The sequence below is a fragment of the Kitasatospora sp. GP82 genome (assembly GCF_029892105.1).
Taxonomy (GTDB): domain Bacteria; phylum Actinomycetota; class Actinomycetes; order Streptomycetales; family Streptomycetaceae; genus Kitasatospora.
This window is the reverse complement of the sequence record NZ_JARZAJ010000039.1, coordinates 1-56814: the sequence shown is the minus strand read 5'-3', so window position 1 is coordinate 56814 and position 56814 is coordinate 1. Positions and strand designations below refer to the sequence as shown.

The 56814-nt window shown below is 71.2% G+C and carries 47 protein-coding genes, 4 tRNA genes and 3 pseudogenes (1 of these 54 only partly in view); 23 read left to right on the top strand and 31 right to left on the bottom strand.

The features are described 5' to 3' along the window. Positions 1 to 939, bottom strand: partial view of an MFS transporter gene (locus tag P3T39_RS29395; protein WP_280702235.1) — the 5' portion only. Its footprint begins 291 nt before the window's first position; the window shows 939 of its 1230 coding nt (coding positions 1-939); its start codon is at positions 937 to 939; its stop codon lies off the left edge, out of view. A gap of 102 nt (positions 940 to 1041) precedes the next feature. Continuing rightward, a complete protein-coding gene (locus tag P3T39_RS29390; protein ID WP_280702234.1) occupies positions 1042 to 1776 on the bottom strand; it encodes a FadR/GntR family transcriptional regulator in 735 nt (244 codons plus the stop codon). Positions 1777 to 2242: 466 nt separating this feature from the next. Between P3T39_RS29390 and P3T39_RS29385 the strand changes: the two genes are divergently transcribed. Next, the gene (locus P3T39_RS29385; RefSeq protein WP_280702233.1) at positions 2243 to 4003 is read left to right on the top strand and encodes an LCP family protein; all 1761 of its coding nucleotides are present in this window, start codon (positions 2243 to 2245) and stop codon (positions 4001 to 4003) included. A gap of 147 nt (positions 4004 to 4150) precedes the next feature. Here P3T39_RS29385 and P3T39_RS29380 read toward each other — a convergent pair whose 3' ends face one another. From P3T39_RS29380 to P3T39_RS29340, 9 genes are all read right to left on the bottom strand, one after another. Next, positions 4151 to 5020, bottom strand: a complete 870-nt coding sequence (locus tag P3T39_RS29380; RefSeq protein WP_280702232.1) for an HAD family hydrolase — start codon at positions 5018 to 5020, stop codon at positions 4151 to 4153. Between the two features lie 56 nt (positions 5021 to 5076). Then, positions 5077 to 6354 (bottom strand): serine--tRNA ligase, encoded by a 1278-nt coding sequence (serS, locus tag P3T39_RS29375; protein WP_280702231.1) that lies wholly within the window; start codon positions 6352 to 6354, stop codon positions 5077 to 5079. Between the two features lie 846 nt (positions 6355 to 7200). Further along, entirely contained in the window at positions 7201 to 8136 is a 936-nt protein-coding gene (gene pheA, locus P3T39_RS29370; protein ID WP_280702230.1) for a prephenate dehydratase, read from the bottom strand. Between the two features lie 157 nt (positions 8137 to 8293). Continuing rightward, entirely contained in the window at positions 8294 to 9562 is a 1269-nt protein-coding gene (efeB, locus tag P3T39_RS29365; protein WP_280702229.1) for an iron uptake transporter deferrochelatase/peroxidase subunit, read from the bottom strand. An 80-nt stretch (positions 9563 to 9642) separates the two neighbouring features. Continuing rightward, a complete protein-coding gene (locus P3T39_RS29360; protein ID WP_280702228.1) occupies positions 9643 to 11784 on the bottom strand; it encodes a FixH family protein in 2142 nt (713 codons plus the stop codon). Positions 11785 to 11791: 7 nt separating this feature from the next. Next, positions 11792 to 12280: a copper chaperone PCu(A)C gene (locus P3T39_RS29355; protein ID WP_280702227.1), complete on the bottom strand. Its 489-nt coding sequence runs from the start codon at positions 12278 to 12280 to the stop codon at positions 11792 to 11794. Between the two features lie 58 nt (positions 12281 to 12338). Then, the gene (locus P3T39_RS29350) at positions 12339 to 13046 is read right to left on the bottom strand and encodes an SCO family protein (RefSeq protein ID WP_280702226.1); all 708 of its coding nucleotides are present in this window, start codon (positions 13044 to 13046) and stop codon (positions 12339 to 12341) included. Between the two features lie 78 nt (positions 13047 to 13124). After that, positions 13125 to 13868, bottom strand: coding sequence for a YcnI family protein (locus tag P3T39_RS29345; protein WP_280702225.1), 744 nt, complete (start codon positions 13866 to 13868; stop codon positions 13125 to 13127). A gap of 246 nt (positions 13869 to 14114) precedes the next feature. Continuing rightward, on the bottom strand, positions 14115 to 14918 hold the full coding sequence (locus tag P3T39_RS29340) for a hypothetical protein (protein WP_280702224.1): 804 nt from the start codon (positions 14916 to 14918) through the stop codon (positions 14115 to 14117). Positions 14919 to 15148: 230 nt separating this feature from the next. On the opposite strand from P3T39_RS29340, the pseudogene P3T39_RS37645 reads away from it, so the two are divergent. The 5 genes and pseudogenes from P3T39_RS37645 to P3T39_RS29320 all read left to right on the top strand — a co-directional run. Beyond that, positions 15149 to 15424, top strand: a pseudogene (locus tag P3T39_RS37645) (ATP-binding protein); the annotation flags it as partial. Positions 15425 to 15901: 477 nt separating this feature from the next. After that, positions 15902 to 16048 (top strand): annotated as a pseudogene (locus tag P3T39_RS37640) (ATP-binding protein); the annotation flags it as partial. Positions 16049 to 16244: 196 nt separating this feature from the next. Further along, positions 16245 to 17339, top strand: a complete 1095-nt coding sequence (locus P3T39_RS29330) for an AMP-binding protein (RefSeq protein WP_280702222.1) — start codon at positions 16245 to 16247, stop codon at positions 17337 to 17339. 109 nt (positions 17340 to 17448) lie between these two features. After that, entirely contained in the window at positions 17449 to 17685 is a 237-nt protein-coding gene (locus tag P3T39_RS29325) for a hypothetical protein (RefSeq protein ID WP_280702221.1), read from the top strand. Between the two features lie 158 nt (positions 17686 to 17843). Then, positions 17844 to 19169: an amidase gene (locus tag P3T39_RS29320; RefSeq protein WP_280702220.1), complete on the top strand. Its 1326-nt coding sequence runs from the start codon at positions 17844 to 17846 to the stop codon at positions 19167 to 19169. 113 nt (positions 19170 to 19282) lie between these two features. On the opposite strand, the gene P3T39_RS29315 is transcribed toward P3T39_RS29320, so the two are convergent. Continuing rightward, positions 19283 to 19507, bottom strand: a complete 225-nt coding sequence (locus P3T39_RS29315) for a DUF5302 domain-containing protein (protein ID WP_280702219.1) — start codon at positions 19505 to 19507, stop codon at positions 19283 to 19285. Positions 19508 to 19653: 146 nt separating this feature from the next. Further along, positions 19654 to 19779, bottom strand: coding sequence for a hypothetical protein (locus P3T39_RS29310; protein WP_280702218.1), 126 nt, complete (start codon positions 19777 to 19779; stop codon positions 19654 to 19656). Positions 19780 to 19887: 108 nt separating this feature from the next. On the opposite strand from P3T39_RS29310, the gene P3T39_RS29305 reads away from it, so the two are divergent. Next, complete coding sequence (locus P3T39_RS29305) at positions 19888 to 20709, top strand: protein phosphatase 2C domain-containing protein (RefSeq protein ID WP_280702217.1); 822 nt, start codon at positions 19888 to 19890, stop codon at positions 20707 to 20709. A gap of 376 nt (positions 20710 to 21085) precedes the next feature. On the opposite strand, the gene P3T39_RS29300 is transcribed toward P3T39_RS29305, so the two are convergent. Beyond that, positions 21086 to 22036, bottom strand: coding sequence for a pirin family protein (locus P3T39_RS29300; RefSeq protein ID WP_280702216.1), 951 nt, complete (start codon positions 22034 to 22036; stop codon positions 21086 to 21088). Between the two features lie 179 nt (positions 22037 to 22215). Next, positions 22216 to 22647, bottom strand: coding sequence for an SseB family protein (locus P3T39_RS29295; RefSeq protein WP_280702244.1), 432 nt, complete (start codon positions 22645 to 22647; stop codon positions 22216 to 22218). A gap of 332 nt (positions 22648 to 22979) precedes the next feature. Between P3T39_RS29295 and P3T39_RS29290 the strand changes: the two genes are divergently transcribed. Next, a complete protein-coding gene (locus P3T39_RS29290; RefSeq protein WP_280702215.1) occupies positions 22980 to 24809 on the top strand; it encodes an acyl-CoA dehydrogenase in 1830 nt (609 codons plus the stop codon). Between the two features lie 209 nt (positions 24810 to 25018). After that, positions 25019 to 26314 (top strand): M18 family aminopeptidase, encoded by a 1296-nt coding sequence (locus tag P3T39_RS29285; protein ID WP_280702214.1) that lies wholly within the window; start codon positions 25019 to 25021, stop codon positions 26312 to 26314. A 128-nt stretch (positions 26315 to 26442) separates the two neighbouring features. Here the strand turns inward: P3T39_RS29285 and P3T39_RS29280 are convergent, their stop codons facing one another. Both P3T39_RS29280 and P3T39_RS29275 read right to left on the bottom strand, forming a co-directional pair. Further along, positions 26443 to 28278 carry an NHL domain-containing thioredoxin family protein gene (locus tag P3T39_RS29280; protein WP_280702213.1) on the bottom strand — a complete coding sequence of 612 codons (1836 nt, stop codon included), beginning with the start codon at positions 28276 to 28278 and terminating at the stop codon, positions 26443 to 26445. Between the two features lie 67 nt (positions 28279 to 28345). Beyond that, complete coding sequence (locus tag P3T39_RS29275) at positions 28346 to 28972, bottom strand: TetR/AcrR family transcriptional regulator (RefSeq protein ID WP_280702212.1); 627 nt, start codon at positions 28970 to 28972, stop codon at positions 28346 to 28348. Positions 28973 to 29199: 227 nt separating this feature from the next. Between P3T39_RS29275 and P3T39_RS29270 the strand changes: the two genes are divergently transcribed. Beyond that, positions 29200 to 29685 carry an LURP-one-related family protein gene (locus P3T39_RS29270; protein WP_280702211.1) on the top strand — a complete coding sequence of 162 codons (486 nt, stop codon included), beginning with the start codon at positions 29200 to 29202 and terminating at the stop codon, positions 29683 to 29685. Positions 29686 to 29692: 7 nt separating this feature from the next. On the opposite strand, the pseudogene P3T39_RS29265 reads toward P3T39_RS29270, so the two are convergent. The 3 genes and pseudogenes from P3T39_RS29265 to P3T39_RS29255 form a co-directional block, all read right to left on the bottom strand. Beyond that, positions 29693 to 30108 (bottom strand): annotated as a pseudogene (locus P3T39_RS29265) (glutathionylspermidine synthase family protein); the annotation flags it as partial. A 2-nt stretch (positions 30109 to 30110) separates the two neighbouring features. Then, positions 30111 to 30701 carry a GNAT family protein gene (locus tag P3T39_RS29260; protein ID WP_280702210.1) on the bottom strand — a complete coding sequence of 197 codons (591 nt, stop codon included), beginning with the start codon at positions 30699 to 30701 and terminating at the stop codon, positions 30111 to 30113. Positions 30702 to 30828: 127 nt separating this feature from the next. Further along, positions 30829 to 32112, bottom strand: coding sequence for an adenylosuccinate synthase (locus P3T39_RS29255; RefSeq protein WP_280702209.1), 1284 nt, complete (start codon positions 32110 to 32112; stop codon positions 30829 to 30831). Between the two features lie 126 nt (positions 32113 to 32238). Here P3T39_RS29255 and P3T39_RS29250 point away from each other — a divergent pair, with 126 nt between their 5' ends. The 3 genes from P3T39_RS29250 to purM all read left to right on the top strand — a co-directional run bounded on the left by P3T39_RS29250 (position 32239) and on the right by purM (position 36233). Beyond that, positions 32239 to 33060 carry a diacylglycerol kinase gene (locus P3T39_RS29250; RefSeq protein ID WP_348534399.1) on the top strand — a complete coding sequence of 274 codons (822 nt, stop codon included), beginning with the start codon at positions 32239 to 32241 and terminating at the stop codon, positions 33058 to 33060. A 218-nt stretch (positions 33061 to 33278) separates the two neighbouring features. Beyond that, positions 33279 to 34856 carry an amidophosphoribosyltransferase gene (gene purF / locus P3T39_RS29245; RefSeq protein ID WP_280702208.1) on the top strand — a complete coding sequence of 526 codons (1578 nt, stop codon included), beginning with the start codon at positions 33279 to 33281 and terminating at the stop codon, positions 34854 to 34856. A gap of 291 nt (positions 34857 to 35147) precedes the next feature. Further along, positions 35148 to 36233 (top strand): phosphoribosylformylglycinamidine cyclo-ligase, encoded by a 1086-nt coding sequence (gene purM, locus P3T39_RS29240; RefSeq protein WP_280702207.1) that lies wholly within the window; start codon positions 35148 to 35150, stop codon positions 36231 to 36233. A 187-nt stretch (positions 36234 to 36420) separates the two neighbouring features. Here purM and P3T39_RS29235 read toward each other — a convergent pair whose 3' ends face one another. Continuing rightward, positions 36421 to 36669: a DUF3073 domain-containing protein gene (locus P3T39_RS29235; RefSeq protein WP_045303541.1), complete on the bottom strand. Its 249-nt coding sequence runs from the start codon at positions 36667 to 36669 to the stop codon at positions 36421 to 36423. 385 nt (positions 36670 to 37054) lie between these two features. Beyond that, on the bottom strand, positions 37055 to 38170 hold the full coding sequence (locus P3T39_RS29230) for a Glu/Leu/Phe/Val dehydrogenase dimerization domain-containing protein (RefSeq protein ID WP_280702242.1): 1116 nt from the start codon (positions 38168 to 38170) through the stop codon (positions 37055 to 37057). A gap of 252 nt (positions 38171 to 38422) precedes the next feature. On the opposite strand from P3T39_RS29230, the gene P3T39_RS29225 reads away from it, so the two are divergent. Both P3T39_RS29225 and bldC read left to right on the top strand, forming a co-directional pair. Next, a complete protein-coding gene (locus tag P3T39_RS29225; protein ID WP_280702206.1) occupies positions 38423 to 39364 on the top strand; it encodes a hypothetical protein in 942 nt (313 codons plus the stop codon). Positions 39365 to 39879: 515 nt separating this feature from the next. Beyond that, entirely contained in the window at positions 39880 to 40086 is a 207-nt protein-coding gene (bldC, locus tag P3T39_RS29220) for a developmental transcriptional regulator BldC (protein WP_014137253.1), read from the top strand. 364 nt (positions 40087 to 40450) lie between these two features. Here the strand turns inward: bldC and P3T39_RS29215 are convergent. Together P3T39_RS29215 and hrpA are read right to left on the bottom strand one after the other, a co-directional pair. Further along, a tRNA-Asp gene (locus P3T39_RS29215) sits at positions 40451 to 40524 on the bottom strand. Positions 40525 to 40610: 86 nt separating this feature from the next. Then, the gene (gene hrpA, locus P3T39_RS29210; RefSeq protein WP_280702205.1) at positions 40611 to 44594 is read right to left on the bottom strand and encodes an ATP-dependent RNA helicase HrpA; all 3984 of its coding nucleotides are present in this window, start codon (positions 44592 to 44594) and stop codon (positions 40611 to 40613) included. A gap of 377 nt (positions 44595 to 44971) precedes the next feature. Here hrpA and P3T39_RS29205 point away from each other — a divergent pair, with 377 nt between their 5' ends. Then, positions 44972 to 45322 (top strand): hypothetical protein, encoded by a 351-nt coding sequence (locus tag P3T39_RS29205; RefSeq protein WP_280702204.1) that lies wholly within the window; start codon positions 44972 to 44974, stop codon positions 45320 to 45322. Between the two features lie 36 nt (positions 45323 to 45358). Next, on the top strand, positions 45359 to 46471 hold the full coding sequence (locus P3T39_RS29200) for a hypothetical protein (protein WP_280702203.1): 1113 nt from the start codon (positions 45359 to 45361) through the stop codon (positions 46469 to 46471). Positions 46472 to 46606: 135 nt separating this feature from the next. Here P3T39_RS29200 and P3T39_RS29195 read toward each other — a convergent pair whose 3' ends face one another. Continuing rightward, on the bottom strand, positions 46607 to 49357 hold the full coding sequence (locus P3T39_RS29195) for a tetratricopeptide repeat protein (protein WP_280702202.1): 2751 nt from the start codon (positions 49355 to 49357) through the stop codon (positions 46607 to 46609). Positions 49358 to 49435: 78 nt separating this feature from the next. Further along, positions 49436 to 50041 carry a DsbA family protein gene (locus tag P3T39_RS29190; RefSeq protein WP_280702201.1) on the bottom strand — a complete coding sequence of 202 codons (606 nt, stop codon included), beginning with the start codon at positions 50039 to 50041 and terminating at the stop codon, positions 49436 to 49438. 74 nt (positions 50042 to 50115) lie between these two features. On the opposite strand from P3T39_RS29190, the gene P3T39_RS29185 reads away from it, so the two are divergent. Together P3T39_RS29185 and P3T39_RS29180 are read left to right on the top strand one after the other, a co-directional pair. Continuing rightward, positions 50116 to 50259, top strand: a complete 144-nt coding sequence (locus P3T39_RS29185) for a hypothetical protein (RefSeq protein WP_280702200.1) — start codon at positions 50116 to 50118, stop codon at positions 50257 to 50259. 38 nt (positions 50260 to 50297) lie between these two features. Further along, on the top strand, positions 50298 to 51164 hold the full coding sequence (locus P3T39_RS29180) for a HAMP domain-containing sensor histidine kinase (RefSeq protein ID WP_280702199.1): 867 nt from the start codon (positions 50298 to 50300) through the stop codon (positions 51162 to 51164). A 187-nt stretch (positions 51165 to 51351) separates the two neighbouring features. Here P3T39_RS29180 and P3T39_RS29175 read toward each other — a convergent pair. The 4 genes from P3T39_RS29175 to P3T39_RS29160 form a co-directional block, all read right to left on the bottom strand. After that, positions 51352 to 51425 (bottom strand) — tRNA-Phe (locus P3T39_RS29175). A gap of 27 nt (positions 51426 to 51452) precedes the next feature. Beyond that, positions 51453 to 51526 (bottom strand) — tRNA-Asp (locus P3T39_RS29170). Positions 51527 to 51584: 58 nt separating this feature from the next. Further along, positions 51585 to 51657 (bottom strand) — tRNA-Glu (locus tag P3T39_RS29165). 146 nt (positions 51658 to 51803) lie between these two features. Next, a complete protein-coding gene (locus P3T39_RS29160; protein ID WP_280702241.1) occupies positions 51804 to 52154 on the bottom strand; it encodes a metallopeptidase family protein in 351 nt (116 codons plus the stop codon). A gap of 211 nt (positions 52155 to 52365) precedes the next feature. Between P3T39_RS29160 and crcB (P3T39_RS29155) the strand changes: the two genes are divergently transcribed. The 3 genes from crcB (P3T39_RS29155) to crcB (P3T39_RS29145) are packed head-to-tail and all read left to right on the top strand — an operon-like array spanning position 52366 to position 53722. Then, the gene (crcB, locus tag P3T39_RS29155; RefSeq protein WP_280702198.1) at positions 52366 to 52890 is read left to right on the top strand and encodes a fluoride efflux transporter CrcB; all 525 of its coding nucleotides are present in this window, start codon (positions 52366 to 52368) and stop codon (positions 52888 to 52890) included. Beyond that, positions 52887 to 53333, top strand: a complete 447-nt coding sequence (locus tag P3T39_RS29150; protein WP_280702197.1) for a DUF190 domain-containing protein — start codon at positions 52887 to 52889, stop codon at positions 53331 to 53333. Before crcB (P3T39_RS29155) ends, P3T39_RS29150 begins: the two co-directional genes overlap by 4 nt. A gap of 14 nt (positions 53334 to 53347) precedes the next feature. After that, complete coding sequence (gene crcB, locus P3T39_RS29145) at positions 53348 to 53722, top strand: fluoride efflux transporter CrcB (RefSeq protein WP_280702240.1); 375 nt, start codon at positions 53348 to 53350, stop codon at positions 53720 to 53722. 707 nt (positions 53723 to 54429) lie between these two features. Here the strand turns inward: crcB (P3T39_RS29145) and P3T39_RS29140 are convergent. Next, positions 54430 to 54561: a hypothetical protein gene (locus P3T39_RS29140; RefSeq protein WP_280702196.1), complete on the bottom strand. Its 132-nt coding sequence runs from the start codon at positions 54559 to 54561 to the stop codon at positions 54430 to 54432. 296 nt (positions 54562 to 54857) lie between these two features. On the opposite strand from P3T39_RS29140, the gene P3T39_RS29135 reads away from it, so the two are divergent. Beyond that, a partial coding sequence (locus P3T39_RS29135; RefSeq protein WP_280702195.1) for a DEAD/DEAH box helicase occupies positions 54858 to 56814 on the top strand: 1957 nt, incomplete at its 3' end.

The following is a 56814-nucleotide window of genomic DNA, read 5'->3' as shown; positions in this document are numbered from 1 at the left end:
GGCGACGAGCAGGCCGGTGATACCGATCGCGTTGAGCGTCGCCATCGAGACGGCCAGGCCGCGCTGGCGGCTCATCCGACCGGCCGCCAGCGGCACCAGGAAGGCGCCCGCGACCTGCACCAGGTTGCTGAAGGCGAAGACCAGACCGGCCTCGCCCCGGTCCATGCCGTGGTCGGCCAGGATCGTCGGCATCCAGGCGACCAGGGTGTAGACCAGCAGCGAGGAGATGCCCATGAAGAGGCTGATCTGCCAGGCCAGCGGCGAACGCCAGATCCCCTCGATCTGCCTGCCGGTCGGTGCGGCGGCCACCGCCGCCTTCTCCTGGCGGGAACGCAGCACCTGCGGCAGCCAGGCGACCGCCGCGATCAGCGCGAGCAGCGACCAGGCACCGAGCGAGGCCTCCCAGCCACCGCCGAGCACCTTCTCCAACGGCACCGAGGAACCGGCCGCCAGGGTGGCGCCGATCAGCATGGTGGTGGAGTAGACGCCGGTCATGGTCGCGGCCTTGTCCGGGAACTCCCGCTTGACCAGGCCGGGCATCGAGACGTTCAGGACGGCGATCGCGACACCGATCACCACGCACCCCGCGTACAGCGCGGCCACCGAGGGCAGCACCCGCAGCAGCACACCGGCACCCAGTACCAGCACCGCGCCGAGCACCACCCGCTCCGCACCGAAGCGCCGGGTCAGCCGGGGTGTGAGCGGTGCGCCGACGCCCTGGAACAGCACCGGGACGGTGGTGATCAGACCGCTCGCGGTCGCCGAGAGCCCGAAGGTGTGCTGGATCTCGCCGACCATCGGCGAGATGGCGGCCAGGCAGGCGCGCATGTTGAGCGCGACCAGCACGATGCCGGTCAGCAGCAGCGCCGGGTGGGCGAGCCTGGTGCGAGTACGGACTACTGGGGTGGCGACCGGCTGCTGGGCGCGGGTGACCGACATGGCGGGTTTCTCTCCGGGCAGGGCTTGGCAGGGCGTCCGGGCAGGACGCGGAAAAGTGGTGGCGGGGCGCGGAAGGCGGGGCTCGGCGGCTCGGAGTGACCGTTACTTCCGGGCGGCGATGCTGGCGAGAAGCTGCTCCACGGCGGCCGTCGGCTCCGCGAGCAGCTCACGACACGCGGCCTCGGCGCGCTCGGGGTCACCGCTCTCGATCGCGTCCACCAGAGCCGCGTGGGTCGCGACGACCACCTCCGGCATCTCGTGGTCGCCGAAGGCCGTCCGCATGGACTCGCGCACGGAGGCGCCGAAGTAGCGGTAGATCTCGGCGAGCGCCGGGTTGTGCGCGGCCTCCACCACGGCGGTGTGGAACTCCAGGTCGTGCTCGACCGTGGCCTCGCGGCCGGCCCGCTCCGGGTGCGAGGCGATCACCTCGGCCTCGCGGGCCAGTGCGGCCCGCATCCGGGCGATGTCCTCGGGTGTGTGCCGCAGCGCGGCGAGCCTCGCCGCCTCGGTCTCCAGCGCGGCACGGACCTCCAGTACGTCCCGTACGCCGGAGCGCTGCACACCGCGCAGTACCGCGGCCGGGTCACTGGTCGACCGGACGAACGTCCCCTCGCCCTGGCGCGACACCAGCATCCCTGCGTGCACCAGCACCCGGATCGCCTCGCGCACGGTGTTCCGTCCGACCTGGAGCCGCTCGGCCAGCTCGTGCTCGGTCGGGATCTTCCCGCCGACCGGCCAGCTGCCCGCGCTCAGCTGCTCCCGCAGCTGCTCGATCGTGGCGTCCACCAGCGAGCGCCGCCCGGCAGCCTGCAGACCGTCGTTGCTCACGTTGGTCATCGAGGGCTCCTTCCGGGTCGGTACGCGAGTCATCCTACAACTGCTTGCCCGGTCATCCTACAAGTACTTGCCCGGTTGTCCTACAACTGACGGGCGAGGAAGTTTTCGAAAATATATTCGAAGATTGAATGAGGAGTTGATCAAAGCCCACGGAACTCCGGCCGTCCAACCATGTCGTGGAGTTTTCGCGGCAGTGTTGTGCAGGGCGCCAAGGCCGTGCTCCGCCGGGGCCTTCGGGCCGCCCAGTAGGCTTGCCACCTGGGCGATCGTGCAATCCGGAGCCCAGGCAGTGACTTCGTCATCTTGCCTTTATATGCTCCGCTGAAGCTCTTTGCGTATATATGTGCGAGAGCTGAGCATCACCGGGGCGGTGGTGCGGCACGTTCGGCAGACGCCGGGCGTTGCTCCTGCGCACGGTGAGTCCGCTGTGGGCAGCTGTTCCTGCCGTCTGGTGGAGGGTGTACGTATGTCAGGCCAGAGGGCGGGAGCGTCCGATCACGACGCCGACTGGTGGCGCGACGACGCACCCCAGGGCGGCGGTCCGGGCCACGGCCGGGACTCCTCCCGCGGCGTGCCTTCACCGCGACGCGGGTCCGGCCCGGACGCGCCGCTGCCCGGCGGCCGGGCGGCGGCCCGCCGGGGCGGCGGCAACGGCGGTAGCGGCGACGGGGGCGACGGCGGTGGTCGCGGGGCCGGCCGCGGCGCGCCGCGCGGCAAGCAGAAGCGCAGCAAGAAGAAGGTCATCACCTGGGTGGCGGCCTCCTCGATGGCCCTGGTGGTCCTCGCCGGTGGCGCGGTCTATATGAAGCTGAACGGCAACATCAGCACCTTCGGCCAGGACGGGGTCAGCAAGGACCGGCCCGACGCCGGTGCGGCCGACGCCAACGGCAACCGTCCGGTCAACGTCCTGCTCATCGGCTCCGACTCGCGCGCGGGCGCGAACAAGGACCTCGGGGGCGGCGGTGACTCCGGCGCGCGCTCGGACACCACGATCCTGTTGCACATATACGCCGACCACAAGCACTCCGTGGGCATATCGTTCCCGCGCGACGCCCTGGTGACCCGTCCGGCCTGCAAGATGCCCAACGGCAAGTGGACCAAGGAGGAGAACAACGTCATGTTCAACTCCGCCTTCGCGGTCGGCGACACCGAGCAGGGCAACCCGGCCTGCACTCAGAACACCGTCGAGAAGCTCACCAATCTGCGGGTCGACCACACCATGGTGGTCAACTTCGAAGGCTTCGCCGCGATGACCAGCGCCATCGGCGGCGTCAACGTCTGCCTGCCGAACGCCGTCTACGAGGGCGATCTCGACCCCAACCTCGGCCACAAGGGCAAGGAGATCTTCAAGAAGGGCGAGCAGATGGTCGAGGGCCAGCAGGCGCTCGACTACGTCCGGCTGCGGCACGGCGTCGGCGACGGCTCGGACATCGGCCGGATGAAGCGCCAGCAGGCGTTCCTCTCCGCGCTGATCAAGGACGTCAAGGGCAAGGGCATGAACCCGACCAACCTGCTTCCGCTGGCGGACGCCGCGACCAAGTCGCTGACCGTGGACGAGGGGCTGGGCTCGGCACAGAAGCTGCTCTCCTTCGCGCTCTCGCTGAAGAACATCGACCTGCGCAACATCAAGTTCATCACCACCCCCTGGCGCTTCGAGGGCGCCCGGGTCGGCCTGGTCCACCCCGATGTCGACCAGCTCTTCGCGGCGCTCAAGGCCGACCGCACGCTGGACGGCCAGGACGCCAGTGGCGGACAGGCCAGTGCGGCCCCGTCGGCCGCAGCCTCCGCCACCCCCGCCGCCGACAGCCAGGGCGCGCCCGCTCCCGCCTCGGTGGACGGGAGCGGCATCCGGGTCGGCGTCTACAACGGCACCCAGACGGCGGGGCTCGCCAGCACGGCCGAGACCAGGCTGAAGGACGCCAAGTTCACCGTCACCACGACGACCAACGCGTCCTCGCGCAACCACACCACCACCTCGGTCCAGTACGGGCCCGGTGAGAAGGCCAAGGCGCAGACCGTCGCCTCGCTCTTCCCCGGTGCGACCCTGGAGCCGGTCTCGAAGGCGGGCATCAGCGTGGTCCTGGGCAAGGACTTCGCGGCAGCAGGCGGCGGCACCGGCAGCACCTCCGGCGGGGCGAGCGTGGCCCCGGGCCCGCTGCCGAGCAGCGTCAGCGCCGACGCCCGCTCGGCCGACGACGACCCGTGCAGCAACGTCTCCTACGGCTGACCCACCGAACCGAAGGACGCCCTGAGCCCGATCACCACCGGCCCAGGGCGTCCTTCGGTGCAAGCCGCACTTCTCAGGGCGCGGGGCACTCCGAACGCAAAGGGGCAACCCAACAGGGCCCCGCGCCCTTGTGGGTACCTCGGGGGCCTAGTTTGCCGGGAAGAGCCGTTCCAGGACGACGGCGACGCCGTTCTCGTCGTTGCTGACGGTGATCTCGTCCGCGACTGCCAGCAGTTGCTCATGGGCGTTGGCCATGGCCACGCCGTGGGCGGCCCAGGCGAACATCGGGACGTCGTTGGGCATGTCGCCGAAGGCGATGGTCTGCCTGGCCTTGACGCCGAGCCGGTTGGCGGCGACCGCGAGCCCGGTGGCCTTGGTCAGGCCGAGCGGCAGCAACTCCACCACGCCGGCCCCGGCCATGGTGACGCCGACCAGGTCGCCCGCCACCTGCTGGGCGATCTGCGCCAGCGAATCGTCGTCGAAACCCGGGTGCTGGATGTAGAGCTTGCTGATCGGCGAGTCGAACAGCTCGGCGCCGTCCACCCGGACGATCGGCAGCTCGGAGCCGATCTGCAGCTCGTACCCGGGTCCTGCCAGCACGGCGCCCTCCAGGCCGTCCTGGTTGGCGGCCACCGCGAGCGGGCCGACCTCGGCCTCGATCTTGGCCAGCGCCAGCGCGGCGAGCCGCCGGTCCAGGGTGAGCGAGGTGAGCAGCCGGTGCTCGCCGGCGTGGTAGACCTGCGCGCCCTGGCCGCAGACCGCTATCCCGGCGTAGCCGATCTCGTCGAAGACCGGGCGGGCCCAGGTGGCCGAGCGGCCGGTGACGATGATGTGCAGGGCCCCGGCGGCGACGGTGGCGGCCAGCGCGGCGCGAGTCCGCCCGGACACGGTCTCGGCCGAGTTCAGCAGGGTGCCGTCCAGGTCGGTGGCGACCAGCCGGTAGGGCAGGTCGCCACCGAGGGAAGTACCAGGAGGAGCACCGGGGGAGACGTCGGGTCGGTGGCTTGCGATGCTCATCTGCCGTACGTCTCCAGGGAGTTGCTTGTGCATGTCCGACTGCCGGACGGTGGTGCCTACTTGACGGGCTCCAGGACGGCGCGCCCGCCGAGGAACGGACGGAGCGCCTCGGGGACGACCACCGAGCCGTCGGCCTGCTGGTGGTTCTCCAGGATCGCCACGATCACGCGCGGGACGGCGACCAGGGTGCCGTTCAGCGTCGCCAGCGGGCGGACCTTGTTGCCCTCCTCGCGCATCCGGATGGAGAGGCGGCGGGACTGGTACTCGGTGGTGTTCGAGGTCGAGGTGACCTCGCGGTACTTGCCCTGGGTCGGGATCCAGGCCTCGATGTCGAACTTCCGCACGGCCGAGGCGCCGAGGTCGCCGGAGGCGACGTCGATCACCCGGTAGGGGAGTTCGAGCGCGGTGAGGAAGTCCTTCTCCCACTGGAGCAGGCGGCGGTGCTCGGCCTCCGCGTCCTCCGGCGTGGTGTAGACGAACATCTCCACCTTCTCGAACTGGTGCACCCGGATGATGCCTCGGGTGTCCTTGCCGTAGGTGCCCGCCTCGCGGCGGAAGCAGGAGGAGAAACCGGCGTAGCGCAGCGGCAGCTTCTCGGCGTCGAGGATCTCGTCCATGTGGTAAGCCGCCAGCGGGACCTCGCTGGTGCCGACCAGGTACCGGTCCTCCTCGGGGAGGTGGTAGACGTTCTCCGCCGCCTGGCCGAGGAAGCCGGTGCCGTCCATGGCGGCCGGCCGGACCAGGGCCGGGGTGATCATCGGGATGAAACCGGCCTCGGTGGCCTGCGCCATCGCCATGTTGACCAGGGCGAGCTCCAGCAGCGCGCCGACGCCGGTCAGGTAGTAGGAGCGGGCACCGGCGACCTTGGCGCCGCGCTCGGTGTCGATCGCGCCGAGGATCTGGCCCAGCTCGACGTGGTCCTTCGGCGCGAAGCCCTCGGCCGCGAAGTCGCGCGGGGTGCCGATCTCCTCGAGGGTGACGAAGTCCTCCTCGCCACCGACCGGCGCGGCCGGGTCGATCAGGTTGGCGAGCGAGCGGAGCAGGCGGTCGGCCTCCTCCTTGGCCTCGGTCTGCTCGGCGTCGGCGGCCTTGACCGCGGCGGCCAGCTCGGAGGCGCGCCTGAGCAGCTCGGCCTTCTCCTCGCCCTGGGCCTTGGGGATCTGCTTGCCGAGCGTCTTCTGCTCGTTGCGCAGCTCGTCGAAGCGACTGCCCGAGGACCGGCGCCGCTCGTCGGCGGAGAGGAGGGCGTCGACCAGGTCGACGTCCTCGCCACGGGCACGCTGCGAGGCGCGCACTCGGTCTGGGTCCTCACGGAGCAGGCGAAGGTCAATCACGGGCCCAGCCTACCGGGGAGGGGGGCCCGTACAGGAACCGGTTTGGCGCGTCGTACTCGACGGCCGAGGGACCGCCGGGCTCCGCCGGCCGTGCCGCCGCCCGCCGTGGTCCGTCAGGCGCTCTGGGATCCTGCCCCAGGACCGATGCCGGGGCACCCGTCGGCGGGCGTGCGAACGGGCGCGAGGTGGTGGATCGGGGCTGGGGATAACTCACGCCAGCCTGTGGATAAGTGCTGTGGAGGAGCGGTCGGGGAGGGGGTCCGGGCCCGCTGTCCACAGGGGCGCCGCAGGCCCTGTGGACGGCTGGATGGTGAAGGTTCTACGCGTAATCGACCGAGGAATTGAGGTTTCAAACCTCGATTGGCCTTCTCGGGCGAGGTAATTTGCTCACTCGGACAGGTGATTTGATGGAACAAGGGTGACTCTGGCCCGATTGATCACCTCTGAACGCCTAGCTGATGATCTGACCGGCTCCGCAGGTGGATATGCCGGTTTGTCGATTCATCCCCAGCCCTGTGGATAACTGTGGATAACCTGCGCGCACTCGTGCCTGTGGATGAACGGCCGGACCTGTGGACGACCCCCGCTCGAGCGGCCCCGGTCGCACTCCGGCTGCACTCCGGCTGCACCCCGGCCGAGCACGATCCGCCGCTGCCGTGCGGCAGTTGTCGATCGGCTGTCCGGGTGAAGTGTCCGGGGTGTCGGAAATTGGCCTACTTCGACCGAAATCGTTTGCAGAATTGATCACCAATGATCCGATCGCCGAGGATCGCAGATCAGCGTCCTCGGGTGGTCAGTGGTGTCCTGGCGGTCGGCGGCGCCGGGCGGTCGGCTGCCGCCGGACGGTCAGAGTTCGCCGCGTCCGTCGAGGCAGCGTGAGAGCCAGTCGGCCGCCGCACTGAATTCCTCGTCCAGGGTGCCGGGGCGCAGCGGTGTCGAGGTGCCGTGATCGGCGCGGGGATAGGAGCCGAGGAACCGTACCTGCGGGCAGATCCGCTTCAGTCCCATCAGTGCCTCGCTCACCCGCCGCTCGCTCAGGTGGCCCTCGCAGTCGATCAGGAAGCAGTAGTTGCCCAGCCCCTCACCGGTGGGCCGGGACTCGATCCGCATCAGGTTGACCCCGCGCACCGCGAACTCCTGCAGCAGCTCCAGCAGCGCACCCGGGTGGTCGTCGGGCAGCCAGACCACCATGGACGTCTTGTCCGTGCCGGTCGGCGAGGAGACCCGCCCCGGACGGCCGACCAGGACGAACCGGGTCACCGCGTTCTCGGCGTCGTGGATGTCGTTGACCAGGACGTCCAGCTCGTAGATCGGAGCGGCGAACTCGCCCGCGAAGGCGCCGTCGTGGCGGCCCTCCTGCACCAGCCTGGCCCCGTCCGCGTTGGACGCCGCCGCCTCCCAGCGGGCATCCGGCAGGTTGGCGGCGATCCAGCGGCGGACCTGCGGCTGGGCCACCGGGTGGCTGGTGACGGTCTTGACGTCCTCCAGCGTGGTGCCGGGGCGGACCAGCAGCGCGAAGGCGATCGGCAGCAGCACCTCACGGTAGATCATCAGCGGCTTGCCGCCGGCCAGTTCGTCACTGGTCGCGGTCACCGCGCCCTCGACCGAGTTCTCCACCGGGACGAAGGCCCCGGCCGCCTCCCCCGCCCGGACGGCGTCCAGCGCGGCCTGAACCGAGGCGAGCGGAACCAGCTCGCGGGTGGCCGCCTCGGGCAGGGTGCGCAGGGCGGCTTCCGTGAAGGTGCCCGCGGGCCCGAGGTAGGTGTAGCGGGTGGCCGACATGCCGCCTCCGTGCGAATGGGGTGGTGCGTGATCGTGCTCGACGTGCCACCTTAGCCAGTCGGGACGGACGCCCGCGAAGGATTCCGACCCGTGAGCAGCCGCCCGCCCACCGGGGGGCAAGGGCCCGTCCCCGCGCCCCCGGGACGGGTGGACGGGTTCAGCTCTCCAGGAGGGGCTGGCCGACATAGCCGCCCTCAGGTGCACCCGGCGGTACGGCATACAGCCCGCTCGCCTCGTGCCGCAGGAAGCGCGAGAGGCTGTCGCCCCGCGACAGGCGACGCTGCACCGGGATGAAGCCCCGCGCGGGGTCGGCCTGGAAGGCCAGGAACAGCAGCCCGGCGTCCAGCGAACCGTCCGGCAGCACCCCGTCCTGGTAGGAGAAGCCCCGGCGGAGCATCGCCGCCCCGCTGTTGGAGGCGGGCGCGGCGACCCGGATGTGGGCGTCGACGGGTATCGCGAGCATCCCGTCGTCGTTCTGCTTCGCCAGGTCGACCGGGGTGAACTCGGTGCCGCCCGAGAGCGGTGCCCCGTCCGCCTTGCGGCGCCCTATCACCCGTTCCTGACGGTCCGTCGGCACGTTCTCCCAGTTGTCCAGCAGCATCCGGATCCGGCGGAACACCACATAGGAACCGCCGGTCAGCCAGCCGGGGCCGCCGGCGAAGACCTTGGCGGTGAAGTCGGGGTCGGCGGGCTTCGGGTTGTTGGTGCCGTCCACCTGGCCCATCAGGTTGCGAGCCGTCATGGGGCGCTCGGTGGCGCCCGGCGTCCGGCTGAAGCCGGACATCTGCCACCGAAGGGTGGCCAGGCCGACGGCCTGCTGCTGAAGGACCCGCAGGGCGTGGAAGGCCACCAGGGCGTCGTCCGCACCGATCTGCACCCACAGGTCGCCGTCGCTGCGGGAGCGGTCGATGGCGTCCTCGGGGAAGTCCGGGAGCGGGGCGAGCGCGGGCGGGCGCTGGGCCGTCAGCCCGGTCCTGTCGAAGAGCGAGGCGCCGAAACCGAAGGTGACGGTGAGCGCGCAGGGGCCGGCGCCCAGCGCGATCTGGTTCTCGCGCGCCCCGGCCTGCTCTCCGCGGGCCAGCAGCGCGGTCGTCTCCGACCAGCCCTTCAGCAGCCGGCGCAGTCCGTCCCGGCCCGCGCCCTGCGCCAGGTCGAAGGAGGCCAGGTGGACGCGGGCCTGCTGGGGCTCGACGATCCCGGCCTGGCGCTCCCCGTGGAACGGAACGGCTGCCCGGCCGAGCGCCTGGCCGCCCGGGGCGGACCGCGCCGCGCTTCCGTGCGGGTCGGCGAGGGCCTTGCCGGCGAGTACGCCCGAGCCCGCGCCGACCGCCAGCCCCGCGCCCGCGGTGCCCAGCAGGGCCCGTCGGGAGAAGCCGGCGGCGGCGTTCACGTCCTGGCGCTCGTCGGGCGCAGCGTGAATGTTCACGCCCCCGGGTATGTTCACGTCTTCGTCGAGGGCCGGTGCGTCCGTCCCTGAGGTCTGCGGGGTCTGTCCGGTCATTCCGTTCACCCGATCTTGAGCTGCTTGACCTCGGTCGCCTGATCAATGTCCGAGGAACGTACGGTCACCGCCACCACCCAGTTGCCCGTCAGCGGCAGCTGGGCCGTCCCGGACCAGCGTCCGGGGCCCTGCGCCTTGAGGGCGGCGGGCAGCGGGCCGAGGTCGCGGTCGGGCAGGGTGAAGGCCAGTTGCAGTTCAGGCACCTCGGCGGGCTTGCCCGAGGAGTCGTCCAGGCTGAGCTGCACGGTGTTGGTACCGGTCGAAGCGGGGCTGAGCGTCACCGTGGCGGTGCCCTTGGCGTTCGGGGTCCTGCCACCGGTGTCGTACGGGATCTTGAGCTCGACGGTCTTTCCGGGGGCGGCGGACGTCCCGGGTGTGCCGCCCGTCGCGGGGGCCGTCGCGATGCCGTTGGCGGCGGCGGCCTGGGCGACCCGTCCGGGCGGGGAGTTGGTCAGCATGGTGGTGACCACCAGCACCAGGACCGCGACGGCGGTCTCGACCAGCACCGAGCGGCGCAACCCGGCGCGGGCCGGCGGCCCGTCCTGGGCACGCTGGACGCTGGCAGTTCTGCGGGCCGCCCGCTGCCGGGCCAGCTGCGCCTGCCGTACGGGGTCGTCCGCCTTGTGCTCGCCCCCGGTGGAGCCTGCGGAGCCGGTGGCTTCCCTGGCGCGAACCCCGGCGCCGACGGCCCCCTCGGCGACGTCCTCGGCCCCCTCGGCGACGTCCTCGGCCCCTGCGCGCAGGCGGGCCACCCAGGAGCGGGAGATCCATGCGACGCCGACCATGGCGACCACACAGCCGATCTTGACCAGCAGCAGCCGCCCGTACTCGGTGTCGACCAGCGCACCCCACGAGCCGACGCCGCGCCACGCCTGGTAGAGGCCGGTGGCCGCGAGCACCGAGACGGCACCGAGGGCGAGCTTGGAGAAGCGCTCGACGGCGGCGGCCGGGAGCCCGTTGCGCAGGCCGATGGCCATGGTGGTCAGCCCACCGAGCCAGAGCGCCATCGCCAGCAGGTGCAGGATCCCGGCGGGCAGGGCCAGCCAGACCTGGATGCCGACCGAGGCGTGGTCCGCACCGACCCAGGTGGCGGCGAGTGCGACGGCCAGCACCAGCCCGGCGATGCCGAGGCCGAGGCGGGTGTCCCGCTGGGGACGGTCGGCGGCGCGCTGCTCCAGGCGGTGCAGCTCGTCCTCCTCCGTTTCGTCGGCCGCTGCCTCGTCGTCCGGTTCGGCCTTCGCGGCGCCCTTCGCGGCGCCCTTCGCGGCGCCCTTCGCGGCGCCCTTCGCGGCGCCCTTCGCGGCGCCGTCCGCATCCGAAGACCGCGCGGGCCCGGCGGCTCCCGCAGCCGCAGCGGCCGCCTCGGACTGTCCCAACTGGCCGACCAGCAGCGACAGGAACACCCCGCCCGCCGCGAGCAGCAGCAGCCGCGAGGAGAGCGCGGTGCCGATCCGCTCCTCCAGGGTGCTGCGCACCAGCGAGAGGTCGAAGGCCACGCTGATGCCGCTGCCGCGCTCGTACGGCCCGCGCAGCAGCAGGACCGCCACGGTGGCGGCGAGGAGTCCGATCCAACCGGTCATCAGCAGCCGTTGCACCGACCGCACCGCCGCGCCCCTGGGCCAGCAGATCAGGACGAACGCGGAGACGCCGGCCAGCAGCGCGAAGGCGGTGTACGCGACGATCCGGGCGAGCCCGTAGACGGCGGCGACCAGGCTGTCGGCCTTGGCGTTCTCGTACGCACTGGTGGAGACCGAGGTGGCCGAGGGGGCGCCGATCGAGAAGGTGAAGGCCCCGCCGACCGGGTGCGAGTCCTCCGAGACCGCTCGCCAGGCGACGGTGTAAGTCCCGTTGGGGATACCGCTGTTGAGTGAGACCCGGGCGGTGTCGTTCTTCCCGTCGACATGGCTCGGGCTGCCGCCGTCGACCGGCTGGCCGTTCGGGCCGAGGACCCGGACCGAGTCGGAGGAGAGCGAGACGCCCTCGCTGAAGGTCAGCGTCACCGTGGCGGGGGCCTGCGGGACCACCGAGTTCTGGGCGGGGTCGGTGGTGACAAGTGCCGCGTGGGCGGCGGCCGGTCCGGCCGTTCCCAGGAGCAGCACGATCGCGGCGCCGAGGGCCGCCACCAGAGCACCGAGTCTCTTCAACATGTCGCCGCTAGCTCCCCGGTCGGTAGGTGAGGGGTTTGACCGGCACCTGGACGGAGATGGTGTTCCCCTTGGCGAAGGTCAGGTCGAGTTCCAGCTTGTCGCCGACGGCCGGGGCCTTGTCCCAGTCCATGATCATGAGGTGGTTGCCGCCCCGGTCCAGGGCGAGCGTCCCATGGGCGGGCACGTCGAGGGCGTCGACCTCCTCCATGGTGTTCTCGTTGGAGCGGTGCATGGTCACCGACTTGGCGCCCGGGCTGGACACCTTGACCAGTTGGTCGGTGCCTGCGCCGGCGTTCTTGACGGTCAGGTATCCGGCCGCCATTCCGCCGGGGGCCGCCGGGAGGGGGATGTAGGAGTCGGCGATGCTCAGCTCGGACTTCGGGCTGCCTGCACTGCTGCTGCCCCCGCCGCCGCAGGCGACGAGGATGGTGCCGGCCGTCAGTGCGGCGGCCACGCCGGAGCCGATCAGCGCGCTGCGGCGGAACTGCCTGCTCATGCCCCGGCCTCGCTTCTCTCCCGGCCCCCGGCCGCGGGGAACACCTTGTCGCGCCCGCTCATGCGAGCACCCCCTTGGCCAGCAGCGGCAGGTCGTGCGTGTAGGTGTCGGTCGAGCTGTTGCTCAGGTAGAGCAGGTGCGCCTTGTTGTCGGACGGCATGAAGGCGAGCACCTGGGCGCCGTGGCTGGAGGTGACGCTGCCGTCCTTGTTGACGATCGGGTCCTCGACCATGACACCGAGCGTCCTGGCGGCGGCCTTGACCTTGTTCAGGTCGCCGGTGAGGCCGATGAAGCTCTTGCCCATCGAGTCCAGCCAGGTGCGCAGCACCTTCGGGGTGTCGCGCTCGGGGTCGGTGGAGACGAAGACCACGTCGATCTTCTTCTGGTCCTCGGCGGAGAGCTTGGACATCGCGACGCCGATGTCGCCCATGGTGGTCGGGCAGACGTCGGGGCAGCTGGTGTAGCCGAAGAACAGCAGGGTGGTGCGTCCGGCGGTCTGCTTGCGCAGGTCGAAGGGCTGGCCCGAGGTGTCGTCGAGTACCAGGTCGGGCTTCTCGAACTGCTTGGTCAGCACGGTGCCCTTGTACGGGGAGTTGCTGGTCTCCTTGACGACCTTGGCGGCTCCCCCTTCGTTGCTGCTGCCCCCGCTGGAGCCGCAGGCGGTCAGGGCGAGGGCGGCGGCGAGCCCGAGGGCGGCGGCACCGAACACCCGGCGGCTGGTGCGGCCGGTGCCGGTCTGGCTGGTGGTTTCGGTACGACGTGTCATGGCGTGCTTCCGATCGTCAGCGTGATGCTGCCGGGCAGGGGCCGCGCCGTGGTGTGCACGGCCCCTGCCCGGCCGGTTTCAGGAGGCGGAGCCGCTGCTCTTGCGGCGCAGGCCCGCGACGCCGAGGGCGGCGCCGATCACGCCGACGACGATGCCGACCACGCCGAGCGTACGGGCGGTGGAGTCGGAGGACTCGGCGGAGGCCGTGCTCGCCTTGTCGTCCTGGGGGGCGGCGGTGCCCGAGGCGCCCATGGCGTGGTCGCCGGCACCGGCGGCGGGGGCCTTGGTGAGGTTCAGGGTCGGGGCCGGGTGGGCCGGCTCGGGCTGGCCGTCCTTGGCCTCGTCGATCCAGCGGACCACGTCGCCGTTGTCGTACGTCTGCAGGGCCTTGAAGGTCAGCTTGTCGGTGTCGGCCGGCAGGGCGCCGAGCGAGACCTTGAACTCCTGGAACTGGCCGGGTGCGATCTTCGCACTGGCGTCGGCGGTCCAAGTGATCTTGGAGACGGCCTCGGTGATGTCCTGGCCGTGGGTCTTCAGCGGCTTGTCGAGCTTCGACTTCTCCAGCGTGGCGGTCCAGCCCGGCAGCGGCAGGACGCGCACCGAGGCCATCGGCTGGTCCATCGGCAGGTTGACCTCCAGCTTGACGGTGGAGGCGGTGTCGCTCTCGTCCGGCACCCGGAAGGCGACGGCGGTGTAGCCGCCCTGCTGGGCACTGCCCGGCTGCACGGTGACGTGCGCGAAGGCCGGGACGGCGAGGGCGATCACGGCGGTGGTGGCGGCGACGGTGACACCGGCGATCCGGCGGGCAGGAGTGATACGCATCGGGTGGGCTCCAACGGAGAGGGGCACATGGGCCGGCCGCAGCGGCGGCGCACATGCGCGGAGGACTGTGGGTGGCGTGGCCGTGACGCGCGTGGCGCGCGTACGGCGGTGCCGCTCGTACGGTCCGTGAGGCGCGGTCCTCGGAGACCTCGCGCCCGGGGATACGGCGGCGCGGCTGCGCGTACCGAGCTCCCGACTCCGGTAGAGGCAGGGCCTGCGGAGCAGGACCCGCGGGGAAGGGCTCGGTCAGCGCGCGAAGGCCGCCACCGGCGGGCCCCGCCGGATCACGCTGTGCCGCAGCGCGGCCGCCGCCGCCGGCAGCCGCCAGTCCTCGGCCCGGGTCCGAACGCGGCGCACCGGCCCCCCCTCGGGGGCGGTACCCAGCAGCAGCGCCGCGAGCAGCGCGAACGCCGTCCGCAGCGGGGCCGCGTACTCCTGCGCCACCGCGGCCGTCATCCTGAGCAGTCGCCACAGCGCGGCCTCGCCGCGCCGCAGCCACCAGCCCGCCACCACGGCGGCGGCGAGGTGGCCCAGCAGCATCGAGGGTGTCATCCCGAACAGCGCGGCGGGCGGCGCGGTGGCGTACGCCTGCGGGTCGAGACCGGCGGCGCTGACCAGTTGCTCGGGGTCCAGCGGTACGACGGTCAGGCCGGCGCGCTGGGAGTCGTCGCAGATCAGCCGTCCGGCCACCTGCGGCAGGGTGTCAGGACCGCCCTGGCCCATGCCGGCCATCGCGGTGTGCGAACCGGAGCAGTGGAAGAGGAGGTGCAGACCGAGCTGCCCGATTCCGAGGGCTCCGGCGATCGCGGACAGCGAGCGCTCCCGTCCGCCCAGCAGGATCGCCGGCAGGCAGACCGCGGCGAAGCCGACCGCCAGCGCGGGCAGGGCGACGTCCCCGCCGCCCGCCATGGCGTGCCCGGCGGCCGCGATCAGTGTGCAGACCAGGGCGAACGGAACCGCCCGTGCCACCCGCAGATCCCAGGCCGCGGCCGGTACCCGGGCATCCGGGGCGGCGGCGCCTGTACGCGGGGCGGCGTGGTGGTCGGTCATGGCTGGGACATCATCTCACCGCCTACACGGACGGCCCAGGGAGGGGGCGGCAGTGCATCTGATTGGTCCGTTCGGCCGCGGCGTGCGTGCGGTGCCGTGCGCCGCCCGGCACAGGCTGCTGCCCCCGTCCATCCGCCGAACGGGCGGTCCCGGCCGCGCGGCGCGGTTCGCCGTGGGATCGTCCGGAGATACCTAGTTCTATGTGGAGCCGCAGCCAGGAGGGACCTCCCGTGGACATCTGGTGGACTCTGCACCTCAAGCGCGACCCGGCCAGCGTTCCGCTCGCTCGGCGCATCCTGCTCAGCGCGATGGAGACCGCAGGGGTCGATCCGCAGGTCGCGCACGACCTCGGGGTCGCCCTTACCGAGGCGTGCGCCAACGCCGTCGAGCACGCGGTGAGCGGTCGGCCCGACGAGGGCTTCCAGGTGACCGCGTCGATCGCCGGGGACCGGCTCCGGATCGAGGTGGTCGACTCGGGCCCCGGGCTACCGAGCTCGGCCCTGCCGCAGCACGTTCCCGCCGGGCCGGCTTCCGTACCGAGCGCCGTACCCGGGCTGCCGACCGGCGTGCCCGCGCTCGCCGCCAGGCCCGCGTTCCCGGCCCTGCCGGCGGCCGCGACCGCCGCGACCGCCCTGCCCGGCGGCGCCCCCGCCGCGCCCGCGCTCGCCAGGGCAGGCGCCGTGCCCGCGCTGCCGATGGCAGGACCCACGGTGCGCCGTTCGATGGCGCCGCCCGCCCGGCCCGCTGCCGGGCGTCGGCGCAGCCGTCGGGGGCGGGCCGCCCTCTCGGTGCCGGTGCTCACCGCGCACCGCCCGCGCCGCACCGACCGACCGGCCCCGTACGACACCCATGTCCTGCCGGCCCCGCCGCTCTGTTCCCCCGCCGCAGCGTCGGCGGACTCGCTGTTCGTCCTCCAGGGCCTGGCCGAGCTCGCCGACTTTCCCGAGTTCCGTGATCTTCCTCTGCCGGAGCTGCCCGCGCTCGATGCGGAGAGCGGGCGTGGGCTGTTCCTGATCCATGCGCTCGCCGACCATGTCCAGCTGCGGAACCACCCGCTGCGCGGGGCGATCGTCAGCTTCGACAAGATCCTCAAGCGCCGGGACGGCTCGCTGCTGCGCGCGGTCTCCTGATACGGAGCCGTCCGCTGATACGGAGCCGTCCGCCGGGATCCGACCCCTAGGCCGGGTGGGTGTGCGAAGTGCCGACAAGGGATGTGCCGACAAGGGCTCTGGAAACAAACCGCATAGATGGTATTGTTCCCGCGATCGGCCCCACCGTGGTTGCAGGAAGGAGCCACGCCGTGCAGGTGCAGCAGGCGAGCGCCCCATGACCGACACCGCTCTGCCGGTCCTCGACCGGAACCCCGCTTCGCCGCCGGAGATCGGCACCCTCGGCGAAGCCCTTGTCCGGGCCTCGCGGACCGGGAACCCGGAGGGCCTCACCTTCATCGTGCCGGACGGCGCCGAACTGCGGCAGACCTACCTCCAGTTGCTGATGGAGGCGTCCCGGATCCTTGCCGGGCTGCGTGCGGCAGGCGTCCGGCCCGGCGAGCAGGTCGTCCTCCAGGTCGCCCGCGCCCCCGAACTCCTCGCCGCCTACTGGGCCTGCATCCTCGGCGGTTACGTGGCCGTTCCGCTGGGCGCGGGCGGTGCGGCGGCCGAGTGCCTGGTCGAGCCTCGGCGGCTGCACCGGGTCTGGCTGGCGCACGGCGCTCCGCGCGTGATCACCGGCAGCTGCCAGGAGATCGCCCCGGCGACCGCCGCCGACCCGCGCTGGCGCCATGCCTGGCTCGGCGACACCAGGCGGCTGCTCGCCAACGTCCCCGACCTGGACTGGCATCGGCCCGGCCCCGACGACCTCGTCGTCCTGCTGCCCGCCGCCGACCGCAGCGGCACGCCGGAGGCGCTCGCGCTGAGCCACCGCGAGGTGCTCGGCCGCAGCGCCGCCACCGCCGTGGCCGACGGCCTCGACCGGGACAGCCGGACCTTCAACCCGCTGCCGCTGGACCGCCTCGGCGGCCTGATCGAGTTCCACACCCGCGACGTCGTCCTCGGGTGCCATCAGATCCACGCCCCTGCCGAGTGGCTACGGGCCGACCCGTTGCGCTGGCTGGACGTCGTCCATGCGCACCGCGTCCAGCTCGCCCGGGCGCCCGACTGCGCCTTCGGTCTTGCCGGTGAGCAGATCGAGCGGATCAAGGAGCGCGGGTGGGAGCTCAGTTGCCTGCACCGCATCGAGAACGACCGTGGGCGCAAGGGGAGTTCGGCTGCCCTCCGGTTGCTCGAACTGCTGGAGCCGTACGGCCTGCCACAGGAGGCGATACGCCCGGCCCGAGGGCGTCCGGGCGCTCGGCAGGGGCGGCGGGCCGCCGTGGTGCTGCCGTCGGCACGGGCGGCGGATGGTGTGTCGCGGCAGTCGTGACCCGGCCGTTCTCCGGCTGCGCCGGCACGGCAGCCCGGTGCCTCCGAAGGCGTAGCCCGTATTGCCCACACCCGGGTGGCTTCGCACCATGGTGATCATGATGCACCAGATGCGAGCCGAGTACGGTCCCGGCGGCAAGCCGGGCGGAGTGAAGACCTGGCACATCGTGGTGGAGGACGACACCACGGCGATGTGCGGACGCGGGCTGGAACCGGAGGCCGAGACCAGGGACCCGGTCCACTGGACCGACCGGCCCGGCCTCTCCTGCCACGCCTGCGGTGCGCTCTTCCTGCGCGAGGCCCCGTACCTCCCCACCGAGCACGGCTACCGCGAACAGCCGGAGTAGTCCCCGTCCGGCGGATGACGGACAGCGGATACCGGATGCCGGACACGCGATCGGCCGGGCACCGTGCGGGAGCCGCCGCCCCTGAAGCCGCGGATCGCCGACCACCCGCCCGCGTTGTGGCGCGGACCCCGAGGCCCCCTGGGCCGTAGCGTGGGGACATGGAGCCACCGATCCCGCTCGTCCGCGCGGCCGCCGCTCTGCGTGCCGGGGAACCGGGCCCGTCCGTCGAGGTCGAGCGGCTGTGTGCCCGGATCGACCGGACCGACCCGGTGGTCAGAGCCTTCACCCCGGAGCCGGGCCGCCACCAGCGGCTGATCGCCGAGGCCCGCGCGGTCGAGGACCGCTACCGGACGGGCGAACGGCCGCCGCTGTACGGCGTGCCGGTCGGGATCAAGGACGTGATCCAGGTGGACGGCCTGCCCACCCACGCCGGCTCCGCGCTGCCGCCCGGGGTGCTCGCCGGGCCGCAGGCCGAGGTGGTGGACCGGTTGCGGGCGGCGGGTGCGCTGGTGGCGGGCAAGACCGTCACCGCCGAGTTCGCGATCGACGCACCCGGGCCGACCAGGAATCCGCACGACATCGGGCACACACCGGGCGGCTCCAGCAGCGGTTCGGCGGCGGCGGTCGCCGCCGGGCTGGTGCCGCTGGCCATCGGCACCCAGACGGTGGGATCGGTGATCCGTCCGGCCGCGTACTGCGGAGTGGTGGGTTTCCGCCCGACCTACGGACGGATCCCGACCGACGGCGTACTGGCCAACGCGCCGACCGTGGACACCATCGGCACCTTCACCACCGATGTGGCGGGTGCGGCACTCGCGGCGGGCGTCCTCTGCGACGGCTGGTCCGCGCAGTCGGCGGAGCCGGGGACACCCGGGTGGCCCGGGGCGCCCGTACTCGGCGTCCCGGCCGGCCCCTACCTGGAGCAGGCCGGGCCGCTGGCGCGGGCCGCCTTCGCCCGGCAGCTCGACGGGCTGCGCGAGTGCGGCCTGGTCGTCCGGGAGGTGCCGCTGCTGTCCGACTTCGAGGACGTGGTGCGGATCTTCAAGATCGTGAACGGCTACGAACTGGCCCGGGTGCACGCCGAGCTCTTCCCGCGCTTCTCGGCGCTCTACCGCCAGGAGACGACGGCAGCCGTCCGACGCGGCCGCGAGATCGGCGCGGTGACGTACGCGGCGGCGCTCCAGGTCAGGAGCTCCTACCGGCACAGGCTCGCCGAGAGGATGACGGCGGAGGGCATCGACCTGTGGGCGACCCCGGCGGCCACAGGTCCTGCGCCGCTCGGACTGGACAGCACCGGTGACGCGACCATGTCGCTGCCGTGGAGCCACGCGGGTCTGCCGGCGATCACCCTGCCCGCCGGGTATGCGCCGGGCGGGCTCCCGCTGGGCCTTCAACTGGTCGGCGCGGAGAGTACGGACGAGCGGCTGCTGCTCTGGGCGTCGAGCGTCGAGCCGCTGCTGCGCCCGGCAGTACCGGCGCACTGAGACCGGGCCGCCGCACCGTGGCGCCACCGTTCCGGGGCGCAACGCCGAAGGGGGCGCCCGGTCGAGTTCCGGGGCGCCCCCTTCGGCATTGCGCTGCGTACGGCGGCGTACCGTCAGCCGCCGCTCTTGCGGCGGAAGTTGCGCTTGCCGCCGGCGGCCGCGTGCGTGCCGTGGATCTTCGACCCGTCGGTGCCGGGGCCGCCGACGTTGCCCCGGCCGCCGTGCTTGTGCTGAAGGGCGGCGAGGAACTTCGCCTTCACGTCGTCCGGGTCGGTCTGGGCAACCGGCGCGACCTCCGGTGCCTGCGGCTCTACGGGTTCGGCTGCGTCGCTGCTCATACGTGACCTCCTGGACGAGAGCTGGTGTGCAAGCCACACCATCCCATGCCGGGCGCCCCGGGACGCCCGATTTTCTCTGCCGAGCCTATCTGTCGCCGCAGCCCGCCGCCGACCGCTGTCAGGGGGCCCGGGCCGTCGGGCGCGGATCAGCGGTGGTGGTCGCGGAAGTTCGGCCCGCCGATCAGGAAGAGCAGCGCGGCGGTGGGAAAACCGATCGAGGCGATCACGACGACAAAGAACTGAAGGACCAGCACGGCAGCCTCCAGGCGCATGGTGGGCAGTGAACAGATCCGACGTTATGCCCGCTTCTGTCCACCTGCCACCCTGGAATCGCGGACCGGCCCCTGTCCCGCACCCCTTCCGCCCGCCACACTGACGGCATGCAGGTAGAGCTCGCGGGGGAACCGCAGAGACCCGGCCAGGAGAACGAGGACTTCGCCGCCGCCTCGCCCGAGGCACTGGTGCTGCTGGACGGCTCCAGCGCACCGGCCGGGATGGAGTCGGGCTGTCGGCACGGCACCTCCTGGTACGTACGGCGGCTGGGCGTGCACCTGCTCGCCCGGCTGACCGACCGGTCGGACCGCTCGATCACCGAGTGCCTCCAGGACGCCATCGTGGAGACGGCCGCCCTGCACGGCGGCCGCTGCGATCTCGGGCATCCGAACACCCCGGCCGCGATGGTGGTCGCCGCCCGGCTGCACGGCAGCTCGCTGGAGTACCTGGTGCTCGGCGACTCGCTGCTGGTGCTGCAGCTGAAGGACGGCCCTCCTCGGGTGATCGGCGACAACCAGCGCTTCCCGGGCGGCGAGGAGCTGCGGCGACAGGTCTGGGCGACCGTCCCCGGCTCCATCGAGCGCAAGGCCCTGCACCTCAGGTATGCGCTGGCGGTCCGGGCCGCCAGGAACACCGGCCACGGGCCCTGGATCGCCGCCGCGGTCCCGAAGGCGGCCGCGCACGCCGAGACCGGGTTCGTCCGGCTGTCCGCTCTGCACGCGGTGGCAGCCATGACCGACGGCGCCGCACGCTTCACCGAGCGCTTCGGCCTTGGCAGTTGGTCGGACGCGCTGAGGCTGCTCGCCGAGTCGGGCCCGGCCGAGTTGATCTCCCAGGTCCGGGCGGTGGAGCGGGCCGACGCGCGCTGCGAGCGCTGGCCGAGGGGCAAGGCCCACGACGACGCCTCGGCGCTGTACGCGCGGATCTGACGACGAATCGGACGAGTGACGGGAGGGGCCCGCGCCGTCACGCACCAGGAGGAGCCCACGTGACGGTGCGGACGGCTTCCTGCGCCGCCTGGCCCGTCATCCGGAGAACGGCGCGGACAGCGTCACCGACCCGGCTCGCTGACGCGGTCGAGGGGCGGGGCCCGGGGGGGCCGGCCCGCCGCCCCCCGGGGGGCGGGGGGGGGGGGGCGCCGGCGCCCGGCAGGGAGTGCCGCCAGGGCGGCGCCACTGGCCGGGGGGGGGTGAGGCCCCCCGCCCCCCCCCCCCCCCCCCCGGCCCCGGCGGGGCCCCCCCCCCCCCCCCCCCCGGGCCGGGGGGGGGGGGGCCGGGGGGGGCCCCCCCCCCCCCCCCGCCGGGGTCAGTCGGTCGGGTGGCCGAAGGCGCCGGACTGGAAGTCCCGCATGGCCTGCTCCAGTTCGCGGTGGCTGTTCATCACGAACGGCCCGTACCAGGCGACCGGCTCGCGGATCGGCTGCCCGCCCAGGATGATCACGTCCAGGTCGGGGTGCCGGGACTCCTGCTTGGTGTCGGCCGAGATGGTGAGGGTGTCGCCCTCGCCGAAGACCACCGCCTGGCCGGAGTGGACCGGGCGGCCCTCGGCGCCGACCGTGCCGTCGCCGTTCAGGACGTACGCCAGGGCGTTGAAGTCCTTGCGCCACGGGATGGTGAGCCGGGCGCCGGGGGTGACGGTGGCGTGCAGCAGGGTGATCGGGGTGTGCGTGATGCCCGGGCCCTGGTGGCCGTCCAGTCCGCCCGCGATCAGGCGCAGGATCGCGCCGCCGTCCGGGGTGGCGAGCAGCTTGACGTGACCGCCGTGGATGTCCTGGTAGCGCGGGGCGGTCATCTTGTCGGCGGCCGGGAGGTTGACCCACAGCTGGATGCCGTGGAACAGGCCGCCGGTCATCACCAGCTGCTCGGGCGGCGTCTCGATGTGCAGGATGCCGGACCCGGCCGTCATCCACTGGGTGTCGCCACCGCCGAGGTGTCCGCCACCACCGTGCGAGTCCTTGTGGATGAACTCGCCGTCGATCAGGTACGTGACGGTCTCGAAGCCGCGGTGCGGGTGCCACGGGGTGCCCTTGGGCTCGCCGGCGGCGTACTCCACCTCACCCATCTGGTCCATCATGATGAACGGGTCGAGGTACTTGGTGTTGATCTTGGCGAAGGCCCGGCGCACCGGGAAGCCCTCGCCCTCGTAGCCCTCGGGGGCGGTGACCACCGTGAGTACCGGGCGCGGGGCGTGCGTGGCGGGGTCGGGGGTGGCGACGCGCGGAAGGGTCAGCGGGTTCTCGACGGTCACGGCGGGCATGTCGGCCTCCTTCGGGGGTCTGTGGCCTACGTCCAGCAGGTTAGTTCAATGCTCAACTAAAAGCAAGTTGAAATTTGAACCATGTGGTGGTGGATGTGCGGCACCGGGGATGCGGCCCGGCCGGTGTCTTCCGGGGTCTGCTGAAAGGGTGGGGTCGAGCGCCTGCCGCGGAGCGGCGGTCAGCCGTACATCCGCCGCATGGTGAAGTCGACCATCTGCTCGACCGCCTTGGCGTCGAAGACCATCCGGTGCTCGCCCTCCATGTCGAGGGCGAAGCCGTATCCCGTCGGCAGCAGGTCGAGGACCTCGGCGCCGCTCACGCTGAAGTGCTTGGACTCCTTGCCCGCGTAGCGGCGCAGCTCCTTGAGGGAGCTGAACATCGGGATCACCGGGGTCGGTGTGTTGTGCAGGGCCAGGAAGCCGGGGCGGTCGCCGCGCGGGCAGTGCACCTTGGAGGTGATGAAGATGGCCTGGAAGTCCTCGACGGTCATCGAGCCGGTGGTGAAGGCCCGGACGGCGTCGGCCAGTGAGGGCGGCGAGGGCTCGGGGTAGAGCGACTGCTGCGGTGCGGCCTGCGGCTGTGGCTCCCCGTACGGGCCGGGGCCGGGCATGCCGTTCATCCCTGCCTGCTGCTGGGCCTGCTGGTAGGGGTCGCCCTGGTAGGTGCTCTGGTCGTAGCCGTACACGGGGACAGGCTATCGGGCCCAAGGGGCCTCGTGGGTCGGCCGATCCGGACAACTCGTGATGCCATCAGGTTGTGGGATGTGACTGCGTGGGATGTGACTGCGCGGGACGTGACCACCTTCATAGGGCTTTCGTATCGAAGAGTCCGCGAAGGGGCTTGAACAAGTTACCAACGGGTAGCATCATGGGCTCTACTGGCGGGTAAGTGGGGCGCACGCAGCGGCGGACCCCCGGAAGCGACGAACCGGAGAAAACGGCCATGGGTCACTACAAGTCCAACCTGCGGGACGTGGAGTTCAACCTCTTCGAGGTGTTCGGCCGCGACCAGGTGTACGGCACCGGTCCGTTCGCCGACATGGACGTCGAGACCGCGAAGAACATCCTGAGCGAGATCGCGCGCCTCGCCGAGAACGACCTCGCTGCCTCCTTCACCGACACCGACCGCAACCCGCCGGTCTTCGACCCGGAGACCAACACCGCGCCGGTCCCGGCCTCCTTCAAGAAGAGCTACCAGGCGTACATGGACGCCGAGTGGTGGCGTCTGGGCATCCCGGAGGCCATCGGCGGCCAGGTCACCCCGTCCTCGTTGATCTGGGCGTACGCCGAGCAGATCCTCGGCTCCAACCCGGCGATCTGGATGTACTCCTCGGGCCCGGCCTTCGCCGGCGTCGTCCACGACGAGGGCACCGAGGAGCAGAAGAAGGTCGCCCAGCGCATGATCGACGGCCTCTGGGGCGCGACCATGGTGCTGACCGAGCCCGACGCGGGCTCGGACGTCGGCGCCGGCCGTACCAAGGCGATCAAGCAGGAGGACGGCTCCTGGCACATCGAGGGTGTGAAGCGCTTCATCACCTCCGGTGAGCACGACATGTCCGACAACATCATCCACCTGGTGCTGGCCCGCCCCGAGGGCGGCAAGCCGGGCACCAAGGGCCTCGGCCTCTACATCGTGCCGAAGTTCGACTTCGACTGGGAGACCGGCGAGCTCGGCGAGCGCAACGGCGCCTACGCCACCAACGTCGAGCACAAGATGGGCCTCAAGGCGTCCAACACCTGCGAGATGACCTTCGGCGCCAAGCACCCGGCCAAGGGCTGGCTGCTCGGCGAGACCGTCGACGGCATCCGCCAGATGTTCAAGATCATTGAGTTCGCCCGGATGATGGTCGGCACGAAGGCCATCGCAACCCTCTCCACCGGCTACCTCAACGCCCTCGAGTACGCCAAGGAGCGCGTGCAGGGTGCGGACATCTCCAACTTTCTGGACAAGGCCGCCCCGCGCGTCACCATCACCAACCACCCGGACGTGCGCCGTTCGCTGATGACCCAGAAGGCGTACGCCGAGGGCATGCGCGCCCTGGTCCTCTACACCGCCTCCGTCCAGGACGACATGCTCGCCGCCCGCCTGCGCGGCGAGAGCGACGAGGCCGCCGAGCGCCTGAACGACCTGCTGCTGCCGATCGTCAAGGGCTATGGCTCCGAGAAGTCCTACGAGCAGCTCGCCCAGTCCCTGCAGACCTTCGGTGGCTCCGGCTACCTGCAGGAGTACCCGATCGAGCAGTACATCCGGGACGCCAAGATCGACACCCTCTACGAGGGCACCACGGCGATCCAGGGCCTGGACTTCTTCTTCCGCAAGATCGTCAAGGACGGCGGCCAGGCGCTGACCGCGGTCTCCGAGCAGATCCAGAAGTTCCTCGGCACCAACGAGGGCGGCGACGCCCTGGCCGCCGAGCGCGAGCTGCTCGCCAAGGCCGCCGGCGACCTGGAGGCCATCGTCGGCAAGCTGCTCGCCGACCTCTCCTCGGTCGAGCAGGACGTCAAGAACATGTACAAGGTGGGCCTCAACTCCACCCGCCTGCTGCTGGTCTCCGGCGACGTCGTGATCGGCTGGCTGCTGCTGCGTCAGGCCGCCGTCGCGCTGGCCAAGCTGGAGGCCGGCGCCTCCGAGAAGGACATCCCCTTCTACCAGGGCAAGGTCGCCGCCGCCCGCTTCTTCGCCCGCAACATCCTCCCGACCGTTGCCTCCCAGCGGCAGATCGCCGAGGGCATCGACAACGAGATCATGGAGCTCGCCGAGAACGCCTTCTAGCAGAGGCGCAGCCAGACTGCCTGACACACCCTCAGTGTGAAGAGGGCCTACGCTCCGCGCGTAGGCCCTCTTCGCACGTCGGCCCCGGTACTCCTCACCGTTGTGTCACCGTTGTTGAGTTCACAGCGTCATGTCCGTGTACGGGCATATGCTCGGGGGCGAAGCCGGTCCCCCATCCGGCTTCCGCCCTCCCTCTACTCAGGAGCAGCATGCCAACCGCCGCCCATCAGGCCGCCTTCGACCGAACGCACACCGACGACCTGATCGCGTACCTGAGCGCCTCACCGTCTCCATTCCATGCTGTGGCCAGCGCGGCCGAGCGGTTGGAGAAGGTCGGGTTCCGGAGGGTTCTGGAGACCGACGCCTGGGACGCCTCGGCCGGGGGCCGCTACCTGATCAGGGGCGGTGCGCTGATCGCCTGGTACGTGCCCGAGGGGGTCGGGCCCGAGACGCCGTTCCGGGTGGTCGGGACGCACACCGACTCGCCGAACCTGCGGGTGAAGCCGCTGCCGGACACCGGCTCGGCCGGCTGGCGGCAGGTGGCCGTCGAGATCTACGGCGGGGTGCCGCTGAACACCTGGCTGGACCGCGACCTGGGCCTGTCCGGGCGGCTCGCGCTGCGCGACGGCAGCGCCGTCCTGGTGCAGATCGACGAACCGCTGCTGCGCGTCCCGCAGCTGGCGATCCACCTGGACCGGCAGGTCAACGACGGCCTGAAGCTCGACAAGCAGCGCCACCTCACGCCGATCTGGGGGATCGGTGAGGTCACCGAGGGGTCGCTGATCGAGTTCGTCGCGGAGCGCGCCGGGGTCGCGGCTGCGGACGTCGTCGGCTGGGATCTGATGACCCATGACGTCCAGCCGCCGTCCTACCTGGGCCGGGACCGCGAGCTGCTGGCCGGTCCCCGGCTGGACAACCTGCTCTCGGTGCACGCCGCGACCGCAGCCCTGGCCTCCCTCGCGGGCGCCGAACTGGCGTACATCCCGGTCCTTGCCGCCTTCGACCACGAGGAGACCGGCAGCGAGTCCGACACCGGAGCGCAGAGCCCGCTGCTGGGCAACGTCCTGGACCGCAGCGTGTACGCGCGCGGCGGCACCTCGGAGGACCGGGCCCGGGCCCTGGCCGGTACCGTCTGCCTCTCCTCCGACATGGGCCACGCCGTCCACCCCAACTACAGCGAGCGCCACGAGCCGGGCCACCACCCGATGCCCAACGGCGGCCCGATCCTCAAGGTCAACGTCAACAACCGGTACGCGACCGACGCGGTCGGCCGGGCGGTGTTCGCCGCCGCCTGCGACAGGGCCGGGGTGCCGTGGCAGACCTTCGTCTCCAACAACGCCATGCCCTGCGGCACCACGATCGGCCCGATCACCGCGGCCCGGCTCGGCATCACCACCGTGGACTGCGGTATCGCCGCGCTGTCCATGCACTCGGCGCGTGAGCTGTGCGGGGCGGACGACCCCTACCTGCTGGCCAGCGCCATCAAGGCGTTCCTGGAGGGCTGAGCCTTCTCGGCAAGGGGCAACCGCGACACCGCGTGCGCGATCGGGTTGCCCTGAGGGGCACGGGGCTCTGCACGCCGTTGATCGAGCAGAGCCCCGCGCCCCTGGTTGCTCACGCTTGCCCTGAGCAGCTACTCCATGCCTGCCAGGACGAGCGGGAGGCGGGTGGCGCCGTCGGGGGTGAGCTTCACGGGGACGCCCCAGTCCTGCTGGTGCACGTGGCAGGCGGGGAACTCGATCTCCGGGTCGTCGTCGCAGGAGGCGGCCATCGCCGAGACGTGCAGCACGCCTTCCAGGACCTCGTCGGAGAGGACCAGCTCGCGGGAGAGCGCGGTGTCCGCCCCCGCGCCGGAGAGCAGCAGCTCGGGCGGGGTCGAGCTGACCAGCAGCCGGGTGGAGGGGCCGTAGCGCTCGTCCAGCTTCTGGCCGGTGGGCGCGGCGAAGACCACGTCCAACCGGAGCCTGCCGGGGGCGACCTCGGTGGCCGCCCGCTGGGTGCGGTGTGCCACCGACTCGACCTGGACGGCCTCCTCGGGCAGCCGCAGCCGGGTCAGCCGGTGCCGGGCGGACTCGACCACCACGATGTCACCGTCCACCAGTACCGCGCCCGAAGGCTCGCGCAGGTCGGTCGCCAGGGTGGTGACCTCGCCGCTGAGGGGCTCGTAGCGGCGCAGCGCGTGGTTGTAGGTGTCGGCGATCGCCACCGAGCCGTCGGGCAGGACCGTCACGCCGAGCGGGTGCTGGAGCAGGGCCTGTCCGGCGGCACCGTCGCGGTGCCCGAAGTCGAACAGCCCGGTGCCGACGGCGGTGTGGACCGTCCCCGTTTCACCTGCACCCTTCGGCTTCTCGATCCAACGGACCGCCGACGTCTCCGAGTCGGCGACCCACAGCCGCTCGCCGTCGGCCGAGAGGGCGAGCCCGGACGGCTGGGCGAACCACGCCTCGGCCACCGGGCCGTCGACCAGACCCTCGTTGGTCGTCCCGGCCGCGACGGCGACGGTGTCGGCCACCGGGTCGTACGCCCAGAGCTGGTGCACCCCGGCCATCGCGATCCAGAACCGGCCGTCGAACCAGGCGACGTCCCACGGTGAGGAGAGGTCCACCTCGCGGGCCGGGCCATCGGTCGCCGAGCCCTGCCACCACTGCCGCCCGGTGCCGGCCAGCGTGGTGACGCTGCCGTCGGCCAGGCGTACGCCGCGCAGCGCGTGGTTGACCGTGTCGGCGACGATCACGTCGTAGCCCAGGTCCAGGCTGGCCGGGACCAGTGCCAGGCCCTGCGGCTCGCTGAAGCGAGGGGCGGGCCCGTCCACCAGGCCGCGCTCGCCGTCGCCGATCCGGCGGACGACGCTCTCGCCGTCCTCGGCCAGCTCGACCAGCGAGTGGTGGCCGGAGTCGGCGACCAGGAAGGTGCCGCTGGGAAGTCGGACGGCCTTGCCGGGGAAGCGCAGGTCGCCCGCCTCCGGCTCGGGCGCCACATAGGGGCCGTCGCCGCGCCGCAGCGTGCCCTTGGCCTCGTGCTCGGCCTCCAACTCCTCGACCAGCTTGGCGATCGCATGCGCATGCCCCTCGCCCGCGTGCTGGGCGACCACGTACCCCTCGGGGTCGATCACCACCAGCGTCGGCCAGGCCCGGACGGCGTACTGCTTCCAGGTCGCCAGCTCCGGGTCGTCCAGCACCGGGTGGTGCACCTCGTAGCGGGCGACGGCGTCGACCACGGCCTGGTGGTCGGCCTCGTGCACGAACTTGGGGGAGTGCACACCGATGACCACCACGGTGTCGCGGTGCTGCTCCTCCAACTCCCTCAGTTCGTCCAGGACATGGAGGCAGTTGATGCAGCAGAACGTCCAGAAGTCCAGGACGACACACTTGCCCCGAAGGCCGGCAAGAGTGAGATCCTTGCCGCCGGTGTTGAGCCATCCGCCCCTGCCGACGAGTTCGGGGGCGCGTACGCGTGCACGAGAAGCCATGCCCCAATCAAACCGCACCATGGGTGTCCGCATTCCGGGCAGGCCGGAGAAGCGCGGCCACCGGCGGTCAGCGCCGGGCGCGTTCAGCGGTGGGCCGGGGGCCGGTGAGGGCGAGGGCGATGGTCTCCCAGGCGTTCTCGATGCCCAGGGCGAAGCCGACACCCGGTGGCAGCAGGGCGGCCGAGTGGCCGCCGAGGACGACGGCGAGCAGCAGCCGGGCCGTTTCGCCCGGAGGGTGGTCGGGAGCGATCTCACCGGCGTCCTGGGCGCGACGGACCAGCGCTGCGACATGCCGCTGTGCCTCTGCGAAGAAGCCGTGCGCGGGGCTCCCGGCACCGTGGGCGGCGTGCCCGCCGGGGACGCCGTCGGCCAGCAGCCGGTACGCGGCCCGCAGCCCGACGTCCTCGCGCAGCGCGCGGGCCAGCGCGAGCACCACGGCGCGGAGCGCCGCCAGCGGGGTGGCGCCCGGCGGGCTGTTCTCGGACTGGATGCGCTGCCAGGCGGCGTCCGCCTGCCGGATGACGGCGCAGGTCAGCTCCTCCTTCGAGGCGAAGTGCCCGTACAGGGCGCCCTTGGTCATGCCGATCCGCGCCGCCATCGCGTTCATCGTGGTGTTGCCGTAGCCGTGGGCGGCGAACTCCTCCATCGCCGCCCGCAGTACGTGTTCCCGTGTCCGCCTGGCCCTGTCCTGCATGGTTGATCACCCGTGCCTTCTCGCCGGGGCCGGCAGCCCCGGCAGCCCCGGCAGCCCCGGCAGCAAGATACTGACCGGACGGCGGGCGTGGAGGCTCTTTCCGAGTACTGCTCCGTCCACGAATCAGCGCTTCGGTGCCCGTCCGCAGCGTGCCGCAGCTGCCTGGGGTCGCCCGCCTGCCGCAGGATGTCCGAAGAGCGAGTGCATCCGACGGAAGCGAGCCCGGCATGAAGTACCTGGTCAAGGAACGGCTGTTCGGCATCGGTGAGGACTACTGGATCGAGGACTCCGGCGGTCACAAGGCGTTCCTGGTGGACGCCAAGGTGCTGCGTCTGCGCGACACCTTCGAGCTGAAGGACAGCGCCGGGCAGGTGGTCGCGGTGATCAAGGAGAAGACGCTGACCGTCCGCGACGCCATGAAGATCGAGAGCGCCTCCGGCCATGTCGTCGCGACCGTACGGAAGAAGCTGTTCACGCCCTTCCGGGACAAGTACCACGTCGAACTGGCCGACGGTGGCGAGCTGTCCGTCCATGGTGACCTGATCGACAAGGAGTACCGGATCGAGGCGCACGGCAACCGGATCGCCGAGATCTCCCGCAAGTGGTTCCGATTCCGCGACACCTACGGCGTGGAGATCGCGGCGGGTGCGGACGCCGCGCTGCTGCTCGCCGTCGCCGTCTGCGTCGAGCACCTTGTGCACGAGGATAACTGACGCAGCGTCAGACGATGATGTGCGGGAGGAATCGGGCGCCCTGGTGGGTGATCAGGCTGTCCTCGGTCTCCCGGATGCCGAGTCCGGCGGCCTCGCCGTCCACCACCCAGGCGCCGAGCACCGGCCGGTTGCGCCGCCGCCCTGGTCGATCCCGGAGAGCAGCTGCTCCCCGAACTCGGCCTCGGCCAGCCACTCCCAGGGGTAGAGCTTGAAGACGGAGCGGATGTAGCGCTGCTCCAGGTCCACGAAGCGGCCGGAGAGCGGATCCCAGCCGATGTCCTCCATCGCGATGCCGACCGTCGCCAACCCGGCCTGCTCGGCGGTCTCCTGGAGGTAGAGGGTGGTCATCCAGTCCTCGCCCTCGGTGTCCCCGCGCGAGTGCGCGAAGTGCAGCGGGCCGGGTGGCATCGCATCCGGGGCCTCGCTCAGCCCGCTGCCAGCCGCTCCGTCAGCCGGGCCTTCGCGGCCGGCCACTCGTCCCGCAGCATCGAGAAGTAGACGGTGTCCCGCCAGCTGCCGTCGGCGCGCTGCCTGGACCGCCGGAAGGTGCCCTCGTAGCTGGCGCCAAGGCGCCGGACGGCGTTCTGCGAACGCTCGTTGAGACTGTCGGTCTTCCAGCAGACCCGGCCCATGCCCAGCTCCTCGAAGGCGTGGGTGAGCAGCAGCAGTTTGGATTCGGTGTTCACGGCGGTGCGCCAGACCGAGCGGGCGTAGAAGGTGCCGCCGATCTCCAGCCGCTCGTCGTCGGCGCTGATGTCGAGGTAGCAGGTCAGGCCGACGGTGCGGCCGGTCTCCCGGGCGACCACCGCGAAGGGCAGGAAGCCGCTCCTGGCCCAGGTGCCGATGCGGTCGGCGAGCTGCTGCTCGGTCTGCGGGACGGGCACCGGGATCCACCGCCACACCTCCTCGTCCCGGCCCGTCGCCTCGAAGAGGTCGGCCAGGTGCGCGGGGCCGAAGGGCTCCAGGCGGACACGGGTGCCGGTGAGGGTGACGGGGGCGGGCGGCTTCGCGGTCATGCGCCGCACCCTAGCCCCGACTTGCACTAGGTGCAATACCATTCTGTACTAGTTCAAAGCCACCCACTCATGCACAAGGGCCCTGCACCGGTCGGTGCAGGGCCCTTGGGGAAAGGCGGGATCAGGCTCAGACGAAGGAGTTGATCTGGATGGTCTCGGTCCGGCCGGGGCCGACGCCGATCGCGGAGATCGGTGCGCCCGACATCTCCTCCAGCGCCCTCACGTACGCCTGCGCGTTCTTCGGCAGGTCGGCGAAGGTCTGGGCCTTGCTGATGTCCTCGGTCCAGCCGGGAAGCGTCTCGTAGATCGGCTTGGCGTGGTGGAAGTCGGACTGGTTGTACGGGAGTTCCTCGACCCGCTTGCCGTCGATCTCGTACGCCACGCAGACCGGGATCTGCTCCCAGCCGGTGAGCACGTCCAGCTTGGTGAGGAAGAAGTCGGTCAGGCCGTTGACCCGGGTCGCGTAGCGGGCGATCACCGCGTCGAACCAGCCGCAGCGGCGGTCACGGCCGGTGGTGACACCGCGCTCGCCGCCGATCCGGCGCAGCGCCTCGCCGTCGGCGTCCAGCAGCTCGGTCGGGAACGGGCCCGAGCCGACGCGGGTGGTGTACGCCTTCAGGATGCCGATGACCCGGTCGATCTTGGTGGGACCGATGCCCGCGCCGGTGCAGGCGCCGCCGGAGGTCGGGTTGGACGAGGTCACGAAGGGGTACGTGCCGTGGTCCACGTCCAGCAGGGTGCCCTGGCCGCCCTCCAGGAGGACGACCTTGTTGGCCTTGAGCGCCTCGTCCAGGACGAGGGTGGTGTCGGCCAGGAAGGGCTTGATCTTCTCGGCGTAGCCCAGGTACTCCTGCAGCACCAGGTCGGCCGGGATGGCGCGGCGGTTGTAGAGCTTGACCAGGATCTGGTTCTTGTCGTGCAGAGCCGCTTCGATCTTCTGCTGGAGGATCGATTCGTCGAACAGGTCCTGGACCCGGATGCCGACCCGGTTGATCTTGTCGGCGTAGGTCGGACCGATACCGCGCCCGGTGGTGCCGATCCGGCGCTTGCCGAGGAAGCGCTCGGTGACCTTGTCCAGGGTGCGGTGGTACGGGGTGATCAGGTGGGCATTGCCCGAGATCAGCAGCTTCGAGGTGTCGATGCCGCGCTCGTTCAGGCCGTTGAGCTCGGAGAGCAGCACGCCCGGGTCGATCACGACGCCGTTGCCGATCACCGGCGTCACATTCGGGCTGAGGATGCCGGAAGGCAGCAGGTGCAGGGCGTACTTCTGGTCGCCGATGACCACCGTGTGACCGGCGTTGTTGCCGCCCTGGTAGCGGACGACGTAGTCGACGGAGCCGCCGAGGAGGTCGGTGGCCTTCCCCTTGCCCTCGTCTCCCCACTGAGCGCCAACGAGCACGAGTGCCGGCACAGGCGTACACCCCTTCCGGTTGGGGCATCCTGCGTAGGCCGCAGTCTGCCCCGAGATAGACGAAGCCCCTGGCGCAATAGCGCAAGGGGCTCTTGCACCGAGAGATTACCTGAGGAAGGACCGGTCGTGTCGTCCCTGTCCACGCCCGAATCCCGACCCGTGGACCAGGCCGGTCCCGACCCGCTCCTGCTACTCCTCGACCCGGCGGCCCGGCAGACCGACGGCGAGTCGGTACGGATCGCCCGCGACGTCCTGTGCGGCGGGGCGGACGTCAAGGTGTCGCTGCCCGAAAGTCCGTCCGAACTCGACCGTGCGCTGTCGCGTCGCGGCCATCGGCGACCGGTCGTGATCGGTTCCGATCTGGCCTTGCAGCGGGTCCTTCAGGCCCTGCACCGGCACCGCGAGTTGGGTGCCGAGCCGATAGGCGTGGTGCCGGTGGGGCGTCCCGGGGCGGTGGCCGTGGCACATGCACTGGGCGTCCCGTCCGAGCCCGTCGCGGCGGCCCGGACGGTGATCAACGGCAGTTCGCGGAAGCTGGATCTGCTGGTCGACGACGGCGGCGGGGTGGTGCTCGGCGGCCTGCGGATCCAGCCGCACCGGCTGAGCCGTCCGGGTGGCTGGCGTTCGCTATGGGCGAAATTTGCTGCGGCCGAGCAGGCGATGGCCCCCGCCGGGCAGTCCCGGCTGCGGATCGAGGCCGACGGCCGGCTGCTGGCCGACGTCCACCAGCCGCTGTGCCGGCTGCACATCACCGTCCCCGCGGCCGAGGGCGTGATGGAGCTGCACCTGCGCATCGGTGCCGACCCGCAGCGGATCAGGGCGGGCAGCCTCACGGTGGTCGGTCGCGGCTTCGGCTACGAGGCGGACGGATGCCCGGTCGGCCCGGTCGGAGCACGCACCTGGACGGTGCACGCCGGAGCGTGGGAGCTGATGCTGCCCGCCAGGTGAGCAGCGTCACGTCGCCCGTCGAACGCGAACGGGCCGTCAGCCGCCCGATATCCCCCGAAGGCGCACAGGACAAGGCAACTCGACGCCCCGACGAATTGCGGTGTCTGAAATGCGCTCGCGGTAAGGGGTTTTGTCTACGCGCGTCGCTATTCGATCGGCCAATAACGAAGGGCTCCCGCGTTCGGGAAGGCGTACGGAACTGCCCTAGACTCGAAGACGTGCCACGTGGTGACGGAAGACTCAACCACGATCTTCTTCCCGGCGAGAAAGGCCCCCAGGACGCTTGCGGCGTCTTCGGTGTCTGGGCTCCCGGCGAGGAGGTCGCAAAGCTCACGTACTTCGGCCTCTATGCCCTGCAGCACCGCGGACAGGAATCCGCGGGCATCGCAGTGAGCAACGGCTCCCAGATTCTCGTCTTCAAGGACATGGGACTCGTCTCCCAGGTCTTCGACGAGGCATCCCTGGGATCCTTGCACGGGCATATCGCGGTCGGACATGCCCGCTACTCGACAACAGGTTCGTCGGTCTGGGAGAACGCCCAGCCGACTTTCCGGGCGACCGTCCACGGTTCGCTGGCCCTCGGCCACAACGGAAACCTGGTGAACACCGCCGAGCTCGCGGCCATGGTCGCCGAGCTGCCCGGCGAGGAGCACGTCTCCCGCTCGGGTCGTACGGCAGCCACCAACGACACCGACCTGGTGACGGCCCTGCTCGCCGGACACCCGGACCTCTCCATCGAGGAAGCCGCCCGGCAGGTCCTGCCCAAGGTCAAGGGCGCCTTCTCGCTCGTCTTCATGGACGAGCACACCCTCTACGCCGCCCGTGACCCGCAGGGCATCCGCCCGCTGGTGCTCGGCCGGCTGGAGCGCGGCTGGGTGGTCGCCTCCGAGACGGCGGCGCTGGACATCTGCGGCGCCTCCTTCATCCGCGAGGTCGAGCCCGGCGAGCTGATCGCCGTCGACGAGAACGGCATGCGCAGCAGCCGCTTCGCCGAGGCCAAGCCCAAGGGCTGCGTCTTCGAGTACGTCTACCTGGCCCGCCCCGACACCTCCATCGCCGGCCGCAACGTCCACCTCTCCCGTGTGGAGATGGGCCGTCGCCTGGCGAAGGAGGCCCCGGTCGAGGCCGACCTGGTGATAGCGACTCCCGAGTCCGGCACCCCCGCCGCGATCGGTTACGCCGAGGCCAGCGGTATTCCGTACGGCTCGGGACTGGTGAAGAACGCCTACGTCGGGCGCACCTTCATCCAGCCCAGCCAGACCATCCGCCAGCTCGGTATCCGGCTCAAGCTCAACCCGCTGCGCGAGGTCATCGCGGGCAAGCGCCTGGTGGTCGTGGACGACTCGATCGTCCGCGGCAACACCCAGCGGGCCCTGGTCCGGATGCTCCGCGAGGCCGGTGCCGCCGAGGTGCACATCCGCATCTCCTCCCCGCCGGTCAAGTGGCCCTGCTTCTTCGGCATCGACTTCGCCACCCGCGCGGAGCTGATCGCCAACGGGATGACCGTCGAGGAGATCGGCCGCACCCTCGGTGCGGACTCGCTCGCCTACATCTCGCTCGACGGCATGATCGAGGCCACCAAGCAGCCCAAGGACCGGCTCTGCCGGGCCTGCTTCGACGGCGAGTACCCGATGGAGCTGCCCGACCCGGCTCTGCTCGGCAAGCTCCTGCTGGAGGCCGAGATCGCCGGCGGGAAACAGCAGCCCCCCGTCCGCGGCAAGCCGACCAGCGACCTGGACGGCGTCCAGTCGCTGCTCGGTGGCGCAGGTGCGGGCGACGCGCTGCGGCGACCGTAAGCCCCCAGGGGCAAGGGTTGACCAGACAGGGGCGGGGGGCTCTGCTCGATCAACGGCGTGCGTGCAGCGGTAGGCGACCGGGTTCGGTCGGGCCCGGTGGGTGGGTTGCACCTGGTGACCTCCGGTGGGGCAGTGCGACTTGCCCTTCAGGGGTCCGGTGCGGCTCCAGCGTCTTCCATTTCGCGCACGCCGTCGATCGAGCAGAGCCTCGCGCCCCTATGGCTTCACCCTTGCCCCCGAGAGATTTCCCCGCGTTCCGAACCCCCTTCGACCCGAGAGGGCCGCACAGCAGTGACCAGCAATGAGAGCGGTGCCACCTACGCCGCCGCAGGTGTCGACATCGAGGCCGGCGATCGCGCCGTCGAGCTCATGAAGGAGTGGGTGAAGAAGACCAGCCGCCCCGAGGTGGTGGGTGGCCTCGGCGGCTTCGCCGGGCTCTTCGACGTCTCCGGCCTCAAGCGCTACGAGCGTCCGCTGCTGGCCTCCGCGACCGACGGCGTCGGGACGAAGGTCGCGATCGCCCAGGCCATGGACAAGCACGACACCATCGGCCACGACCTGGTCGGCATGGTCGTCGACGACCTGGTGGTCTGCGGTGCCGAGCCGCTCTTCATGACCGACTACATCTGCGTCGGCAAGGTCGTCCCCGAGCGGGTCGCCGCGATCGTCAAGGGCATCGCCGAGGGCTGCACGCTGGCCGGCTGCTCGCTGGTCGGCGGCGAGACCGCCGAGCACCCGGGTCTGCTGGGCCCGGACGAGTACGACGTCGCGGGTGCCGGTACCGGTGTGGTCGAGGCCGACGCGCTGCTGGGCGCCGAGCGCGTCCGCGCGGGCGACGTGGTGATCGCGATGGCCGCCTCGGGTCTGCACTCCAACGGCTACTCGCTGGTCCGCCACGTGCTGCTGAACCAGGCAGGCTGGTCGCTGGACCGCCGGGTCGAGGAGTTCGGCCGGACCCTGGGCGAGGAGCTCCTGGAGCCCACCCGGATCTACTCGCTGGACTGCCTGGCGCTGACCCGTGCCACCGAGATCCACGCCTTCTCGCACGTCACCGGTGGCGGCCTTGCGGCCAACCTGGCCCGGGTGATCCCGGCCGGGCTGCACGCCCGCCTGGACCGCGGCACCTGGACCCCGCTGCCGGTCTTCCAGACCGTCGCCCAGGTCGGCAGGATGGCCACCCTGGAGATCGAGAAGACCCTGAACATGGGTGTCGGCATGGTCGCCGTCGTCCCGCCGTCCTCGGTGGACGTGGTGCTGGCCGTTCTGGAGGACCGCGGGGTCGAGTCCTGGCTGCTCGGCGACATCGTCGAGCGCACCGACGAGCACGACGGCGGTGCGGCCCTCTACAACGCGTACGAGGGCTTCGAGCTCAGCTGACGTCCCGGTACGGAGAAGGGGCCCTTGGGGCCCCTTTCTTCGTACCGGCGGACCTTCCGGGGGCAACGCGCAAGTGAGCCCTTCCCCGCGCCCCTACGGCTTCACCCCGTGCCCGTGGGCAGTGGGTGCGGGAACGCCGAAGACCGGCTCGGCGCCCGGTGAGCGCCAAGCCGGTCCGGTCAGGCTCTTACGCGCGACGGCGGGACTGGCTGCTGCCCGCGTCCGCCTCCGCGTCGTCGTCCTCGTCGGCATAGAGATCCGCATACGCCGCGTAAGGATCGTCGTCCTCTTCTTCGATCGGCTCAGGCTTGATCGAAGCGGTAGAGGGCGATACGCCCAGCTCGCTGGACAGACGGTTAGCGTCGAAGCCGCCGCTGTTGTACTTCAGCTCGCGGGCGACCTTCGTCTGCTTGGCCTTGGCCCGGCCGCGCCCCATGGGTCGACCCCCTCAACGATGGGGCTCACGGCCCCGAGTCTGACACGTGTTCATGATCAGGATCGGCGCGCCCGAAGTGGGAGAACCGTCCCTTGGAGCATTAACGGTACCTGTTTCCGCCGCCGAACGGTACGTCGCCGGTGTGACGTGGCGCGCACAGTCTGCCCCCGAAACCGGTTCTTTCCTGGTCACGTGGGGATTTACGGGCTTTCGCAGGCTGTTCGGAGCCTGCCCTGGTCCGTCGTTCCAGGTTCGATTATCCCCCGCCGGGGGGTGCAGGATCGCCCGATCGGGCTACGAAGTGAGAATCCGGTTCCACATTGTGATGCAGGTGGCGGTGGGGGCCGTCGGGGTTCCCGCGGCCGCCACCGCCACCCGTCCCGGGTCAGCCCTTGCGGGCGCCCGGCAGCAGGATGGTGCGCAGTGCGCTGATCTCCCGCATCCGCTTCTCGGCCAGGCGGTCCGCGGCCACGGCCGGCGGGACGCCGTCGGAGGCGGCCCGGGTGAAGATCTCCAGGGTGGTGTCGAAGATCTTGGTGGCCTTGTTCTTGGCGCGCTCGAAGTTGAAGCCCTCGATCTCGTCGGCGACCTGGATCACGCCGCCGGAGTTCACCAGGTAGTCCGGCGCGTAGAGGATGCCCCGGTCGGCCAGGTCCTTCTCGACGCCCGGGTGGGCCAGCTGGTTGTTGGCAGCGCCGCAGACCACCGAGGTGCCGGCCGCGCCGAGCGCGGCCACCGTCAGGTCGTCCAGCGCACCGCCCAGGGCGCAGGGGGCGTAGACGTCCAGCTGGGCCTGGAGCAGGGCCTTGGTGTCGGCCACGACCTCGACCTCGGGGTGCGCGGCGCGGACGCGGTTCAGGGCGGTCTCGGAGACGTCCGTGATGACGACCGTGGCGCCGTCCGCGACCAGGTGGCCGACCAGGTAGTGGCCGACCTTGCCGACGCCCGCGACGCCGACGCGCTTGCCGCGCAGGGTCGGCTGGCCCCAGCGGGCCTGCGCGGAGGCGCGCATGCCCTGGAAGACGCCGAACGCGGTCAGGATCGAGGAGTCACCTGCGCCGCCGTTCTCCGGCGAGCGGCCGGTCACGAACTCGGTCTCGCGGGCGATCACGTCCATGTCCTGGACGTAGGTGCCGACGTCGCAGGCGGTGATGTAGCGGCCGCGCAGGGACTGCACGAAGCGGCCGTACGCGCGGAGCATCGCCTCGTTCTTCTCCTTGTTCGGGTCGCCGATGATGACGGCCTTGCCGCCACCGAGGTCGAGACCGGCAAGGGCGTTCTTGTAGCTCATGCCGCGAGAGAGGCGGAGCGCGTCCTCCAGTGCCTCCTCCTCGGAGTCGTACCGGTGGAAGCGGGTGCCGCCGAGGGCCGGGCCCAGGGCGGTGGAGTGGATGGCGATGATGGCCTTCAGGCCGGAGCTGCGGTCGTGGCAGAGGACGACCTGCTCGTGGCCGTCGCCGGGGACGCCGTCCTGCTCGGTACGGAAGATCCTGCTGAGCACGCCGGGTGCGGAGTGCGTCGCGGATGCGGTCTGTACGTCGGTCACTGTGGTGACTCCAGTATCTGTGGCCCACTGCTGTGGTGTGGGCGCCTGAGGGAAGCCTAGCTCCGGGGCAGGCCCCGGATCTGCCCCTCTGCGGCAACGAAAGGACGACGGGAACGCCAACGAGGAAGGGGCTGTGGCGGCAACGGGAGAACGGTGTGCAGGAGAGCTTCCGGACACCCTCCCGGGCCCCGGGGGCGGCGTGCGACGATGCGGTGCGTGACCACAGTGCGCACTTCGGTCCTTCCGCCGTACGCCGCCCATCTGCGGGTCTATGAGCCGCTGGCCGCCTACCCCGAGCCCGAGCGGGCCCGCTGGCAGGCGTACGCCGCGGCGCGCGGCCCGGACGCGGCCGCCCCCGACCACTCCGTCGCGCCGGCCGCGCTCGCGGAACAGCGCCGGGCGCTCGCCGAGGTGCTCGGCCGCACCCCGCGCGCCCTGCCCGACCGGGAGAGCGCGCGGGCCTTCGTCCGGCAGGTGGACGGGGTGACGTACATCTGCCCGTGGGCGACCAGACTGCGCAGCTGGCAGGCGCTGGAGGAGCTGCGCGCCGCGCTGCCGGTGGCGCTGTTGGACACGGTGCTGCCACCTGCCGTGCGGGCGGCGGCAGCGGCCGACCGGGAGCGCTGGCAGGCGGGTCATCCGGACGCCCGGCCATGGATTCTGACCAGCCGTTGGGAGGTTCCGGTGCGCTGGTTCCTGCCGTTCGGGTCGGAGGACCGCTGCTTCGTGCCCGGCAGCGCCGAGGGGCCCGGCGGGCCGGTTCCGGCCGCCCTGTTCTATCTGACGCCGATGGCGCAGGCGCGCCGCCGGGTGGCACGCGGCTACCGGGCGCTGCGGGAGCAGCAGCCGGGCCGGGAGCCGGCCGCGCCGGCCCGGCAGGCGAGGGGCCGGGACGGGTCGCTGGTGCAGGGGGCGGAGCGGATCGGGCGCTGGCTGGAGGAGTTCCACCCGAGGTCGCTGGTGGAGCTCGACTACGGGGGCCTGGTGCACCTGCTGGGCCCCGAGCGGCTGGCGGCCGAGGACTCGGTGGCCGAGATCGAGGCCGGGCTGCTGGCCCTGCGCTCGGGCGACGGCGAGGGCGCGACGCGGGCATACGAATCGGTGACGGCGCGTTGGCGGCAGGTGCTGGCTCTTCGGTACGCCAGCTGACGAGCCCTCAGTGGAGATCCGGGGGAGAGTGTCAGTGGGCCGGGTAAGGATGGTTGGGTCCTTTGGGTCTGCCGAGCGGGGACCTAGGTCCCGGTTCGGGTCAATACCCCTCGAACGTGACACTACTCACCGTTGACGCGAACTTACACCTATATGCAAAAATGGGACAACCAGCCCAAGTTCACTCACGTGTGTCCACTTTTGGGTGGATCTGACGGTGGTGCGTGCTTTGCGGGGAAACTGAGGATCTGGTCCACTCCTGACCGAAGGTCACCGTGCGGTGACTGTCCGCTATGGGGTGGTCCATGGCCATCCGTCGTGCTTGAACCCGTGAGGGGTCAATTTTGGCGGTTTGGCCGATAGGGCTGGACGAATGGTGTAGTTGTAGACACCAGGACAAGCCGTTCGTCCTATAACCGACTCGGCCCGTCTGTGCCATTTCGGGCATCGCGGGCCAAGGTGCAGAATTTGAAGGATAGAACCGCCCTGGTTCGGTTCTCCCGAGGAGGCCGCTCATGACCGCTCGTACCCCTGACGCTGAGCCCCTGCTGACACCGGCAGAGGTCGCCACCATGTTCCGCGTGGACCCGAAGACGGTCACTCGTTGGGCCAAGGCAGGCAAGCTCACGTCCATCCGCACTCTCGGCGGTCACCGCCGTTACCGTGAGGCGGAGGTGCGCGCACTGCTGGCCGGTATTCCGGCGCAGCGTACCGAGGCCTGAGAGGCCCGCTGACGCTTTTCGCAAGGGGCCGTATCCCTGACTCCGCCGGGTCCGGGGTGCGGCCCCTTCCGCATGCCTTCCACGCGGCTTCCGCGCGCCCGGAATCGGGTGTGCGGAATCGGATCTTCCTATTGGTGCAGTTGTTGGTGGGGGGAATACCGGGAATACATGTACAATTTTATATATTAAATTACGGGGTCTTGCCGGGGTGTCTGGAGTGTCCGGTCTCAAGAAAAGATAAGTGACGACCGTCACAGGGTCGTTATCTTGTGGTCTAGACCTACTCTGGGATAGAGCGCCTGACGCCGGGTCACCACAACACAAGAGGCCCGGAGCCTTACGGCTCCGGGCCTCTCATCACTTGCGATCCCGACGGGACTTGAACCCGCGACCTCCACCTTGACAGGGTGGCGAGCTAACCAACTGCTCCACGGGACCAGAGTGTTCTGATCTCTTGTTCACTCGCTTGCGCTGTGCGAACAAGACAGATCGTACTGCATCTGTGGCCCCCAGGTCGAACTGGCTCAGATCGTGGCGGCGGCAGCCTCCATCGCCTTGAGGATGCGCTTCTCGGAGACCGGGGTCGGGGTGCCCAGGCCCTGGGCGAAGAAGCTCACCCGCAGCTCCTCGATCATCCAGCGGACGGCCCGCAGCTCCGGCGAGGGCTCACGCCCGGCCGGCACCTTGGCCAGCAGCTCGCCGTAGGCGTCCTGCACCTGCTGGACCTTGTGCAGATGCAGCAGGTCGCGCTGGGGGTGGTTGGGCAGCGCCTCCAGGCGCCGGTCCACGGCGAGCAGATAGCGCTTCAGGTCGGGCAGCCGCTGCCAGCCGGTCGCGGTGACGAAGCCCGCACTGTCCTTGGCGGGCGGGTGGATCAGCGAGGTGAGGTGCAGTCGGATGTCGTTGACCGCCGTCAGCAGCACCGGGCTGGAGACCGACTTCAGGCGGGTGGACGCCTTGTGGAAGGCGATCAGCGCGGTGGCCGTCTTCAGGGTGGTGTCCGCGGACAGGTCGTAGAGATCCGCCCGCACCTTGTCGTACAGCTTGGTGAAGGCCGCCTCGTCCCAGGCGGGGCCGCCGTTCAGGGTCATCAGCCGGTCCACGGCGGCCGAGACGATGTCCTCGAAGAGCGCGGTGACCGACCCGTGCGGGTTGTAGGAGAGGGCCAGCTTCGCCTGGTTGCCAAGGCGGCCCTGGATGGCCTTGGCGGGCGAGGGAACGGTGAGCGTCAGCAGCCGCCGGGTGCCGGCCCACATCGCCTGGTGCTGCGCCTCGGGTGTGTCGAAGAGCCGGATGCCCACCGAGGAGCCCTCGTCCACCAGCGCCGGGTACGCGCGCAGCGAGTGCCCGCGCGAGCGCTGCTCGAAGGTGCGCTGAAGCACCGGCAGGTCGGCCGGCCAGGCGGTGAGCCCGCCGCGCTCGATGCCCTGCCCGGAGGCCGCGCTGGAGAGCGTCTCCTTCAGCTTGGGCTTCAGCTGGAGCCGCAGGTCCTCCAGGTCCTTGGACTCGGCCAGCTTCCGCTTGCCGTCCACCACCCGGAAGGTCACCTTCAGGTGGTCGGGCACCCGCTCGTCGTCCCAGGCCTCCGGCGGGATCGGGATCGCCGACATGCGGTGCAGGATCCGCTCCAGGGTGGGCAGCAAGGGCTCCTGACGTTCCTTCACCTGGCGCAGTGCGGCCGCCGCGAAGTCCGGGGCGGGCACGAAGTTGCGCCGGACCGCCTTGGGCAGGGACCGGATGTACGCGGTGACCAGCTCCGCCCGCAGGCCGGGGATCTGCCAGTCGAAGCCCTCCGCGGTGACCTGGTTGAGGACCGGCAGCGGGATGTGGACGGTCACGCCGTCCGCGTCGCTGCCCGGCTCGAACTGGTAGGTCAGCTTGAACCGCAGCTTGCCCTGCTGCCAGTAGTCCGGGTAATCCTCCTCGGTGACGCCGTCCGCCGAGTCGTTGATCAGCATCGACTTCTCGAAGTTGAGCAGGTCCGGCTGCTCGTGCCGGGCCTGCTTCCACCAGGAGTCGAAGTGCCGGGTGGAGACGATCTCCTCGGGCAGCCGGGAGTCGTAGAAGTCGAACAGGGTCTGGTCGTCCACCAGGATGTCCCGGCGGCGGGCCCGGTTCTCCAGCTCCGCCACCTCGGAGAGCAGCCGGCGGTTCTCCGCGAAGAACTTGTGGTGGGTCTCCCAGTCGCCCTCCACCAGGGCGTTGCGGATGAAGAGTTCGCGGCAGAGCTCGGGGTCGATCCGCCCGTAGTTCACCTTCCGCTGGGCGACGATCGGCACCCCGTAGAGGGTGACCTTCTCGTACGCCAGCACCGCGCCGGACTTCTTCTCCCAGTGCGGCTCGCTGTAGCTCTTCTTGATCAGGTGGCTGGCCAGCGGCTCCACCCACTCGGGCTCGATCTTCGCGTTGATCCTGGCCCAGAGCCGGGACGTCTCGACGAGCTCGGCCGACATCACCCAGCGCGGCGGCTTCTTGAACAGCCCCGAGCCGGGGAAGACGGCGAAGCGGGCGCCGCGCGCACCGCCGTACTCGCGCTTCTCCACGTCGAACAGGCCGATGTGCGAGAGCAGACCGGAGAGCAGCGCCTGGTGGATCCGGTCGGCGTCCGGCTCGGCGTCGTCGTGGGGCTCCTCGATCGTGACGCCGAGCTGCTTGGCCACCGTACGCAGCTGGGTGTAGATGTCCTGCCATTCGCGTATCCGCAGGTAGTTCAGGAACTCGGACTTGCACATCCGGCGGAAGGCAGACGAGGACAGCTCGCGCTGCTGCTCCTTGACGTACCGCCACATCGCCAGATACGAGAGGAAGTCGGAGGTCTCCGAGCTGAAGCGGCGGTGCCGCTCGTCGGCCACCTGGCGCTTCTCGGCGGGGCGTTCGCGCGGGTCCTGGATGGAGAGCGCGGCGGCGATCACCATCACGTCGCGTACGCAGCCCAGGCGGTCGGCCTCCAGCACCATGCGGGCCATCCGCGGGTCCACCGGCAGCTGGGCCAGCTTGCGGCCCAGGCCCGTCAGCCGCTTGCGCGGGTCCTTCTCGGCCGGATCGAGGGCGCCCAGCTCGTGGAGCAGGTTGACGCCGTCCTTGATGTTGCGGGAGTCCGGCGGGTCCAGGAACGGGAAGGCGGAGATGTCGCCGAGCCCGGCGGCGGTCATCTGGAGGATGACGGAGGCCAGGTTGGTGCGGAGGATCTCCGCGTCGGTGAACTCCGGGCGGGAGAGGAAGTCCTCCTCCGAGTACAGCCGGATGCAGATACCGTCCGAGGTACGGCCGCAGCGGCCCTTGCGCTGGTTGGCGCTGGCCTGGCTGACCGCCTCGATCGGCAGGCGCTGCACCTTGGTGCGGTGGCTGTAGCGGGAGATCCGGGCGGTGCCCGGGTCGATCACGTACTTGATGCCGGGGACGGTGAGCGAGGTCTCGGCGACGTTGGTCGCCAGCACGATCCGGCGGCTGTTGGAGCGCTGGAAGACGCGGTGCTGCTCGGCCGAGCTGAGGCGGGCGTAGAGCGGCAGGACCTCGGTGAACTTCAGGTTGAGCTTGTTCAGCGCGTCGGCGGTGTCGCGGATCTCCCGCTCGCCGGAGAGGAAGACCAGGATGTCGCCGGGCCCCTCGGCCTGGAGTTCCCGGGCCGCCTCGCAGATCGCCTGGACCTGGTCGCGGTCCCGGTCGATGTCCTCCTCGCTCTCCCCCTCCTCCAGGATCGGGCGGTAGCGGACCTCGACCGGGTAGGTGCGGCCGGAGACCTCGACGATCGGGGCGTCGCCGAAGTGGGCGGCGAAGCGCTCCGGGTCGATCGTCGCCGAGGTGATCACGACCTTGAGGTCGGGGCGGCGCGGGAGCAGCTGCTTGACGTACCCGAGGATGAAGTCGATGTTGAGGCTGCGCTCGTGCGCCTCGTCGATGATCAGGGTGTCGTACTGGCGCAGCTCGCGGTCCGTCTGGATCTCGGCCAGCAGGATGCCGTCCGTCATCAGCTTGACCAGGGTGTCCTGGCCGACCTGGTCGGTGAACCGGACCTTCCAGCCGACCGCCTCGCCCAGCGGGGTGTTCAGCTCCTCGGCCACCCGCTCGGCCACCGTACGGGCGGCGATCCGGCGCGGCTGGGTGTGGCCGACCAGGCCCCGGACGCCACGGCCCAGCTCCAGACAGATCTTCGGGATCTGGGTGGTCTTGCCGGACCCCGTCTCACCGGCCACGATCACCACCTGGTGGTCCCGGATCGCGGCGAGGATCTCGTCCTTCTTCTGGCTGACCGGCAGCTCCTGCGGGTACGAGATCGCCGGTACGGCCTCGCGACGCTGCTGGACGCGCAGCTCGGCCTTCTCGATCTCCGCCGTCAGCTCCTCGGCGATCTTCTGCCGGGCCTCCGGCTTGCGGACCCGCCGCGCACCGTCCAGCCTCCGGCCGATCCGCTGCTGATCGCGGATCGTGAGCTCGGTCAGACGGGCTGCCAGCCCCCCGATGGTGGGCGCATCGGTGGGCTGGGCTACGGGAGAACTCACTGCGGACATCCCTCTAGGTTCGCAAGGAGGCACAGGCAGGCGCACCTCGGTTTTCGAGCTCCTCCAGTGTCACAGACCGATCGCCTGTACGGCCGGGTGGCAGGGCGGCGGGTACGTGTGCGGCTGGGATTCCCCCGAGGCGCGGGCCTCTTCTTGATCAACTGTGGGCGGAACAGTGAGGGGTTCGGGTCGCGTGGCGGGCACACTCGGCGTCGGTCGAACACCCCCGCCGCCGGTCGGGCACTGCTTCCGCCGGTCGGGCACCTCGCTCTGCCGTTGGGCAAAGGGCTGGTAGGACCTCGTGGGCCGCTCTCCCCGGCGGGTGAGCGTTCGGTTAGCCTCATGATGGGTTATCAGGGTGCACACGTGTGTACGGGGGAGCGGGAATGAACTTCTTCAGTGAGGCGTGGGACGACACCAAGGACCTCGTGGGCGATGTCGCCAAGGTGGGCAAGGACATCGTCATGGCGCCCGCCGAGATCGCCCACTGGGCGCTGAACGAGATGTTCGGAGCGGGCGATCTGGAGAAGATCGCCGCGGAGCTGGCCGAACTCGGCAAGCAGGTGGACGCGCTGGGCAAGGACATCAACACGGCCCTTGGCCAACTCACCTGGCACGGCCCGGCGTCCGACGCCTTCGTCGACCACGCCCATGGCCGGGTCCGCGAGATCGCGACCGTCGCCGACGAGTTGGACGGTCTCAGCAAGTCCGTCAAGAGTCTCAACAACGTGTTCTGATCCCGCTGGTGTCGGGCGTAGAGGGTGGTGGATCGCATGGGTAGCGACCAGTTCGGGGTAGAGCTGCAGGATCTGGCGAAGATCCAGCGGGACTGGCACGAACTCAGCCAGAAGATGGAGGAGTTCAACGCGAAGCTGGCGAGCATCCGCTCGACGATCGCTCGCGCGGCGGAGATCGACCTGGCCGCCAGCCCGCTGGCCGGGATCGCCGGGCTCGGTGCCGCGTACCAGGTGGTGCAGGACGTACGGGAGATCCAGCAGCGGGCCGATGCACTCGGCCAGCTCAAGACGCAGCTGACCAAGGAACTGGCCGACGACGCGCAGAAGATCCAGCTCGTGATCAAGGAGTACGAGCAGGCCGAGCAGAAGATCAAGGAGGGTCTTGGCAAGGTCAAGGACCCGACTCCCCCGCCCACCAGCCCCAAGCCGAGCGGCCGTGGCGGCGGTGGTGGCGGAGGCGGCAGCCACGGTGGTGGCGGTGGCGGTGGCGGGGGCAGCCACGGTGGCGGCGGTGGCGGAGGCGGCAGCCACGGTGGCGGCGGTGGCGGAGGCGGCAGCCACGGTGGCGGCGAAGGCGGTGGTGGCGGTGGCGGTGGCGGCAGTGACAGCTACCCCTCCGGGCAGGGCACCGGCGACTGGAAGACCACCGGCAACTGGGACGCCTGGTCCCCCGGCAAGCACCACACCACCACCGGTGCGGGCATCGAGACCGAGCCCAACACCGACGGCCTCTCCCAGGACCGCAAGGAGGCCCTCGACCGCGCCCTCGACCGCGTCCGCCACCGGATCGGCTACAGCCAGTCGGCCTTCACCAACGGATACCGGGACGACTGCTCCGGCTTCGTCTCGGCTGCCTGGGGACTGGAGACCCCGGGCCTCAACACCTGGGGCCTGATGGAGTCGAGCGTCGCCCACCGGATCACCAAGGACGATCTCCAGCCCGGTGACGCACTGATCGCGGGCGACCACACGGTCCTGTTCGGCGGCTGGGCCGACGCCGCCCACACCAAGTACATAGCACTGGAGGACAACGGCTCCCAGGGCACGGTCTCGCACGTGATCCCGTACCCGTACTACTCCGGCGACGCGGGCTCCGAGGCCGCCGCCGGGCACCCGTACCTGCCGTACCGGCGCAACGGCATGAACTGACCCCGGCCACCGGGGCAGACCGATCCGGACGGTCCCGGTGACCCGGTCGGCCGTGCACCACCCGGGGCCCTGCGCCTGCGGGTGGTGCACGGATGCCGTCCTCGGCGGGGCCCGCCGCGGCGGCCCGGCGTCCGGTCAGGGGCGCGGGCCGGTGCCGTCCGGGGTCTCGGGCGGGCGGAGTTCGGCCAGCACGGCCCGGACCGCGGCGGCGTCCTCGGTCAGGCCGGACTGCTCCAGCCACGGCAGGGCCTGCCGGTAGAGCTCGGCCGCCTCGTCGAGGTGTCCCATGACGTGTGCGACGGAGGCGATGGTGCGGAGTGCCAGGTTCACCCCGAAGTCGTTGCCGACCTCCCGGTGGATGGCGAGGGCGTACCGGTAGGCGGTGATGGCCTCCTCGAGACGGCCGACCATGCTGTAGACCGCACCGAGGGCGCCCAGGCACTCGCCCTCCCTGGGGCGGTCGCCGAGGGCCTGGTAGAGGACGAGGGCCTGGCGCTGGTGGTCGATGGACTCGTCGTAGCGCCCCGAGGCGAAGTAGCCGCCGGCGAGCAGCGTGAGAGCCGGGGCTTCCTTGGCCTGGTCTGCTGTCTCCCGGTGGATGGTGACGGCCTGCTGGAGGTGGCCGCGAGCCTCGTCGAACCGTTCCAGGAAGGTGTAGGCGAGCCCGAGTCCGGTGTGGGCCGAGCCCTCCCCGTGGCGGTCCCCGAGCTCCTGGTGGATCGCCAGGGCCGCCAGGTGGTCGGGGACGGCTGCTTCGAACGCACCGGCCTGCGTCTTGGCGAAGGCCGTGTTGTCCAGGCTCAGGGCTTCGGCATGGCGATCGCCCAGCTCGCGGTAGAGCGCCAGCGCCTGCTCGTAGTTGCCGAGGGCATCGGCGGAGCGTTGCAGACGGAAGTAGGTGAGTCCGATGTTGACGAGTGTCGCGGCGCGGCCGTGGTGGTCGCCGATCTCCTGGCGGATGTCGAGGGCCTGCCTGTGGCGCGCGAGTGCCTCGTCGAACAGCTCCACGGCGGTGAGGTCGCAGCCCCACGAGGTGAGGACCATGCCTTCGCCGTACCGGTCGCCCAGTTCGCGGTAGATGGCGAGGGCCTCCTCGTAGTAGGTGAAGGCGGTGTCGGACCGGCGCATGTCGCCGAGGGCGATCCCGAGGTTGTGACGGGCCGCGGCCTGGCCGTAGCGGTTGCCGAGCTCGGTGTGGATCGTGAGGGCCGCCCGGTACTGGGCCACCGCCTCCGGGTGCTGACGCATCGTCATGAGGACGATGCCCAGGCCGTTCAGCGACCAGGCTTCGCACTCGCGGTCGCCCAGCTCCCGCGCGATGGCGGCGGCCTGCCGGTAGTGCGAGATCGCCTCCGTGAGCCGCCGCTGGTTGAGATGGGCGGTGCCGACCGAGCGAAGGGCGTGCGCCTCGCCGATGCGGTCGGCGAGCCGGCGGGTGGCCCCGAGGCGCAGGCCGACGACCAGATCCAGGTCGCGCCAGTGGACGCCGATGTCGAGGAAGAGGGCGAGCGCGCTGGCGAGATCGCGGGCGTGGGCGTCCCGTCCGGTGCGCGCGGCCAGTGCCACGGCGGCGACCAGGTCCGGGCGTTCGGTCTCGAACCACTCCAGTGCCTCGGACCGTCCGGCGAACCGCGGGTCGTCCGGCTCGGTCACGGCAAGGTGGCTGGCCGCGGCCCGGGCGGTGCCCAGGTAGTGGCCGAGGAGCCGGTCGGTCGCCGAGTCGCGCTCCGACCCGGGCAGCTGCTCGGCGACTTCGGCCGCGTACAGCCGGACCAGGTCGTGGAACCGGTAGTGGTCGCCGGGAACGCCGACCTGGATCAGATGGGCCCAGCGCAGTAACTTCACCAGCTGCCCGGCCCGCCGCACGGGAAGGCCGGCGAGGGCGGCCGCGGCCTCGATGCTCACCTGTGGCCCCGGGGCCAGGGCGAGCAGGGCGAAGAGCCGGGACTGCTCGGCGGTGAGCCGCCGGTACGACAGGTCGAACGCGGCGCGCACCGGGTGGCCCGTGCCCAGTTCCAGTTCGTCCAGGCGGTACTCCTCGTCGGCCAGCAGCTGCACCAACTGGCCTGCGGAAAGCTCTGGTTGGCACTTGAGCAGACCGGCTGCGAGCTCCAGTGCCAGCGGGAGACCGCCGCACTTCCCGGCGAGGGCGGCAGCGTCGTCGGCGGCTGCGGTGATCCGGTCGTCGCCCGTGTCGGGGGTGCGGAGCAGTGCGTCCAGGAGTTCCACGGCGGTGCCGTCGGACAGGACCTCGACATCGAGCCGGCCGGCGTCGGGGAGACCGACGAAGGAGTCGCGACTGGTGGCCAGCACACGGTGCCCCGGAGCGCCCGGCAGCAGCGGCGTCACCTGGTCGATCGACGAGACGTTGTCCGCCACCACCAGGACCCGCCGGCCCTGCTCCGCCCAGCGCGCGAGGATGCCCCGGTAGCGGGCCGCCCGCTCGCCCTCGGTCGGCGGGAGCTCCTGGTCGGGGACGCCCAGCCAGCGCAGACACGCGTTGACCGCCTGGTCGGCGGTGACCCGGTCGCCGGGCACCGGCGCGTAGCCGTGCAGGTTCAGGTAGAGGACGCCCTCGAACATGCCCGCCGCCTGGGCCCGGTGCCCGGCGGCGACCGCGAGGGCGGTCTTGCCGACCCCGGCCATCCCCGTGAGTACCGAGACCACCGGCTCCGCCCGGCCACCGGGGGCCGGGCGCAGGTCTGCCAGCAACCGCGCCAGCTCGTCCTCCCTGCCGACGAACACGCCCGCTCTGGGCAAGGTGTTCAGCGCCGACGGCGTCGGCCGGGGTTCGATGTGGTTGATGTTCACGGTGCCGCCGTGGCCGACCTGGACGACCTGGTGCTGGGTGCCGCCACTGATCTCGTTCCTGATACTGCTCTGCATGCGCCCGTTCTACCGTCGCGCACCGTCCGCTTCAGCGGAACGTCCGAATCCGCAGGCCGGGCGCCCTTCGGCAACGGCTCAGCCGAAGTCGAGGTCGCCGGTCCTGGTGCGCTTCAGCTCGAAGAACTTCGGGTAGCCGGCCAGCAGTTGTACGCCGTCGAAGATGCGCGTGGCCTCCTCGCCGCGCGGAATGGCCGTCAGGACCGGGCCGAAGAAGGCCACGCCGTCTATGTGGACGGTGGGAGTGCCCACCTCCTCGCCCACCGGATCCATGCCCTCGTGGTGGCTCTTGCGCAGCGCCTCGTCGTAGTCGGTACTGGTCGCCGCTTCGGCCAGGTCCAGGGGCAGGCCGACCTCGGCGAGGGCCTCCCTGATCACGTCGTCGTCGGCTGCCCGGTCCTGGTCGTGGAAGCGGTTGCCGAGCGCGGTGTAGAGGTCGCGCAGCACGTGCTCGCCGTGCTGCTGGGCGGCGGCGATGCACACCCGCACCGGACCCCAGCCGCGGTCGAGCAACTCCCGGTAGCGCTCGGGCAGGTCCTCGCGGCCCTCGTTGAGGACGGAGAGGCTCATCACGCGGAAGTTCAGGTCCAGTTCGCGGTGGCGTTCGACCTCCAGGATCCAGCGGGAGGTGATCCAGGCGAACGGGCAGATCGGGTCGAAGTAGAAGTCAACTTTGCTCGTCATGGTGGCGAGCCTATGGGGTGGGTGGCCCAGTCAGAAGGGCCATTGAAGCGCTGGAATGTTGGGCCAATGCGGCTGTGCCGCCCGGCCCGGATTCCCCTTTCCTCGGCAGGTTCCCCGCCCTCGAACGCGAGGTCACCGAGCGCCGCGGCGAACCCGCCACCACCGACGACTGTCTGACCGCCATCGCCGAAACCCGCCCGACGCTGAACTCGCCCTGACGTCGGCTGGGGCTCTCGCCGCCCTGCTGCTGGGCGGCGTGTACCTGGTCACCCGGGGGGCGGTCGGCGGCGCGCTACGCCCGGTGGCGGTGATGAGCGCCCAAGCAGCGGCCTGGAGCGCGGCGGACACCAGCCGCCGCTTCGGAACCGCTCAGCGTCCGGCCGAACTTGCCGCCCTCGCGGGCAGCCTCGACGAACTGTTGGACCGGCTGGCCGCCGTGCTGCGGCACGAGCAGCAACTCACGGCGGAGCTGTCGCACGAGTTGCGCACCCCGCTGGCACGTATCACGGCCGAGACGGACTGGCTGCTGGCAAAGCCGCGGGACGCCACGGAGCGGCAGGCCGCCCACCATGCCATTGCGGAAGGAGCGGCGCGGATGCAGGAGATCTGCGAGACGCTGCTCTCCCAGGCACGCACCGGAATCGGCCCGGGCGGTGGAACCGGGGCGGCGCCGGGCCGCTGCCTGCTCCCCCCGCTGCTGGTCATGCTGGCCGAGCGCAGCGCTCAGGAGTGCCCAGAGGCGCCGCCGGTACGGGTCCGCGAGCGCGAGAGGCAAGCCGTGGCCGGGGTCTCGGCCTCGATCGTCGAGCGAATCCTGGTGCCGCTGCTCGACAACGCCCGCCGTTATGCCCAGACGCTGGTGACCATGGAGTGTGTCGTACGGCCCGGTTCGGTCGTGGTGGTCGTCCGCGACGACGGCCCCGGAGTTCCCGAGGAGACGGGCGAGGCGGTGTTCGAGCCAGGGCGGCGCGCCGATCCCGGCGACGGCCATGACGGCGCGGGCCTGGGTCTGGCCCTCGCCCGTCGCCTCGCTCGCGCGGCAGGCGGCGACCTTACCCTCGGACAGCCGGGTACCGGTGCCAAGGCCGGTGGCTGTTTCGAGGTCACACTGCCAACGGGGTGAGCACGGCCACGCGGTTGCCGGGGGCGAGGCGGGTGGGGGCATCGACCTGTAGCCGTGCCGGTCGGTCGTAGGTCCCTGACCTGGCTGGAGGAGACGCTGTCCCAGCTGGTTGGGCGTCAGCGTCAAACGACACGAGAAAGCCCCCGAGCGCTCTGCGCTCGGGGGCTTTCTGCTGGTCGAACCGACGTGGCCAGGGCCGGGGTCGAACCGGCGACCTTCCGCTTTTCAGGCGGACGCTCGTACCAACTGAGCTACCTGGCCGTACTGCACCGTCTCTTGCGAGACGAGCGATCCCGACGGGACTTGAACCCGCGACCTCCACCTTGACAGGGTGGCGAGCTAACCAACTGCTCCACGGGACCATGTACGGATTTTCACCGCACAGGGCCTTGCGGCACTGACTTTACTACGGGTACTGCGTGCCCCCAACGGGATTCGAACCCGTGCTACCGCCTTGAAAGGGCGGCGTCCTGGGCCACTAGACGATGAGGGCTTGCGGCCCTTCCGGCTGTTATCCAGCGTTCGGGGACGTCGAGAAGCATATGGGATGCCGGGCGCGAACACCAAAACGGTTTCGCCCGGGCGAGGCGAGTGGGGCTGGTGAGGCGGGTGGGGCGGTGGGACGGGGCGGCCGGGGGCTCAGGACCAGCCGAGTTCGTGGAGTTCGTGGTCGTCGAAGCCGAAGTGGTGGGCGACCTCGTGGATCACCGTGGTGCGGACCTCCTCGACCACCTGTTCCCGGCTCTCGCAGTGCCGCAGGGTCGGGCCCATGTAGACCAGGATCCGGTCGGGCAGGACGCCCGCGTACCACTCGCCGCGCTCGGTGAGCGGAGTGCCCTCGTACAGTCCGAGCAGTTCCGGTGCGGCCGGATCGGGTTCGTCCTCGACGAAGACGGCGACGTTGTCCATCATGGCCGCGAGTTGCGGGGGGATCTCGTCCAGGGCATCGGCGACCAGCGTCTCGAACTCGTCCCGGGTCATGTCCACCACCCCATTGTCGGGTGAGGGGTGACGTGGTGCCAGATGATCCGCAGAGGTGGTTTCCGGATCCGGTACGACGTGCGGGGCGGGGCCGGTCTTCATGGGCGCAGATCCGCTGGTGATTCACTGAGGTGTGAGTTCGGAACGGGGCGGACACGGCGGCCGACAGCCGGGAGCAGCGGCAGGACCGGCAGGAACGCCGGGGCCGGCGGGACCGGCCGTGCCGCCGGCGCGTGGCCGAGCCTCCATCCTCAGGGGGCAGGGCCCGGTGGTGGCCGTGGTCGTGCTCGGTGGCGTGCTCGGCGCCTCGGCCAGGTACGGGGCCGGGCTGCTGTGGCCCACCGCGCCGACCGCCTTCCCGTGGACCACCCTGGTGGTGAACGTCGTCGGCTGTGCGGTGATCGGGGCCTTCCTGGTCCAGATCACCGAGGGGCGGACGCCGCACCCGCTGCTGCGCCCGTTCTTCGGCACCGGCGTACTCGGCGGGTTCACCACCTTCTCGACGTACACGGTGGACGTGCAGCGACTGGTCGATCGCGGGTACGCCGCGCGGGGTCTGGCGTATCTGGCGGTGACCCTGCTGGCCGCGCTGGCGGCGGTCTGGGCGGCGTCGGCGCTGACCCGGTGGGTGCGGGCGGCGTGGCAGGCGCGGGCAACGGCAAGGGCGGATGCGCGGGCGGCGTCACAGGCGGCGTCACAAGCGACGGCGGAACGGGCCGTCGAGCGTGATCGGAGTACGGAATGACCAGGCTGACGGGCAGTGCGCTGCGGGTGACGGTGTTCGTCGGGGAGAGCGACACCTGGCACCACCGGCCGCTGTACAGCGAGATCGTGCACCGTGCCCATGCCGCGGGACTGGCCGGGGCGAGCGTCTTCCGGGGCATCGAGGGCTTCGGGGCCTCCTCGCTCGTCCACACCGCGCGGTTGCTGTCGCTCGGTGAGGACCTGCCGGTGGCGGTGGTGATCGTGGACACCGCCGAGCGGGTCCGGGCGTTCCTGCCGCAGCTCGACGAACTGGTCGAGGAGGGGCTGATGATCCTCGACGAGTGCGAAGTGATCCTCCCCAAGCCTCCGGCCGGGGGTGTCCCCCTCGTCGGCCGCAAGCGGGCCGAGCGGGGTGGCTGGGGAGCGCGGTCGGGGGCCGAGCCGGGGCAGCGGGAGTCGGAGCAGGGGGAGCGGGAGAAGTGAGTCTTGCGGCGCTCGTGAACTGGCTGCTGGTGGTCGCAGGGGCGGCTGTCGGCGCACCGCTGCGCTACCTGACGGACCGTGCGGTGCAGGCCAGGCATGACACGGTCTTCCCCTGGGGGACGTTCACCGTCAACGTGGGCGGCTGCACGGTGCTGGGCCTGGTCACGGGGGCGGTCGCGGCCGGGGCGGTCGGTTCGCATGTCCAGTTGCTGCTCGGCACGGGCCTCTGCGGTGCGCTGACCACATACTCCACGTTCTCGTACGAGACGCTCCGGCTCGCCGAGAGCGGTGCCCGGCTGTTCGCGGCGGCGAATGTGGTCGGAAGCCTGCTGGCCGGTCTGGGGGCGGTGTGGGCGGGGACCGCCGTGGCCCACGTGCTCTGGGGGTGAGCCCCGGTGCGGTCGTAGCCGGGGCCCGGGGCGGCCGCTGAAGGCCGATCGACCCACTGCCCGTGTCCGGGGAGCCCCGCGCGCGTTGGGCACCGGAAGCGGCCGTCCGTGCCGAGCGTGCGCGCGGCGAGCCGGAGCGTGCGCGGGCGGCCGTCGTCGGCCGACCCGGGCGGGGCGGGCAGGAGAGGTGGCTCGGTGATGGCAGGGCGTACGGCTCGGAAGGCGCAGACGGCAGGGGCGGCGCACGGAACGCGGGGCCCGGCAGAGGCAGCCGGGGCGACCGGGGCGGCTGCGCCGGCACGTTCGCCGGCATCGGAGGCATCGCAGGCCCGTGTCGTCGGCGGGGCCCGCGTGGTCCGCAGGGTTCGGGTGCTGTCCGGCCCGGCTGCCGGGCGGGCGCGCAGGAGCGCGCGGGCGCGCCTGGCGGGCGGCGTGGTGCTGGCGCTCGCGGGGATGGGGATGGCGGGCTGCATGTCGGTCGGGGCGGGCTCCTCGGAGCAGCAGCACGGCACCCAGCCGGTCGGGCAGGCCGGCGTGATCGGGAAGGCGGGCGCCAGTGGTGTGCCGGGAAGGCCCGGGAGCGCGCAGCGGATGGAGCGTCCCGGCGGCGGGGGCGGCAGTGCGGGTGCGGAGTCACCGGCGGCCGGGGGCGGTACGGCTTCGCCGGGGCCCGCGCTGCCCGGGGCCACCCCGCCGCCTGCTCCCGGTCAGCCCGGCTCGACGCCCGGCGGGGAGGCCGGCGCTCCCAGCGGCAGTCCGGCGACGCATCCGGCTCCTTCGCCGAAGCCTTCGAGCGGTTCGACGGCCGGCCCCACCGCCTCCTCCGGGAGCTCGCCCACCAGTGCTCCGCCCCCGCCGGCACCGTCGCCCTCGACGGCCCCGGACCCTTCGCCGAGCAACCCCGCAACAGCGTCCCCGACTCGGGACTCGACCGCCCATTAGTGCCCTGGCCAGCGCATTTGCCTTGGATCCACAGGTTCCTCTATGGTGGTAGATCGTTCGTTTGATTCATCTGTCTGGCGCCCTGTTCCGATCTGGCGCCCTTGGCGCGTTCCGGCGATCCGTGGCTACCGCATAGAGGCGGTTGTAAACAGAACCCCGGACTTAGGCGCGTGCCACTTCCGGAAGGTTTTGAATGTCTCTCGTTGACGACGACCGCTTTGCCATGCCCGCGAGCGGTTCGGACGCCGATGCCCCTGCCACCGCCGACTCCACCGAGATCGACAACGTCGACGCAGTCGTGAACGCTCACGACGCCGAGAACGCCGACGCCGTCGAGAACCTCGACGCCGAGAACGCCGACGACGCCGACGCCGCCGAGCCCACCCTCACCTTCGGTGACCTGGGCCTGCCGGACGACGTCGTGCGTGCCCTCGCCAAGCGCGGCGTCACCACCCCCTTCCCGATCCAGGCCGCGACCATCCCGGACGCCCTGGCCGGAAAGGACGTCCTGGGCCGTGGCCGTACCGGCTCCGGCAAGACCCTGAGCTTCGGTCTCCCGCTGCTCACCCGCCTCGCCGATGGCGAGCGCACCAAGCCCAAGCACCCGCGCGGCCTGATCCTCGTCCCGACCCGCGAGCTGGCGATGCAGGTCGCCGACGCTCTGGAGCCCTTCGGCTCGGTGCTCGGCCTCAAGCTCAAGGTCGTCTGCGGTGGCACGTCGATGTCCAACCAGATCTACGCGCTGGAGCGCGGCGTCGACGTCCTGGTCGCCACCCCCGGCCGACTGCGTGACCTGATCAACCGTGGCAGCGCCAAGCTCGCCGACGTCCAGGTCGCCGTCCTCGACGAGGCCGACCAGATGGCCGACATGGGCTTCCTGCCCGAGGTCACCGAGATCCTCGACCAGGTGCCGGCCGGCGGCCAGCGCCTGCTGTTCTCCGCCACCCTGGAGAACGAGATCGACACGCTGGTCAAGCGCTACCTGAACAGCCCGGTCACCCACGAGGTCGACCCGTCGGCCGGTGCGGTCACCACCATGACCCACCACATCCTCGTGGTGAAGCCCAAGGACAAGGCGCCGATCACCAACGCGATCGCCGCCCGCAAGGGCCGCACGATCATCTTCGTCCGCACCCAGATGGGCGCCGACCGCGTCGCCGAGCAGCTCATCGAGGCCGGCGTGAAGGCCGACGCGCTGCACGGCGGTATGACCCAGGGCGCCCGTACCCGGGTGCTCGGTGACTTCAAGGACGGCTACGTCAACGTCGTCGTCGCCACCGACGTCGCCGCGCGTGGCATCCACGTCGACGGCATCGACCTGGTCCTCAACGTCGACCCGGCCGGTGACCACAAGGACTACCTGCACCGCTCCGGCCGCACCGCGCGGGCCGGCCGCTCCGGCACCGTCGTCACCCTGGTGCTCCCGCACCAGCGCCGCAGCGTCTTCCGCCTGATGGAGGACGCGGGCGTCGACGCCGGCCGCCACATCCTCGACCACGCCTTCGACCCCGAGGTCGCCCGGATCACCGGTGCCCGCTCGCTGGTCGAGGTGCAGGCCGAGTCCGCCTCCGGCATCGCCGGTGCGGCGGAGCGCGAGGTCGCCGAGATGACCCGCCAGCTGGAGCGCGCGCAGCGTCGCGCCACCGAGCTGCGCGAGGAGGCCGACCGTCTGGCCGCTCGTGCCGCGCGTGAGCGTGCCGAGCTGGGCATCGTGGACGAGGTCGAGGCCGCTGTCGAGGAGGCTACGGCGTCCGCGCCCGAGTCGGTCCCGGCTTCGACCGAGGCACCCGTGGCCGAGGCGCCGTCGTACCGAGAGGCGCGCTCCGAGCGCTCCTCCTCGTACGGTGACCGTGACCGCAACCGCGACGACCGTGGCGACCGTGGTGGCTTCAACCGTGACCGCGACCGTGAGCGTCCGTCCTTCGGCCGTGACCGCGACCGCGACAACCGTGGCGGTGGCTTCGGTGGCGGCCGTGACCGGGACAACCGTTCCGGTGGCTTCAACCGCGATGACCGTGGCGCCCGTTCGTTCGGCGACCGTGACCGCAACCGCGACGACCGTGGTGGCTTCAACCGTGACCGCGACCGTGAGCGTCCGTCCTTCGGCCGTGACCGCGACCGCGACAACCGTGGCGGTGGCTTCGGTGGCG

Coding starts and splice junctions, on each gene's coding strand:
- P3T39_RS29205 (WP_280702204.1), top strand. CDS start 44,972: ATGAACTTCTTCAGTGAGGCGTGGGACGACACCAAGGACCTCGTGGGC.
- bldC (WP_014137253.1), top strand. CDS start 39,880: ATGACCGCTCGTACCCCTGACGCTGAGCCCCTGCTGACACCGGCAGAG.
- P3T39_RS29275 (WP_280702212.1), bottom strand. CDS start 28,972: ATGCAGGACAGGGCCAGGCGGACACGGGAACACGTACTGCGGGCGGCG.
- P3T39_RS29200 (WP_280702203.1), top strand. CDS start 45,359: ATGGGTAGCGACCAGTTCGGGGTAGAGCTGCAGGATCTGGCGAAGATC.
- P3T39_RS29305 (WP_280702217.1), top strand. CDS start 19,888: ATGCAGGTAGAGCTCGCGGGGGAACCGCAGAGACCCGGCCAGGAGAAC.
- P3T39_RS29195 (WP_280702202.1), bottom strand. CDS start 49,357: ATGCAGAGCAGTATCAGGAACGAGATCAGTGGCGGCACCCAGCACCAG.
- P3T39_RS29260 (WP_280702210.1), bottom strand. CDS start 30,701: ATGACCGCGAAGCCGCCCGCCCCCGTCACCCTCACCGGCACCCGTGTC.
- P3T39_RS29340 (WP_280702224.1), bottom strand. CDS start 14,918: ATGACCGACCACCACGCCGCCCCGCGTACAGGCGCCGCCGCCCCGGAT.
- P3T39_RS29295 (WP_280702244.1), bottom strand. CDS start 22,647: ATGCCCGGCCCCGGCCCGTACGGGGAGCCACAGCCGCAGGCCGCACCG.
- pheA (WP_280702230.1), bottom strand. CDS start 8,136: ATGTCGGCCACCCGCTACACCTACCTCGGGCCCGCGGGCACCTTCACG.
- P3T39_RS29285 (WP_280702214.1), top strand. CDS start 25,019: ATGCCAACCGCCGCCCATCAGGCCGCCTTCGACCGAACGCACACCGAC.
- P3T39_RS29310 (WP_280702218.1), bottom strand. CDS start 19,779: ATGCGCCTGGAGGCTGCCGTGCTGGTCCTTCAGTTCTTTGTCGTCGTG.
- P3T39_RS29280 (WP_280702213.1), bottom strand. CDS start 28,278: ATGGCTTCTCGTGCACGCGTACGCGCCCCCGAACTCGTCGGCAGGGGC.
- P3T39_RS29290 (WP_280702215.1), top strand. CDS start 22,980: ATGGGTCACTACAAGTCCAACCTGCGGGACGTGGAGTTCAACCTCTTC.
- P3T39_RS29235 (WP_045303541.1), bottom strand. CDS start 36,669: ATGGGGCGCGGCCGGGCCAAGGCCAAGCAGACGAAGGTCGCCCGCGAG.
- P3T39_RS29350 (WP_280702226.1), bottom strand. CDS start 13,046: ATGACACGTCGTACCGAAACCACCAGCCAGACCGGCACCGGCCGCACC.
- P3T39_RS29385 (WP_280702233.1), top strand. CDS start 2,243: ATGTCAGGCCAGAGGGCGGGAGCGTCCGATCACGACGCCGACTGGTGG.
- hrpA (WP_280702205.1), bottom strand. CDS start 44,594: ATGTCCGCAGTGAGTTCTCCCGTAGCCCAGCCCACCGATGCGCCCACC.
- P3T39_RS29190 (WP_280702201.1), bottom strand. CDS start 50,041: ATGACGAGCAAAGTTGACTTCTACTTCGACCCGATCTGCCCGTTCGCC.
- P3T39_RS29360 (WP_280702228.1), bottom strand. CDS start 11,784: ATGTTGAAGAGACTCGGTGCTCTGGTGGCGGCCCTCGGCGCCGCGATC.
- P3T39_RS29325 (WP_280702221.1), top strand. CDS start 17,449: ATGCGAGCCGAGTACGGTCCCGGCGGCAAGCCGGGCGGAGTGAAGACC.
- P3T39_RS29355 (WP_280702227.1), bottom strand. CDS start 12,280: ATGAGCAGGCAGTTCCGCCGCAGCGCGCTGATCGGCTCCGGCGTGGCC.
- P3T39_RS29330 (WP_280702222.1), top strand. CDS start 16,245: ATGACCGACACCGCTCTGCCGGTCCTCGACCGGAACCCCGCTTCGCCG.
- P3T39_RS29320 (WP_280702220.1), top strand. CDS start 17,844: ATGGAGCCACCGATCCCGCTCGTCCGCGCGGCCGCCGCTCTGCGTGCC.
- P3T39_RS29390 (WP_280702234.1), bottom strand. CDS start 1,776: ATGACCAACGTGAGCAACGACGGTCTGCAGGCTGCCGGGCGGCGCTCG.
- P3T39_RS29345 (WP_280702225.1), bottom strand. CDS start 13,868: ATGCGTATCACTCCTGCCCGCCGGATCGCCGGTGTCACCGTCGCCGCC.
- P3T39_RS29150 (WP_280702197.1), top strand. CDS start 52,887: ATGACCAGGCTGACGGGCAGTGCGCTGCGGGTGACGGTGTTCGTCGGG.
- P3T39_RS29300 (WP_280702216.1), bottom strand. CDS start 22,036: ATGCCCGCCGTGACCGTCGAGAACCCGCTGACCCTTCCGCGCGTCGCC.
- P3T39_RS29270 (WP_280702211.1), top strand. CDS start 29,200: ATGAAGTACCTGGTCAAGGAACGGCTGTTCGGCATCGGTGAGGACTAC.
- P3T39_RS29225 (WP_280702206.1), top strand. CDS start 38,423: ATGCGGTGCGTGACCACAGTGCGCACTTCGGTCCTTCCGCCGTACGCC.
- P3T39_RS29380 (WP_280702232.1), bottom strand. CDS start 5,020: ATGAGCATCGCAAGCCACCGACCCGACGTCTCCCCCGGTGCTCCTCCT.
- P3T39_RS29315 (WP_280702219.1), bottom strand. CDS start 19,507: ATGAGCAGCGACGCAGCCGAACCCGTAGAGCCGCAGGCACCGGAGGTC.